At 59.3% G+C, this 57115-nt stretch carries 55 protein-coding genes and 1 pseudogene (2 of these 56 running past the window's edge); 18 read left to right on the forward strand and 38 right to left on the reverse strand.

Annotation, left to right across the window (positions count from 1 at the left end; translation table 11 throughout):
• From FP026_RS25210 to FP026_RS25240, 7 genes are all read left to right on the forward strand, one after another.
• Positions 1–315: the end of an NrsF family protein gene (locus tag FP026_RS25210; RefSeq protein WP_149637319.1), read on the forward strand. 321 nt of this gene lie to the left of the window's left edge; the window shows 315 of its 636 coding nt (coding positions 322–636); its start codon lies beyond the left edge, outside the window; the stop codon is at positions 313–315.
• 355 nt (positions 316–670) lie between these two features.
• Entirely contained in the window at positions 671–1993 is a 1323-nt protein-coding gene (locus FP026_RS25215) for an aspartate aminotransferase family protein (RefSeq protein WP_149637320.1), read from the forward strand.
• A gap of 120 nt (positions 1994–2113) precedes the next feature.
• Positions 2114–2749, forward strand: a complete 636-nt coding sequence (locus tag FP026_RS25220; RefSeq protein ID WP_149637321.1) for an NrsF family protein — start codon at positions 2114–2116, stop codon at positions 2747–2749.
• Between the two features lie 560 nt (positions 2750–3309).
• Positions 3310–3615: a BufA1 family periplasmic bufferin-type metallophore gene (locus FP026_RS25225; protein ID WP_149637322.1), complete on the forward strand. Its 306-nt coding sequence runs from the start codon at positions 3310–3312 to the stop codon at positions 3613–3615.
• Between the two features lie 63 nt (positions 3616–3678).
• Positions 3679–4590, forward strand: a complete 912-nt coding sequence (bufB, locus tag FP026_RS25230) for an MNIO family bufferin maturase (RefSeq protein WP_149637418.1) — start codon at positions 3679–3681, stop codon at positions 4588–4590.
• Positions 4577–5380, forward strand: coding sequence for an HvfC/BufC N-terminal domain-containing protein (locus tag FP026_RS25235; protein ID WP_149637323.1), 804 nt, complete (start codon positions 4577–4579; stop codon positions 5378–5380). The genes bufB and FP026_RS25235 overlap by 14 nt, the downstream gene beginning before the upstream one ends.
• On the forward strand, positions 5377–5925 hold the full coding sequence (locus FP026_RS25240) for a DoxX family protein (RefSeq protein ID WP_149637324.1): 549 nt from the start codon (positions 5377–5379) through the stop codon (positions 5923–5925). Before FP026_RS25235 ends, FP026_RS25240 begins: the two co-directional genes overlap by 4 nt.
• 217 nt (positions 5926–6142) lie before the next feature.
• On the opposite strand, the gene FP026_RS25245 is transcribed toward FP026_RS25240, so the two are convergent.
• The 13 genes from FP026_RS25245 to FP026_RS25310 form a co-directional block, all read right to left on the reverse strand.
• Positions 6143–6556 carry a YybH family protein gene (locus tag FP026_RS25245; RefSeq protein WP_149637325.1) on the reverse strand — a complete coding sequence of 138 codons (414 nt, stop codon included), beginning with the start codon at positions 6554–6556 and terminating at the stop codon, positions 6143–6145.
• Positions 6557–6755: 199 nt separating this feature from the next.
• Positions 6756–7796, reverse strand: a complete 1041-nt coding sequence (locus FP026_RS25250) for a zinc-dependent alcohol dehydrogenase family protein (protein ID WP_149637326.1) — start codon at positions 7794–7796, stop codon at positions 6756–6758.
• Between the two features lie 326 nt (positions 7797–8122).
• A complete protein-coding gene (locus FP026_RS25255) occupies positions 8123–9052 on the reverse strand; it encodes a LysR family transcriptional regulator (RefSeq protein ID WP_149637327.1) in 930 nt (309 codons plus the stop codon).
• 564 nt (positions 9053–9616) lie between these two features.
• Positions 9617–10390: an SDR family oxidoreductase gene (locus tag FP026_RS25260; RefSeq protein ID WP_149637328.1), complete on the reverse strand. Its 774-nt coding sequence runs from the start codon at positions 10388–10390 to the stop codon at positions 9617–9619.
• 34 nt (positions 10391–10424) lie between these two features.
• The gene (locus FP026_RS25265; RefSeq protein ID WP_149637329.1) at positions 10425–11219 is read right to left on the reverse strand and encodes an SDR family NAD(P)-dependent oxidoreductase; all 795 of its coding nucleotides are present in this window, start codon (positions 11217–11219) and stop codon (positions 10425–10427) included.
• Between the two features lie 153 nt (positions 11220–11372).
• Positions 11373–12263, reverse strand: a complete 891-nt coding sequence (locus FP026_RS25270; protein WP_149637330.1) for a LysR family transcriptional regulator — start codon at positions 12261–12263, stop codon at positions 11373–11375.
• A 1018-nt stretch (positions 12264–13281) separates the two neighbouring features.
• Positions 13282–14580 (reverse strand): NAD(P)/FAD-dependent oxidoreductase, encoded by a 1299-nt coding sequence (locus FP026_RS25280; RefSeq protein WP_149637331.1) that lies wholly within the window; start codon positions 14578–14580, stop codon positions 13282–13284.
• Positions 14581–14715: 135 nt separating this feature from the next.
• Positions 14716–15972 (reverse strand): ABC transporter substrate-binding protein, encoded by a 1257-nt coding sequence (locus FP026_RS25285; protein ID WP_149637332.1) that lies wholly within the window; start codon positions 15970–15972, stop codon positions 14716–14718.
• A gap of 52 nt (positions 15973–16024) precedes the next feature.
• Positions 16025–16453, reverse strand: coding sequence for a hypothetical protein (locus tag FP026_RS25290; RefSeq protein WP_149637333.1), 429 nt, complete (start codon positions 16451–16453; stop codon positions 16025–16027).
• Positions 16450–17505 (reverse strand): aldo/keto reductase, encoded by a 1056-nt coding sequence (locus FP026_RS25295; protein WP_149637334.1) that lies wholly within the window; start codon positions 17503–17505, stop codon positions 16450–16452. The genes FP026_RS25290 and FP026_RS25295 overlap by 4 nt, the downstream gene beginning before the upstream one ends.
• Before the next feature lie 5 nt (positions 17506–17510).
• A complete protein-coding gene (locus FP026_RS25300) occupies positions 17511–17864 on the reverse strand; it encodes a TIGR04076 family protein (protein ID WP_149637335.1) in 354 nt (117 codons plus the stop codon).
• 1 nt (position 17865) lies between these two features.
• Positions 17866–18354, reverse strand: a complete 489-nt coding sequence (locus tag FP026_RS25305) for a DUF3830 family protein (RefSeq protein WP_149637336.1) — start codon at positions 18352–18354, stop codon at positions 17866–17868.
• Positions 18351–19085: a GntR family transcriptional regulator gene (locus tag FP026_RS25310; RefSeq protein WP_149637337.1), complete on the reverse strand. Its 735-nt coding sequence runs from the start codon at positions 19083–19085 to the stop codon at positions 18351–18353. The genes FP026_RS25305 and FP026_RS25310 overlap by 4 nt, the downstream gene beginning before the upstream one ends.
• A gap of 122 nt (positions 19086–19207) precedes the next feature.
• On the opposite strand from FP026_RS25310, the gene FP026_RS25315 reads away from it, so the two are divergent.
• The 4 genes from FP026_RS25315 to FP026_RS25330 are packed head-to-tail and all read left to right on the forward strand — an operon-like array spanning position 19208 to position 22642.
• Complete coding sequence (locus FP026_RS25315) at positions 19208–20005, forward strand: ABC transporter ATP-binding protein (protein WP_149637338.1); 798 nt, start codon at positions 19208–19210, stop codon at positions 20003–20005.
• Complete coding sequence (locus FP026_RS25320; protein WP_149637339.1) at positions 20002–20751, forward strand: ABC transporter ATP-binding protein; 750 nt, start codon at positions 20002–20004, stop codon at positions 20749–20751. The genes FP026_RS25315 and FP026_RS25320 overlap by 4 nt, the downstream gene beginning before the upstream one ends.
• A complete protein-coding gene (locus FP026_RS25325) occupies positions 20748–21656 on the forward strand; it encodes a branched-chain amino acid ABC transporter permease (RefSeq protein WP_149637340.1) in 909 nt (302 codons plus the stop codon). The genes FP026_RS25320 and FP026_RS25325 overlap by 4 nt, the downstream gene beginning before the upstream one ends.
• Complete coding sequence (locus FP026_RS25330) at positions 21653–22642, forward strand: branched-chain amino acid ABC transporter permease (RefSeq protein WP_149637341.1); 990 nt, start codon at positions 21653–21655, stop codon at positions 22640–22642. The genes FP026_RS25325 and FP026_RS25330 overlap by 4 nt, the downstream gene beginning before the upstream one ends.
• Before the next feature lie 418 nt (positions 22643–23060).
• On the opposite strand, the gene FP026_RS25335 is transcribed toward FP026_RS25330, so the two are convergent.
• From FP026_RS25335 to FP026_RS25365, 7 genes are all read right to left on the reverse strand, one after another.
• The gene (locus FP026_RS25335) at positions 23061–23594 is read right to left on the reverse strand and encodes a hypothetical protein (protein WP_149637342.1); all 534 of its coding nucleotides are present in this window, start codon (positions 23592–23594) and stop codon (positions 23061–23063) included.
• A 647-nt stretch (positions 23595–24241) separates the two neighbouring features.
• Complete coding sequence (locus FP026_RS25340; RefSeq protein WP_149637343.1) at positions 24242–25819, reverse strand: DUF1254 domain-containing protein; 1578 nt, start codon at positions 25817–25819, stop codon at positions 24242–24244.
• Between the two features lie 198 nt (positions 25820–26017).
• On the reverse strand, positions 26018–28066 hold the full coding sequence (locus FP026_RS25345; RefSeq protein WP_432444151.1) for a mechanosensitive ion channel domain-containing protein: 2049 nt from the start codon (positions 28064–28066) through the stop codon (positions 26018–26020).
• 228 nt (positions 28067–28294) lie between these two features.
• Positions 28295–28693 (reverse strand): hypothetical protein, encoded by a 399-nt coding sequence (locus FP026_RS25350; RefSeq protein ID WP_149637344.1) that lies wholly within the window; start codon positions 28691–28693, stop codon positions 28295–28297.
• Between the two features lie 158 nt (positions 28694–28851).
• Positions 28852–29640 (reverse strand): hypothetical protein, encoded by a 789-nt coding sequence (locus tag FP026_RS25355; protein WP_149637345.1) that lies wholly within the window; start codon positions 29638–29640, stop codon positions 28852–28854.
• A gap of 86 nt (positions 29641–29726) precedes the next feature.
• Complete coding sequence (locus tag FP026_RS25360) at positions 29727–30899, reverse strand: alpha/beta hydrolase (RefSeq protein ID WP_149637346.1); 1173 nt, start codon at positions 30897–30899, stop codon at positions 29727–29729.
• Positions 30900–30996: 97 nt separating this feature from the next.
• On the reverse strand, positions 30997–32793 hold the full coding sequence (locus FP026_RS25365; RefSeq protein WP_188112683.1) for an adenylate cyclase: 1797 nt from the start codon (positions 32791–32793) through the stop codon (positions 30997–30999).
• 231 nt (positions 32794–33024) lie between these two features.
• Between FP026_RS25365 and FP026_RS25370 the strand changes: the two genes are divergently transcribed.
• The 5 genes from FP026_RS25370 to FP026_RS25390 all read left to right on the forward strand — a co-directional run bounded on the left by FP026_RS25370 (position 33025) and on the right by FP026_RS25390 (position 37419).
• Positions 33025–33309, forward strand: a complete 285-nt coding sequence (locus FP026_RS25370; RefSeq protein ID WP_149637347.1) for a hypothetical protein — start codon at positions 33025–33027, stop codon at positions 33307–33309.
• 16 nt (positions 33310–33325) lie between these two features.
• On the forward strand, positions 33326–33799 hold the full coding sequence (locus FP026_RS25375) for a hypothetical protein (protein WP_149637348.1): 474 nt from the start codon (positions 33326–33328) through the stop codon (positions 33797–33799).
• Positions 33800–34157: 358 nt separating this feature from the next.
• Positions 34158–34502, forward strand: coding sequence for a DUF3302 domain-containing protein (locus tag FP026_RS25380; RefSeq protein ID WP_149637349.1), 345 nt, complete (start codon positions 34158–34160; stop codon positions 34500–34502).
• The gene (locus tag FP026_RS25385; protein ID WP_149637350.1) at positions 34502–35659 is read left to right on the forward strand and encodes an HlyD family secretion protein; all 1158 of its coding nucleotides are present in this window, start codon (positions 34502–34504) and stop codon (positions 35657–35659) included. The genes FP026_RS25380 and FP026_RS25385 overlap by 1 nt, the downstream gene beginning before the upstream one ends.
• Before the next feature lie 560 nt (positions 35660–36219).
• A complete protein-coding gene (locus FP026_RS25390; protein WP_188112684.1) occupies positions 36220–37419 on the forward strand; it encodes a porin in 1200 nt (399 codons plus the stop codon).
• Between the two features lie 277 nt (positions 37420–37696).
• Here FP026_RS25390 and FP026_RS25395 read toward each other — a convergent pair.
• Positions 37697–37915 (reverse strand): annotated as a pseudogene (locus FP026_RS25395) (IS3 family transposase); the annotation flags it as partial.
• A 232-nt stretch (positions 37916–38147) separates the two neighbouring features.
• The gene (locus tag FP026_RS25405; RefSeq protein WP_149637353.1) at positions 38148–39068 is read right to left on the reverse strand and encodes a LysR family transcriptional regulator; all 921 of its coding nucleotides are present in this window, start codon (positions 39066–39068) and stop codon (positions 38148–38150) included.
• Between the two features lie 146 nt (positions 39069–39214).
• Between FP026_RS25405 and FP026_RS25410 the strand changes: the two genes are divergently transcribed.
• Positions 39215–39874: a hydrolase gene (locus FP026_RS25410; protein WP_149637354.1), complete on the forward strand. Its 660-nt coding sequence runs from the start codon at positions 39215–39217 to the stop codon at positions 39872–39874.
• Positions 39875–40191: 317 nt separating this feature from the next.
• Positions 40192–41496, forward strand: coding sequence for an alginate export family protein (locus tag FP026_RS25415; protein WP_432444152.1), 1305 nt, complete (start codon positions 40192–40194; stop codon positions 41494–41496).
• 362 nt (positions 41497–41858) lie between these two features.
• On the opposite strand, the gene FP026_RS25420 is transcribed toward FP026_RS25415, so the two are convergent.
• From FP026_RS25420 to FP026_RS25490, 16 genes are all read right to left on the reverse strand, one after another.
• The gene (locus FP026_RS25420) at positions 41859–42851 is read right to left on the reverse strand and encodes a dihydroxyacetone kinase subunit DhaK (RefSeq protein ID WP_149637356.1); all 993 of its coding nucleotides are present in this window, start codon (positions 42849–42851) and stop codon (positions 41859–41861) included.
• A gap of 60 nt (positions 42852–42911) precedes the next feature.
• Positions 42912–43322: a hypothetical protein gene (locus FP026_RS25425; protein WP_149637357.1), complete on the reverse strand. Its 411-nt coding sequence runs from the start codon at positions 43320–43322 to the stop codon at positions 42912–42914.
• Between the two features lies 1 nt (position 43323).
• Complete coding sequence (locus FP026_RS25430) at positions 43324–44904, reverse strand: putative PEP-binding protein (protein WP_149637358.1); 1581 nt, start codon at positions 44902–44904, stop codon at positions 43324–43326.
• Entirely contained in the window at positions 44888–45232 is a 345-nt protein-coding gene (locus FP026_RS25435) for an HPr family phosphocarrier protein (protein WP_149637359.1), read from the reverse strand. Before FP026_RS25435 ends, FP026_RS25430 begins: the two co-directional genes overlap by 17 nt.
• The gene (dhaM, locus tag FP026_RS25440; RefSeq protein WP_112342043.1) at positions 45232–45630 is read right to left on the reverse strand and encodes a dihydroxyacetone kinase phosphoryl donor subunit DhaM; all 399 of its coding nucleotides are present in this window, start codon (positions 45628–45630) and stop codon (positions 45232–45234) included. The genes FP026_RS25435 and dhaM overlap by 1 nt, the downstream gene beginning before the upstream one ends.
• On the reverse strand, positions 45627–46265 hold the full coding sequence (dhaL, locus tag FP026_RS25445; RefSeq protein ID WP_149637360.1) for a dihydroxyacetone kinase subunit DhaL: 639 nt from the start codon (positions 46263–46265) through the stop codon (positions 45627–45629). Before dhaL ends, dhaM begins: the two co-directional genes overlap by 4 nt.
• Positions 46262–47902 (reverse strand): dihydroxyacetone kinase subunit DhaK, encoded by a 1641-nt coding sequence (locus tag FP026_RS25450; protein ID WP_149637361.1) that lies wholly within the window; start codon positions 47900–47902, stop codon positions 46262–46264. The genes dhaL and FP026_RS25450 overlap by 4 nt, the downstream gene beginning before the upstream one ends.
• Positions 47903–47951: 49 nt before the next feature.
• Positions 47952–48959: an ABC transporter ATP-binding protein gene (locus FP026_RS25455; RefSeq protein WP_149637362.1), complete on the reverse strand. Its 1008-nt coding sequence runs from the start codon at positions 48957–48959 to the stop codon at positions 47952–47954.
• Positions 48952–50049 carry an ABC transporter ATP-binding protein gene (locus tag FP026_RS25460; RefSeq protein ID WP_149637363.1) on the reverse strand — a complete coding sequence of 366 codons (1098 nt, stop codon included), beginning with the start codon at positions 50047–50049 and terminating at the stop codon, positions 48952–48954. The genes FP026_RS25455 and FP026_RS25460 overlap by 8 nt, the downstream gene beginning before the upstream one ends.
• Before the next feature lie 3 nt (positions 50050–50052).
• Positions 50053–50265: a hypothetical protein gene (locus tag FP026_RS25465; protein ID WP_149637364.1), complete on the reverse strand. Its 213-nt coding sequence runs from the start codon at positions 50263–50265 to the stop codon at positions 50053–50055.
• Positions 50262–51215 (reverse strand): carbohydrate ABC transporter permease, encoded by a 954-nt coding sequence (locus FP026_RS25470; RefSeq protein WP_149637365.1) that lies wholly within the window; start codon positions 51213–51215, stop codon positions 50262–50264. Before FP026_RS25470 ends, FP026_RS25465 begins: the two co-directional genes overlap by 4 nt.
• Positions 51212–52180, reverse strand: a complete 969-nt coding sequence (locus tag FP026_RS25475) for a carbohydrate ABC transporter permease (RefSeq protein ID WP_188112685.1) — start codon at positions 52178–52180, stop codon at positions 51212–51214. Before FP026_RS25475 ends, FP026_RS25470 begins: the two co-directional genes overlap by 4 nt.
• A 101-nt stretch (positions 52181–52281) precedes the next feature.
• A complete protein-coding gene (locus FP026_RS25480) occupies positions 52282–53607 on the reverse strand; it encodes an ABC transporter substrate-binding protein (RefSeq protein ID WP_149637367.1) in 1326 nt (441 codons plus the stop codon).
• Positions 53608–54171: 564 nt separating this feature from the next.
• The gene (locus FP026_RS25485; protein ID WP_149637368.1) at positions 54172–56157 is read right to left on the reverse strand and encodes a primary-amine oxidase; all 1986 of its coding nucleotides are present in this window, start codon (positions 56155–56157) and stop codon (positions 54172–54174) included.
• 72 nt (positions 56158–56229) lie between these two features.
• Positions 56230–56406: a hypothetical protein gene (locus FP026_RS30345; RefSeq protein WP_188112686.1), complete on the reverse strand. Its 177-nt coding sequence runs from the start codon at positions 56404–56406 to the stop codon at positions 56230–56232.
• Positions 56403–57115 carry the 3' portion of an APC family permease gene (locus FP026_RS25490; protein ID WP_149637369.1) on the reverse strand. It continues 736 nt past the right edge of the window, so 713 of the gene's 1449 nt are visible here — the last part of the coding sequence; its start codon lies beyond the right edge, outside the window; it ends in the stop codon at positions 56403–56405. The genes FP026_RS30345 and FP026_RS25490 overlap by 4 nt, the downstream gene beginning before the upstream one ends.

Genomic DNA, 57115 nt, shown 5'->3' on the forward strand with positions numbered 1-57115 from the left:
CTATCGGTGATGCCTGCGGCAACTTGGGCAGCGCGCATGGTCGGGCATAACTCCAGGCTCTGTCTGACGATCATTCCCTTGCTTTCGATAGGGCCACTGGCGTGTTTCTTGCTTGCACTTCGCCACGGCGCCCCGACGCGACCAGGACTTGCGGGCGCTGTCGCTGGATTGGCTTCGGCCGGGATTGCGGCCACGTTCTATGCCGCCAACTGCAACGATGACAGCCCACTTTTCGTCCTCTTTTGGTATCCTATTGCCATATCGGCCGTAGTGGCGACCGGAGCTTTAATCGGTCGCAGCTTCCTCCGCTGGTAGATTTATCTTTGGGGCAATCATCTTTCGTCAGCCCGGCCGCGGAGGGACAGTGGCCGATAGTCATGAGGCAGAGCCGTGCCCTCTCGACTCGAGCCGCTGATTTCTGGAAGGCGGAGGCAGCAACACGGGCGCGGGCGGTAACGGCTTCGACTTATGAGGACCCGAGCTTGAAATGCGCGATCCTGATACCGATCCGCAGGCCCGAAGTTTGGTGGTCGCTTGCGCAGGAGAAACGCTCACCCGTTTGCTGGCGTCCCAGACTAGCGGCAAGTGGAAAAGGGAAGTGGCGGTCAGGCTTCGAAGGGCCGATCGCCCGTACGCGACTGAAGATGACTGACTTGATCCAGAGGACAATATGACATCAAAACATATCAACGAACAATCACTTTCGAACTTCTGGATGCCGTTTACGGCGAACCGCCAATTCAAGGCCGCGCCTCGGATGCTTGCCGCAGCAAAGGGCATGTTCTTCGAGGATCGTGACGGCCGGAAAATCCTCGACGGGACTGCCGGACTTTGGTGTGTAAACGCCGGGCATGGGCGCGAATCCATTGCTGACGCGGTTCACCGACAGCTTATCGATCTCGACTTCGCTCCGACGTTCCAGATGGGCCATCCGATCGCCTTCGAATTCGCCGAACGACTTGGCGCGATTGCGCCCGCCGGGCTTGATCGGGTGTTCTTCACCAGTTCCGGCTCCGAATCGGTCGAAACTGCACTCAAGATTGCAATTGCCTATCAGCGGGCAATAGGGCAGGGAACCCGGACCCGTTTGATCGGTCGGGAGCGCGGGTATCACGGTGTCGGGTTTGGAGGCCTTTCCGTTGGCGGCATCGTCAACAATCGCCGGGTTTATCCTTTGCTTCCAGGGTCGGACCATCTTCGCCATACGCATGACCTTGGTCGCAATGCCTTCTCCCTCGGGCAGCCAGAACATGGGGCCGAACTGGCAGATGACCTGGAGCGGCTCGTCGCTCTACACGGCGCGGAGACCATTGCCGCCGTCATTGTCGAGCCGGTCGCCGGATCGACCGGTGTCCTTATTCCTCCGCTGGGCTATCTCGAAAAGCTGCAGTCGATCGCTCACAAACACGGAATCCTGTTGATCCTCGATGAAGTGATCACGGGGTTTGGTCGCCTCGGCACCCCGTTTGCGACCGAGTATTTCGGCATTGAGCCTGACCTCGTCAGCACGGCGAAGGGCTTGACGAACGGCTCTGTGCCGATGGGAGCTGTCTTTGCGAGCCGTCAGATTCACGATGCACTGGTGACCGGCCCCGAGCAGGTCATCGAGCTTTTCCACGGATATACATACTCGGGCCATCCCGTCGCGTGTGCCGCAGGATTGGCGACCCTCGACATCTACCAGGAGGAGGGCCTGTTGCGGCGGGCCGCGAGCATCTCCGAAAGGTGGCAGAGCGCTATCCACAGTCTTCGCGATCTGCCGAACGTCATCGATATCAGAACCGTTGGACTGATCGCCGGCATTGAACTGCAGTCGAGGCCCGGTGAGATTGGCGCTCGCGGGTATGATGCCTTCGTCAAGGCGTTCGAGCAGGGCGTACTGATCCGGGTGACCGGTGACATTATCGCACTCTCTCCACCTTTGATCGTCGACGACAATCATATCGACGAGATCGTCACCACCCTGAGCCGTGTCCTGCGATCAATCACATGACGTCCGTACAGAAAACAGCACGGCGCTTGATGCGTTAGGCCGAAGCCCTCATATCAGTGGGTGTAGATTTTAGATTAATATGATCCGCAAGCGGCGGGTCATCGAGTTGGGATTGCCCTTGTGAAGACCGAAGACTTGATAAACCTGATCGCGCAGGACACCCGGCGCCCCTTAAACCCTTCCTATATGTTATCGGGCGCCGTGGTCATCGGAGCTCTAATTTCGGGTGCGGCCTTCTTTCTGACGCTTGGGTTTCGACACGACATTTCTCAGGCAGTGGAAACGGTCAGATTCTGCTTCAAGTTCGTCGTCACTCTTTCCCTGTTTGCCACCGCAGTGACGCTGGTGGATCCGGCAATTCGGCCAGGCAGCGATTTCGGCAGGCGGCGTTGGTTGCTTCTTGTCGCGCCGATTCTGCTGCTGTCATCGACCATCGTCGAGCTACTGGTCACGCCATCTGATCTTTGGGTGACCAGGTTGATCGGTCACAATGCTTTGCATTGCCTGACAATCATTCCGGCTTTGTCCGCTTTTCCTGGTTTTTTTCTCTTTCTCGCCATGCGCCAGGGCGCCGCTGAAAATCCGGGGGGCGCTGGTGCACTGGTGGGTCTCGTCTCCGTCGGAATTGCGGCGACGCTTTATGCATCTAACTGCTTCGATGACAGCCCGCTGTTCGTCGCCACCTGGTATCCGCTCGCGACGCTGATCGTGGTGACTATCGGCTATTTCGGAGGCCGCCGCTTTTTGTGTTGGTAACGAGGCGCTAGGCGGCCGCAAGGCGCCTGCGATTTGCCCCTGCTGCAGCATTTTCACGAGCGATGGAAAACTGAGCCAGGAGCACATTCAGGTTTTCGGCCTGAGTCAGAGCACGGCCGCATTTCAGCATTGACACCATCTTCGCGTAGGATGAAGTCCGAGTATTCCATGCTGGCCCGCCTGTGCTCCGTGGCCATGAAGCCCGTGTCGGCAAGTGCTATCATCGAAATGGCAACGAGAGGTGGCAGTATTTTCAGGCGTATGTTTGCGTTCTTGAGGAAGGCCGCGGCATAGGTCCACTTGATGCATTAAACAACGTGCACTGTGTGTTTGTTCGATCCGGCTAGCCGCCTTTAACGGCAGTCACAACTTACGGAAACTGTTGCATTATATGATGAATGAATTCTGAATTTTCGGCTATTTTGGAACGATCATGATAAAATAAAATCGTTTGGCGTGGTCCATCACAAATATGTGATCGAAATACGCGTAACGAAAGGCCGAACGATTGCGAACTCCTGATGCGTTCAACAAGAGCGTCTATCAAACAGGAGAATTTCATGTCTGTTAAAACCGCTATTTCATCCGTCGTGCTCGCCGGCGCCGTTACCACTGCCCTCGCTTCGATGGTCGGTGCCGCTCCGCTTACGAAGGCCGAGGGCGCCGCTGCTGTCGCCGCTCGCAAGGAAAAGTGCTTCGGCGTCGCCCTGAAGGGCCAGAACGATTGCGCTGCCGGCCCAGGAACGACCTGCCAGGGCACCTCGACGGTCGATTTCCAGGGCAACTCCTGGAAGTTCGTTCAGGGTGGCACCTGCACATCGATCAAGCTGCCGAACGGCAAGCACGGTTCGCTGAAGGCGATTTAATTCGCGGCGAAACGCAAGCAAACTGGAAAGCGGAGAAGATCTATGAAACAGACCCACACTGACATGGCCGCGTCTTCATCAGAGACGCTTGCTTTCCGCTTTCCAACACACCCGATTGCTGGGCTGGCGGGAACAAGCTTCAAGCACGAACATTTTGCCGCCATCGCCGGAGAAGGGCCACATCGCGGGTTCTTCGAGGTCCATGCCGAAAACTACATGGGCGCAGGCGGGCCGCCACACCGAGCACTCGAACAGATCCGGTCCGATAACCCAGTGTCGCTTCATGGTGTCTGCATGTCGATCGGCGGACCTCAGCCGCTCGACAAAGCGCATCTTGAGCGCTTCCGATCTCTGATCGATCGCTACGAGCCGGCTTTGGTGTCGGAACATCTGGCCTGGTCGACCCACCAGACGACCTATCTGAACGATCTTCTTCCCCTCCCTTATACGCCGGAGAGCCTGGCGTGGGTTTGCGACCACATCGACGAGGTACAGGAAGCGATCGCACGCCCAATCCTTCTTGAGAATCCGTCCACCTATGTGACCTTCAAAGAGTCGACGATAAGCGAGACTGATTTCATCCGCTCGATCGTCCGGCGCACTGGTTGCGGGCTTTTGCTCGACGTCAACAACGTGTTTGTCTCCGCGACTAATCACGGCTTCTCGGCACTGGATTATCTTTCCGATTTTCCACTTGCTGCAGTCGGCGAGATCCACCTCGCAGGGCACGCCGAGCAGTCCGATGACGAAGGCGATCTGCTTTTAATCGACAGTCACGACGGCCCCGTCGCGGATGCAGTCTGGAAGCTCTACGAGATCGTCATCAGCCGCCGCGGCCCGATCCCGACATTGATCGAATGGGATAGCAATATACCCGATTGGCCGGTACTCCGTGGCGAGGCAATTGCCGCCCAGGCGATCCTGGATCGCTTCAGTTCCATCGCATTGCCGGATCAAAGCCATGCCGCAGCTTGATATCGTTTCCGAACGTACGAAACCCTTCACCTACGCAGAGGAGTTTGCGCCAGCCCTGACGAACCCCGAGATCGAAACGCCCGGCGGCATCACGGGTCCGAACGGCAAACAGGCGACCAAGCGTTTCAACGTCTACCGAAATAATGTCACGGTGAGCCTTATCGATGCGCTTGCCGGGATTTTCCCGGCTGTCCTGCGGCTCACAGGACCAGACTTCTTCCGAGCCATGGCGCGCTTTCATTTAAGAGAGACGCCGCCGAGCTCGCCGCTGCTGTTCGAATATGGCCGGGATTTTCCAGCATTTATCGAACGATATGAATACGCCCAGTCGTTGCCGTGGCTCGCTGATGTCGCGAGAGTAGAGCGAGCCTGGCTGGATGCATACCATGCGCCGGATGTCCACATGCTTGCCGCCGACGCACTCGCGTCCGTGCCGCCCGAGCGTCTCGCCGAGTTGGTTTTTACGGTTCATCCTGCGACCAGGATCGTTCGCTCAGACTATCCGGCGCTGACAATCTTTGCGGCCAACCGAGGTGATGATCCTGTCGGCCCCATCGAGGTGATCGACCCGGAAGACGCGCTGATCACGCGGCCTGATATGGAGGTGGTCGTGCGACACCTTCCTCCGGGCGGTGCAGAATTCCTGACCTTCCTCATTTCTGGCGAGCCTTTGGGCATCGCCGCGGCCAAGGCCGTCGATGCCTGCCCATCCTTCGATATCGCGGCCAGCGTAGCGGGCATGATCGACGCGGGCGTGTTTTCAGCCATTACTCTTGGAGACGCAAGATGATATCGTCCAACACACAAAAACCGTCCATCAAAGCTCGGATACAGCCGATCGTAGCGGTCGTCGAGATTGCGCAGAATGCCGTTCGCGCATTCGTACAGCCGGCCCTCGTTCAAGCCGTTATGAGGATTGCTCTTGCGGTACCCTTTTGGAAATCCGGTATTCTGAAATGGGACGGCTTCCTGCAACTGAACGACACGGCGGTTACCCTGTTTACCGATGAGTTTATGTTGCATCTACCGGGCGGCCCTTACCCATATCCGGCGCCGGTGGCTATGGCCTTCCTCTCCGGTTCGGCGGAGATCATTTTTCCAATCCTGCTGGTCCTTGGCCTCGCCACCCGGTTCGCCGCGACTGGCCTGCTGTTCATGACGCTGATCGTCGAACTGACCGTGCCTGACGGCTGGCCGATCCATATCACTTGGGCTGCGATGGCGCTGTCGCTTATGGCTTGGGGACCGGGAAAATTGTCGATCGATCGCATGTTAGCGCGATGGGCGAGGGGAAGCGCGATACCGCCCGGACGTGGACACGAAACTCATCTTTGAGGAACATGCGCCTTTGCGACTATCGAATTTGCGACAAAGCCGAGAAGCGTTGGTCCGGTGACACCTGCTCTATTCAAAACGGGTCCGTGCGACGTTGCTTGGCCCGTTCCTATTTCGCGCCTCAGGTCGGTGGCTCTGGGCTGGGCTGGGCTGGATGTGAAGTCGTGTGCTTCCTGACATGGCGTACCCTGCACTTGTTCGGAGGGTCACGTGCTGATTAGATGGGCGGGAGAGGGCCTGCTGGGGAAAAGCTGTATCGTGCGATTTTCCAATGTTCATCGCCTGTCTTTCGCAGAAGAAAGAGTTCATGGAAGGAAGCCGGTGCGCCCTCTCCAGTCCTGGTCGGTGTGAAAATCCCGGTGGTATCAGTGCGCACGTAAGCCCATTCCGGCGACATCTCCACAAGCTCCTGGATTGTGGTTTGCATCTCAAAGCGGATGAGCTGGAAAGTGCCTTCGTAGTTCGCCCGAACGGCGTTGGTACCCACCACCGCCGGCTGCATAAACGGCAACATCACCGGATCTTCAGAATAGAGCGGAAGTATCGCGTCGATGTTGGCGTCGTTCAGCGCCTGGAAATATGCAAGGATAGTGGTCTTGATAGCACCGCGCTTTGAGCTGTTCTCGGTCATTATAATGCCTTTCTGTTATTTGCGAACCGGTATCGTCCGCGGGAGGGTGTAAGTGCCGTCAATCAGCGTCGAACAGGAATGCTCACAATCGACTTCGATGGGTAGTAATTCCGTGGGTTGGGGAAAACTGTGCCAGCCAATATCGTGGGAGGTTGGGTTTGACCCGCTCCCCGTTTTGATAGGCGAAACAGCCTGCCCATCAGAACGTGATTACGATCTTGCCAACGTGTTGTGCGCGTGCCTGATATTCAAAGGCTTTTCGCACGTCCTCAAAACGAAACACCTCGGTGATCTTCGGAGAGAGCTGGCCACCTTCCAGCCCCTGGTAGATATATTGCTTGGCCTTTTCCATTCGCTCGGAGGTTGCCCACAACTCCATCATTGTGTAAGCCCTGAGGGCTAGACCCTTTCCCCACCCGGCCTGCGGGAACGTGCTGGGTTGTTCCGAGAGAGATCCGAACAGGAAAATGGTCGCGTCACGGGCCGCTGCTTCCGCCAGTTTTTCCAGATCGGGTCCACCCACCGGATCCAGGATCAAGCGCGCCCCCTCTCCTGAGGTGATCTCCTTCACACGTGCCGGGAGATCCTCCTCGTCCGAGGCGATCACGTGGTCTGCGCCTAGAGCCAGCAGGTCGTCCCGCTTGGCCGACGTCCGTGTCGCCGCGATTACGGTGGCGCCCTCGGCCTTTGCGATCTGGATGGCCGCAACACCAACGCTGCTCGACGATGCGCGGATGATGACATAGTCGCCGGGGCGCACGTTGCCGAACAAGATGAGTGCGCCGTATGCGGTGAGATGGCTGGTCCAGACCGCGGCAGCTTGGGTCGGGGACAGGTTAGGCGGTGCCTCCGTCAGTGCGTGGACAGGAAGTATCGCCTGTTCCGAAAGCACGCCGTAGTCATTCATGGAAAACCCGGGTATCGAAGACAGCCGCCGTCCGATCAAGCTTGGATCCACCCCTTCGCCCACCGCGGTCACAATCCCTACTGCCTCGTATCCAAGCTTCGAGGGCAGGCGCGGCTGCTCCACGTAGGTCCCCCTCACAAAGGCGCCTTCGGAATGGTTCAGCCCCACCGCCTCGACCCGCAGGCGGACTTCGCCATGTCTTGGCTCCGCCAGAGCCTGCTCCTCGATCTGCAGAACCTCGGGTCCGCCTAAGGCATGAAAGACAACCGTTCTCGTGAGGGCGCCCGCGGGGCTGGTCCCAAGATGGTTTGTCTGGCTGTGATGCTGGTTCATGACACGCTCCGTTATTGGCTGCTCAGCCATTAAGATGCGCGTTCGACGGTGAGCAAACTAGCCGACGCTCGCTTGCGTCAGTTTCAACTGCGTCTTGAAATTGAACTCAAAGTCCGCTGGGGAACAACAGTAGCCCCCAACGATATAACGAGAAATCGAGGCTGCTTGGATCTGCCGAGCCTATCCCTATGCATAGGGCGACCCAAGGCAGGACATGGTGTTTTACATCTTGATGTGCGGCTATGCCCATGCGAGCGGACGGCACCTTTACCCCAATATGGTCGGTGTAGTGCGTCATCATATTACGGGAACGGGGGAGGAGGCGTCTAACCGAGGCTACCTGCGAAGATCTCGGCCAAGCGTTCGCGCTTGAAATGCTGGAACACATGTTCGACGAAGGCGGATATTTTCGCTGGTCGAAGAGCGCGCCCGGAGTGGTAGAGGCTGATGGTGCCCGCGTCGACATACCATCGCGGCAATAATCGGATCAGCTCGCCGCTTTGCAGGTGACGCGCAACATCTGGAACGGCCACCAGCGCCACGCCCATTCCCAACAGCGCCGCCCGCACCATTGAGGCAGGATCGTTGAACACCGTGACCGGGTTCATTCGCGCCATAGCTTCGTCACCCTGGCTGTTGCGCATCATCCAGTTCCTTATCCGTCCGTGGGTTTCGGAGCGCATGAGAATCCCGTTGAGAGCGGACAGATCGTCTGGCGCCACAGGTGGCGTTCGCCCCGCCATGTACGATGGCGAAGCCACGGCGATGATATGTAGCGGCGCAAGTGCTCGCGCAGTGACACCCGGCGAAAGTTCGAAGCCGCCGCCGATAGCGAGATCGAATCCCTCGCCAACCAAATCAATTTGGCGGTTCGTAAAGCTCCAGTCGATCCTGACGGCGGGATAAAGCTCCGTAAATTCTGGGAGCAAGGGCAAAATGTAGTCCATCCCGAACGTGGTAGGCAGGCTGACTTTCAGTACGCCGGAAGGCTCCTGTCCGCCTGCGGTCGCGTCGGCGACTGCGGTCCTCAACTCTTCCAGCTTGTCTCCGATGCCCGCGAGCAGGCGCTCGCCATCCTCTGTCAGCGTAAGTTTCCGAGTGGATCGCTGAAACAGTCGCACGCCGAGGTTCTGTTCGAGTACGGCTACGTTGCGGCTCACCGCAGCAGCGGTGACCGACATCCGGCATCCGGCGGCCGAGAAACTTCCTTCCTCGGCGCTCCGCACAAACGACTCGAGGTTTTGCAGCGTTTCCATCAGATATCTTCAAGAAATTAGAACTTGTTACGACGACTACCGCCCAACCAGATGCAGCGTAAGGGGCAAAATGGATGTCATGGTTTCGAGGAGCACGCCATGTCGTAGACTGCACGCTGCGCCAGCGAAACACGAGCGCCTTGGCGCAAGACCACATCTCCCGTGAACTCCTCTCGCTCGCAGCCCCGCCCATATGAGGAGGTTATTAGGTTTCGTTGACGGCAACTGGCACCCACCACCAAAATGGAACCCAAGAAAATACAGACAAACAGCGGCAGCTCAAGCGAACGCAGACCTGCGCGCAAGATCTGTTCCAGGGTCAGCACTGCAAAGCCTGCGTCGTTGCTTGCACCCGCGTCACGTCGCCGGCGCGACGAGGCGGCATCGGTTGACCCCGTCCCGGCCAACCATGAACATGCCGGCTGGTCGGGATGCACAGCGGCCGCCATCAGGGCTCGGGGAGGCAAGGGTGAAACTCCACGTTTATGTTGCCTCTGATTGCCTTTGACCAGGGCAGATCTTGTTCGCATCATTTATGATTTCCATGGCTTGCGCTGGACCTAACTAGAACTGCCAGTCAACCAGCGTCTCGCCGCCGGAGACCTCAAGCACAGTGCCGGTGACGTAGGGATTGGTCATCAGGAACACGGCTGCATGGCCGACGTCGGCCGGATAACCGATCCGGCGCGCCGGGAAATTGGTTCGCACCTTCTCACGGACGTCCGCAGCATCTGTTGGAGACAAGAAGTTCCATAGGTCGGTATCGATGAACCCAGGCCGAATGGCGTTCACCCTGATGGGTCCGAGTTCGAGTGCCAGCGAGCGCGCCAGCGCCTCCACGGCGGCAAAAGTCGAGGTGACGGCTGTCATGCCGATCTTCGGGCGTGCTGCGATCCCTCCTGTCAGCAAGGTGATGGACCCATTGGAGGAAAGTTTTGGGGCCGCATAGCGTGCACATGCCCAGGAGCCAAGAAACTTACTCTCTGCATAGCTTCGCACGCCTCGCATGTCTTCGTCCATGAATGCACCCCAGCTGCCATCGGTCGGACCCGCGGCGACGAGCAAATGATCCAGACTGCCGATAGCGTTGAAGGCGGCCCGAACGGTGTCTTCGTCACTGATATCGAGCACTAGCTGCTCGAAGGGCGCCAGCTCCGGATGGTCTGCTACAGAGGCCGAGCGCCGGCTGGCGACTGTTACACTCGCTCCCGCCGCGTGAGCAGCCAGAGCCATGCCTAGCCCTATTCCTGTTTTCCCGCCGACGACGATCACGCGTTTTCCGGTGAGATCATAGGAAGGTGAATGTGGATGCTTCAATTCGTTCTGTGATGTGGTCATGATAATTTTCCTAAGAGCTACGGTTCTGGACGGATCAGGCGATCTGCCTGAGCACGCCGCCGTCAACGCGCAGCGCAGCCCCGGTCGTGCCAGATGCTTGCTCCGAGCATAGGTAAACGACCATGTTGGCGACCTCTTCCGTCGTCGTGAACCGTTGCAGCAGCGAGGTTGGCCGCATATTCTTCACGAAGTTCAACTCGGCCTGCTCTTGCGTAATGCCTTCGGAGGCGGCCGTTGCTTTCATCCAGTTCGATATGATTTCTGAACTCGTCGGGCCGGGAAGCACCGAGTTGATCGTTACGCCCGTCCCGGCAACGGTCTCGGCCAGACCTCGCGCGATCGCCAACTGCGCTGTCTTGGTCATGGCGTAGTCGATCATATCCTTTGGAATTGCGAGTGCGGATTCGCTGCTAATGAATACGACCCGCCCCCAGCCGCGCTCCGACATCTTCGGCAAATAATGACGTGCTGCCCGAACACCGCTCATGACGTTGAGTTGAAACAGGCTCAGCCAGTCTTCGTCTGTGAGATCGGAAAATGGTTTGGGATTGGCTGTGCCGGCGTTGTTAATTAGAATATCGGCACTGGGAGCTTGGGACGCAAGAACCGCGCTGCCTTCCTTCGTTGCCACATCCGCAACGACGCCGGTGATCTCGACGTCCTGGAAGAGCGCCTTGATCTCAGCCACCGCCGTGGCGACCCGGCCCTCGCTACGGCCGTTGATAACGACTGACGCGCCAGCGCGCGCCAAACCTTCTGCGATCGCCCGACCGATACCGGCAGTAGACCCGGTAACGACTGCGCTGCGGCCTGCAAGTGAAATGTTCATGATCGTTCTTTCTGATTGCGACGATCATTCTTCATAGCGCATGCCAAAAATAGCGATAACAAACCAAACCGGCATGATATTCATACTCAGATGGAATAAATGGCGACTACCCCGAAGGCAACCATCATCCGGCCTCACCGGGCGTTCGATAAATTAGAACTGCCCTTCTAGCGAGGCGGCCAAGAAGTCCGTCACGCGTCGGACCCGCGCGGAAACCAACCGACGTTTGGGCCAGATAAAGCTGACGTCTCTGGTGGCGTGGACATAATCTTTGAGGATTGTCACCACGTCAGGATGCGAAAGCTCGTCGACAAGGGACGCCTTTGTGAACATGCCAATTCCCACGCCGGCAAGCACACCCGCACGGATCGCCTCCACGCTGTTGGAGGTGAGGTTACCGCGCACAGCCACGCTAAAATGACCTTTTTGGCCGACGAACGGCCAATTCGCTGCCTCCTCGAAGCCGCCGTAAACGAGACAATTATGACGTGCAAGCTCGGCGGGCTCCAAGGGGACGCCGTGCTTTTCGAAGTATTGGCGCGAGCCTACGCACACGAGAGGAGTCTTTGCTACGCGCCTAACGACGGCATCGGGCTCCTCGACAGCTCCCACTCTTATTACCAGATCGACCCGATCCTCGACCATGTCTCGCCGAAGATCAGATAAAACTAGGTCCACTCGGAGATTAGGATATTCGGCCAGCAAATTCGGAATGACGGGCAGAATATGAAGTCGACCGAACGTAGTGGGTACCGCGATGCGGATCGATCCCGACATGTCGGCGCGGCTGCCCATGACTTCTCGATTGGTGTCTTCGATTTCCTCGAGCAGAGGTTTCATTCGATCGAAGTATCTTCGCCCCTGGTCCGTCAGGCTGACGTTTCGGGTGCTGCGATTAAAAAGTGCGACGCCAAGACGATTTTCCAGCGTACCGATCGCTTTGCTCACTGCCGGCTGTGACGTGCCGGTTCTCCGGGCGGCTGCCGTGAAACCGCCCGTCTCGACGACCGCAAGGAACACTTCGAGCTCGGAAAGCCTATCCATCCTAGGACCTCGAGATATCGAAGGTCGGAAGGCCTCCTACCATTCTAGCATCTCGTTTTAAACACATGTCAGTCCTCATAGTAGCCTTTAGGATCATGCAGCGATGGTTGTGACGCTACTTGCGCGCTTGGCGCCCCCCGCACATAAGGAAAAGTTATCCCTGCATCAAGGAGATCCGGCCCGGATGGCATCGATTACCACCCGGGTCGCTGCTGGCATATGCCGCTGATGCGAGTAACTCAGGAAGAACCCGGGGAACGCTTACTCCACTCAAGCAGAAGAGGCACAAGTTTGCCTGCCCCGACCAGGTCTTTGACCGTATCCTTGATACAGAAGGCGATCCCGATACTATCAGCCGCCATTTTTAAGGCGGCACGCCTGCCATTGACGATTACGCCAGCTGGAGGGCTGATCGAAAACCAGTGGCCTTTCTCATAGTAACAGGGTCGACGGTTCGATTCCTTTCAAGAGCGTAATTTACAACGTCAGCTTCGGCCGATATTGTTGAAAAAGTCGCTGTAGAAGGCTGCGGGTGCTTTCGAAATTTGGAGAGCGAACCGATCTATTGCCCGACAAGATGGTCGGGTTGCACGTGACGTTCGAGGTTGAACTCATAAAACAGTGCCGCCTGCATCACCGTCCGATCGCGCATCATTGCCGCTTCCCCCTTGCCACACGCCGAGTGAACCAGCACTTTGGGCCGATAGCAACAGCGACTTTTTCAACAATATCGGCGCCGCGATTGCGGTCGTCCAGAAGCGGCCGCTACTCAAAGCGGCGTTGTTTATCACTGGTACCCATGACTTCGCTACAGTCGTCTTGCTCCGAGGTTATCGAAAGGACGACCGCTTGCTCACAACCGTCAACCGGATCGGTCGCCCGATTGACGACGTCGCGCCTCAACATCAAATACTATCGAACGAGGCTGATCGTCGTCTCATATTTGAGGGCAAAGAGCGGCGTCCGTTGACGGAAGACGCGAAAATCTCGGAATTAAAGGCAAAGCAACGCCGGCCCTTTATCGACGGCCGTTTCGCCAATCTTCGAAGCATGCATGCGTCAAGGCAAGCGAGGCGATGACAGGCATGAGCTTGTGAAATGGCAGCGGCCGGCTGGATTGTAGCGGGATCGGTAGGGATTCCGCGATTTCACCGAGCGCCAATCTCGCCAGTATTCGGCCGAGTTGCGCCGTCATGGCGATGCCGCGGCCGTTGCAGCCGATCCCTCCGAAAAAGCCGTCACCGAAACGGTAAAGGCGTGGCAGGAAATCCGGCGTCATGATCGCCATTCCGCTCCAGACGATCTCCACGCCTGGATGGCGCGGCAGGCCGAGTTCGGATGCGAGCCGGTCGACGACGGCGCGGCCGACGCGCTCGAAGGCACCGATCGGATTGATCGCCATGCCGCCGCTGATCAACCTGTTGTCGCGATCGAGCCGATAGGTGAAGAGGTTGGAGCGCGTATCGCCGACGGGCCGGCGATTTGGGGCGATCCGCGCAACAGTTTCGGCATCGATCGGCTTTGTTGCCACTTGATATACCTTTAACGGCACGCCCGTTCGGCCCATGCAGGAAGCTATGCCGCTTGTGAAGGCGTTGGTGGCGAGGATGACGACATCCGTTTCGATTTCATGGCCTGCAAGGCCGACGCGCCAGGTACCGCCATGTCGCTCGACGTGCTCAACCGCACAGTTTTCGCGGATCTTGCCGCCGCGCCGCATGACCGCGCCTGCGAGCCCATAGAGATAATTCAGGGGGTGGAGGGTGCCGCCTGAGTGATCGATCAATCCTCCGGAATAGATCTCCATACCGGTCTCGTTCCGGATGGCGCCGGCATCGAGAAATTCGACTGGACGGCCAAGCTCCGTCCAGTCCTTCGCCCGTTGGCGCAGGATCGCAGCCATATCGTCGCCATAAGTGGGCTGCAGCCAACCAGTCTGCGCGGCATCGCACGAAATCTGCTCCTCCGCGATGGTCGCAAAGATCTCGTCTGCCCCTGCGCCGACGAGCGACAACAGCGCATCCGCCTGGTCGCGCGGCAGCTTCTGACGGACGGTCGCCGGATCGGCCTTGGCGAAATTGGGAACGACGAAGCCGGCATTCATGCCGCTGGCACCGGCGCCCAATCGTCCGGCTTCGAGGACGGTGACAGAGCGGCCGGCGCGGACGAGATGAAGTGCAGTGGTCAAGCCGGTGAAGCCGCCGCCGATCACGATGACGTCTGAGCGGGAAGGCAGGTCGCGGGAAAGTTCAGGGGCAGGGCCGGCTGTCAACGTCCACAGGGTCGGATTGGTGGGGCGAGCGGCACTGCTGGGCATCAGCGGGGGTCTCTCAATTAAACTACGCCAGATAGCTGTCACCATAGATCAGCCGCTGAAAGGATTGCGCCAGGATGATTTCAAGCGAGGCGCGCCGATGGGAGCACCTCGCTTTTTTGTAAAGTGGAGCGCCGCCTACTTGATCTTATCCTTCAGGGCTGAAACGTCTTCCATCTTCAGTTCGCCATCGGTGACGATCTTGCCGTCTGCGATCTTCCAAAGACGGAAGGGGCCGGTGATGTCACCATACTGATCGAAGGAGACCGGGCCGATGACACCTTCGTAGCGGATCGGCTTGCCTTCCTTGATGAGGCCGAGCGCCTTGGCGAACTCTTCCTTGCCGGCATAGATCGGCGTGCCCTTGGGGTCGACGACCCTATCGATGTCATCCTTCAGCTTGGATGTGTCGTCGCCGGCGATCGCCAGCGCGAGACCGACGATCGCGCCGGCGTCATAGGCTCGGTCAGCGGCCGGGTTGGTCGGCTCGATGCCCGAAAAATCCTTGTAGTTCTTGTTGAAGTAGTCAGTCGATGGCGTCGGCGTCGTGCCTGAGGAGGTGCCATAGGCGTCCTTCAGATAGTCCGAGCCGACGGAATCGATAAAATCCGGGCTGTTCATGCCGTCATTGAGCAGGAACTTCTGCGGGCCGCCTTGCGAGATCCAGGTGCGGGCGATGGTCGCGCCGTCGACCGGCGTGCTGACGAGATAGAGGCCGTCCGGATTGCCGCCCATGCCGGCGGTGACTTCCGAGGCATAGCTCGACTGCTTCTCGTTATAGGGTGTCGTCGAGACGATCGTGCCGCCGAGCGCCTTATAGGCCTTTGAGAATTCGGCGACCATGTTGACGCCGAAATCGTTATTGACGTGGATGATCGCGAGCTTCTTGAAGCCCTTGTCGATCGCGTATTTGGCGGCGGCGATACCTTGGAGCGAATCCGATGTGATGGTGCGGAAGAAGATACCGTTGGTCTTGCCGTCCCGGCCAAGCGCCGTCAGTGTCGGCGAGGAGGCGGCGGGCGACACCTGCACGATCTTGGCCGGCGCGGTGACCGAGGTCAGGATCGGGATCGTCACCGAAGAAATGATGCCGCCAATGATGGCCGGTACCTTCTTGACCTGGACGAGCTGGGTCGCGGCATCAACCGCGACATTGCCCTGGCTCTGGCTGTCGCGCGTATCCGTCACCAGATCGCAGCCATGAGCGCCGCCGGCGGCGTTGATGTCGCGGAAGGCCATCTCGACGGATTTTGCGCCCGCCTGACCGTATTCGCCGGCCGGGCCGGTCAGTTCCATCACGAGGCCGACCGTGACCTTGCAGTCCGCAGCATTGGCAGCGCCGGCTGCAGTCAGAAGGGCCAGAGCCGTGGTAATTTGAAATATCGTCTTCTTCATCTTTGTTCCCCTTGTTCGGTCAACGATTTTCGCTTCTGCTTTTTAGAACCTGTCAGGTCTCCGGCATCTGCAGCCAGGTTTCATGCAGATGCTGCCATTCGACGCCGTTGGGTGCCGATGAACTTGCGGTGAAGAGCGCGCTCGCCTGGCGCCGGCTGTATTTGCCGGCGCGAGACTGGGCTTCGACATAGGTGAGAACGATAGTATCCGCAGTTTCGTAGCGCGCGCGGATATCCGAAATCTCGATGGTGAAATTGCCCCGAAACGTCGCCCGGTTTGCCCGGATCAGCTCGATGGTCTCAGTGCGGTCGAAGACGCGGCCGGTCGGGGGGATCATGTGAAAAGCCTGGCCGAAGGTGCGCTCGCAGTGGCCGAAATCGGTCTTGTCGGCGGTTGCGGCGTCATACCAGGCTTCGAAGAAGCGATGGAAATCCAGCACTTCGGCGCTGGCCTTGCGGAAGAGGGGCGATTGCTGGCTCATACCTTCCCCGCATTGAGATTGTAATGCATGATCGAGCCGTGCCGGCCTGTGCGATCGCGCTCCAGTGTATAGACGTCGCCTTCAAGGCCAGGACTTTGGGCGATGATGCTGGCGATCTGCCGGCGGTCGTCGTCCGAAAAGGCGATATCCATAATCTTGGCATTGGCAAGCGCATGTGCCTGATTGCGGGCGCCGACGATGACGGCGGCGACCTGCGGCTGCTCCAGCACCCAGGCGCTGGCAATCGTGGCGATATCGACACCATGCTTGTCGGCGATACCCCTCAAAGTGCCGAGCAATGATTGAAACAGCTCCCAACCGCCGAAATCATCGATGATCAGCTTGTATTTGACGAGCGAGCGGTTCTCGAGCGGCATTTCCGGTTCCGACTGGCCCAGCCATCTGTCACTCAGGAAGCCGCCGGCCACCGAACCGTAGCAGAGGAACTTGACGTTATTCTCGGCGGCGAGCTTGGCGAGGCTGCGCGACGGCCGCTGATCGAGAACGGAATACTGCAGCTGTTGGCTGACCAGCGGAATGCCGGCTTTAAGGATCTCTGAAATATGTGGCGTGTCGAAATTCGTTGTGCCGACATTGCGCACCTTGCCTTCGCGGCGCATCTCGTCCAGCCAGCTCAGGGCTTCGAGATAGCCGGGCAGGGAGTAATCCCACCAATGAAACTGCACCAGATCGAGCTGTTCGGTCTTCAGCTTGCGCAGCGACTTGTCGACAATGCCACGAATATAGTCGCGGCTGATTGTTGCCAGCTTCTCCAGATCGGGCACGAGTTTGGTGTGGACCTTCATCGCGCCCGCGGCTTCCGCGCCGCGCTCGTTGCGAAGCCGCTCGCGCGCCTCGCCGATCAGCTCCTCGACGCCCGTATAGATGTCGGCGCAGTCATAGGTGCAGATGCCGACGTCGAAGGCGGCGATCAGGTCGGTCACGGCCTGGGCGCGATCGATGGCGCCATGTCCTCCGGCAAGCTGCCAGCCGCCGCGGATGACGCGGGAAATCTTGTATCCGGGGTTGAGCTCAAAAGTCTTGGCGGTCATACGGTTCATTCTCCTTCGGGCAACGGCACAGCCGTTGTTTCGGCATGGCTAAACCGCCGTTTGCCCGTCCTGACGATGCGCAGCCGGCTCGCGCAGTTCGGGTCGGGGCAGGCGATTTCCGCATCCGAGGTCATCCAGTCATTCTTGTGAGTGGGCCGTTGCTTGGCCGCCAGCAGCGGCAGGACGGCTGAAATGGAGTAGATCGAAAAGCCTTGCCCCGCAGGCAGGGACAGCATTTCGCCCTTGAGTTCGAAATAATCGCCCTGCTTGGCGCCGCAATAGATCGGCTTGCCCTCTGGAATGACGGCTTCGACCCTGAGGTCGAAAAGCTCAAAACTGTCATCGCTTGCAGCCGTCATCTCAGATCTCCGCGCGCTCGAAGGTGACGTCGCAGGCGCCGTTACGGCGGATGACGCCGCAGGCTACCGCGAAATGCTCGCGCTCCTCCGGGCGCACCTGTGCGACGACGCTGCCGGCAAGCCAGCCGATCGGAAAGAGCAAACGGGCGCCGGGTCCATAGAACAGACCGATATCGAAGATCGCATCCGGATTGCCGCCCCACATGCGCGGCGGCACGTAGCTCAGCACGATATCACCTGGCTGCGGCGTCAGCGTTGCGTTTTCGGCGGGCAGGGCGTTCGCATAGGAAGCACCCTTCAGATGCGCCGGCGGGATTGGGCATGAGATTTCCGGGCCGGTCCACATGGCGTGAATGCCACCGACTACACGGGTTTCGCTGAGGTAGCTCCAGAGAAAGGCGGCATTGTCTGGCGCCTTGGCGTCCAGCAGAGGTGCCAAGACACTGAGGCCGGAACGTGGTTCGGTGATCTTGATGGCGCGTTGGCTCATGCGGATTGGCCCTTTTTGGCTTCGGCTTCCAGTTTGCTGCGCAGGAAGGTGAACGGCCGGCTGATGTCTGCCACCAGCGCATCGCGAGCGCCCTTTGCATCCTGCGCGGCGATCGCCTTGACGATCGTGCGGTGATAGTGGGCGGTATCGACCTCGCCGGCATCCGAGAAGGCGTAAATGGCGACGCGGATACAGGGGCCGGATTGCAGCCAAAGGCTTTCGATCATCGGGATCAGCACGGCCGAACCGCAGGCGCGATAGATCTCGAAATGAAAGGCTTGATTGAGCGTCACCTCGCGGTCGACGTCCTTCTTGTGCTTCAGCGCGCGCATCTCGTCCCATTCGCCGAGCATGCTTTCGATGGTCGTAATCTGGCGCGGCGTCATGCGGGTCGCTGCAAGCGCGATCGCCTCGCCCTCTATCAGGATGCGAGCGCGCAGAAGGTCGTCCATGCGCTCCAGCGTGATCGGCGGTACGCGAACGGACCGGTTGGGGAGAGCTTCCAGCGCTTTTTCCGTGATCAGCCGACCGAGAGCCTCGCGCACCGGCATGGTGCTGGTCATCAGCGCGTCGGCAAGACCGCGGATCGTCAGCACCTGGCTCGGCTCGAACAGCCCGCCGATCAGCGCGCGGCGCAGCTCCAGATAGACCCGGTCCTGAACGGTTTCTCGCCCCACTGGCGCAAGCTGTGCGGCAATCGGATCGCTCTTGTCGGCGGTGGCCTTTTGCATTCGACATCCCTTTTTCGGCTTGCGAAGAGGATTAAAGCTGATTAGCGTGATCAATGCAAGTGTGATCACAAATCAAATAACCAGGGAGGCGGCAACAATCGCCTTCCGGCCAGAGGGATCTCATGAGTACGACAACCGAACGGCATGGGGAGGAAGCCCGGCCCGTTCTGACGGCCAAAAACGTGGTGCGGCGCTTCGGCGGCCTGGTGGCCGTCAACGACGTTTCTTTCCATGTGCGCCAGGGTGAGATCCTCGGATTGATCGGTCCGAACGGCGCCGGCAAGACGACGATGTTCGACCTTCTGGCCGGCAGTGTTGCGCCGAGCAGCGGCGAAATCGTCTTGAATGGCACCGGAGTCGCAGGCGAGGCAGCTCATCGGCGGATCAGTCGCGGCCTCGGTCGTACTTTTCAGATCCCGCGGCCCTTTCCCAATCTGACGCTTCTCGACAATGTGATGCTGGCCGCCCAGCATCAGTCAGGCGAGCGCCTGCTGTCGAATTTCCTGCGGCCGTGGAAAGTCGCCGCGCAGGAGAAGGCGGCCCATGCCAAGGCGATGGAACTGCTCGACCTCGTTCACCTGACGCGTCTGGCGCATGAGCCGGCCCGCGTGTTGTCGGGCGGTCAGCGCAAACTTCTGGAGCTTGCCCGCGTCATGATGGCTGATCCGGCCCTCATCCTGCTCGACGAGCCCGCCGCCGGCGTCAACGCGACCCTTCTGGAAACGATCATCGACCGCATCCGCGATATCAATCAGCGCGGCGTCACCTTTCTTCTAATCGAGCACAATATCGATATGGTGACGCGCCTGTGTCACCGCGTGCTTGTGATGGCGAGTGGCGAGCTTCTTTGCGAGGGCACGCCGGAAGAGGTCGCCCGCGATCCGCGCGTCATCGAAGCCTATCTGGGAGGCGCGGCATGAGTGAACCGGTCTTGAGCGTTCGCAATCTCGTTGCCGGCTACGAGCCGGGTGTTCCGATCGTGCGCGGTGCCTCGATTGCGGTGGGGGAGAAGGAAATTGTCGTCGTGCTCGGTCCAAATGGCGCCGGCAAATCGAGCTTCATCAAGGCCATTGCCGGTCTTGTTCCGGTCGAAAGCGGCACGGTCGAGCTGGCCGGCAGGGATATTACGAGTGCTCCCGCCCACACCATGGTGCGGCTCGGCCTCGCCTTCGTGCCGCAGACGGAAAATGTCTTCCCGCTGATGTCCGTCGAGGACAATCTGAAGGTCGCCGGCGGCATTCTGAAGCCGAAAGACGTGCCTGCTCGCATCGAAGAAATGTATGCGACCTTTCCGGATCTTGCTCGTCATCGCCGCATCGCCGCCGGTAATCTTTCGGGAGGCCAGCGGCAGATGCTGGCCGTCGCGCGTGCCCTTATCGTGCATCCGAAGCTTCTCGTGCTCGATGAGCCTTCAGCGGGCCTCTCGCCAAAATTCGTCTCGATGGTCTTCGACATGCTGACCGAAATCCGCAAATCCGGCGTTACCATTCTGCTGGTCGAGCAAAATGCCAAGGCAGCGCTTGCGATTGGCGATCGCGCTTATGTCCTCGTCGAGGGCAAAGACAGGCATGAAGGCGTGGCTTCCGAACTTTGGAACGATCCTGTCGTTGCCGAACTCTATCTCGGTCAGCGACCGGCGGCTTCAGCAAGGGGAGGTGCGGCATGAACCTGCAATTCATCGTCGACGGATTGCTGACGGGCTCGATGATCGGTCTTGGCGCCATCGGCGTGACGCTCACCTACTCGATCTTACGCTTTTCGAACTTCGCCCATGGTGATTTCATGGCCTGGGGCACCTACGCGACGCTTGCCGTGGTCAGTGCGATCGGCGCTGTATTCGGCAAGGTCGCACCCATTGGCCCGCTCTCTTTCGGCTGGCCGCTGCTCGTGGCGGTGATCGTGGCAATGGGCTTTACCGGCCTCCTTGCCCTTGCACTCGACAAGGTGCTGTTTGCGAAACTGCGCGCCAAGGGCCAATCGATCATCGTCGTCATGGCGAGCTTCGGCGCTTCCATGGCTTTGCGTAGCCTGCTCGAATTCCTCTTCACCTCGCGGCCGACCTATTTCAGTCGCGCCATCCAGATCGCCATGCCCGTCGGCTTCGGCATTCGCATCACCCCAGATCAGATTGCCCTTTTGATCGTCACGGCGCTTCTGGTCTTCGGCGTGCATATGCTGATGACAAGGACGCAGACGGGCCGCTCCATGCAGGCGCTGAGCCAAAACCCGGCGCTTGCCCGCGTCGTCGGCATCGATGTCTCCAAAGTCGTACGCGTCACATGGCTGATCGGCGGAGGGCTCGCCTGCGTTGCCGGCGTCATGATCGGCATTCTCGTGCAGATCCGTCCGCTGATGGGCTTCGACATGCTGCTGCCGATGTTTGCCGCCGCTATTCTCGGCGGTATCGGCAGTGTGCCGGGCGCGGTTCTCGGCGGCCTCATTATTGGTCTTGCCGAGGCGGCCGCAGTTCAGCTTGTCGGTGCGGAGTGGCGTGCCGCCATCTCCTTCATCATCTTGATGGCGGTGCTGTTCATTCGGCCGATCGGCCTTTTCGGAGTGAGAGAGCGATGATGGACATTATTGGCTACGGCGCTTTCTTCCTGACGACCGCGTTGATCTTTTCCTTCATCACGCTCGGCCTGAACCTGCAATGGGGCCTGACCGGCCTCTTCAATGTCGGGCTCGCCGGCTTCGTAGCGATCGGCGCCTATACCTCGGCCTTGCTGACGACGCCCGATACGGCCGGGCGGTTCGGTGGGTTCGATCTGCCGATTCTCGTCGGCTGGCTCGGCGCGATGATTATCGCCGGTCTTGCCGCCGCCATCATCGGCGTGGCGACGCTCCGGCTGAAATCCGATTATCTGGCGATCACGACCTTCGGCGTGGCCGTCGTCGTCCAGCTCGTGACGCTGAATGCGCAGAGGCTGACAGGCGGCCCCTTTGGTGTCGGCTTCATTCCTCGCCCATTTTCTGGCCTTGCCGAAACGCCACTTCTTTTCAACTTGGCGAATCTCGGCGTCGTGACTGTCGTAATGCTGATCGTCTATTTCGCGCTCGAGCATCTGGCGAAAAGCCCCTGGGGACGCGTCCTCAAGGCGTTGCGTGAGGACGAGCGCGCCGCCATTTCTCTCGGCAAGAGCGCTCGCTTCTACCGCGCACAGGCCTTTGCCGTCGGCGGTGCGATCATGGGACTGGCCGGCGCCATACAGGCACATTTCATCGGTTTTATCGCGCCGGACAATTACCTTCCCATCCTGACCTTTCAGGTCTGGGTCATGCTGATCGTCGGCGGCTCTGGCAGCAACAAGGGTGCCATCGTCGGCAGCGCTCTGGTCTGGGCTATCTGGGCCGGTTCCGGTGCGCTCACGAGTATCCTCTTTTCGCCCGAACAACAGGCTCGTGCGGCATCGCTGCAGATCGTAGCGATCGGCGTCATGCTCTGCATCATCCTGCTGGTGCGTCCCGGCGGCCTCTTCGGCGATATGCCGCGGCGGCGATCGGCGGTCGCATCGCAGCCGAAACCGGCTGTGGATGAGCTAAGCGACAGGGCGTCGTAACGCTTACCGATAACCATTGGTGAGAAGCAGGAGAATGGAAAAGAAGCCCGATAGGAGCATTGCCGAATGCCAGTAGCCAAGCCGTGATGTTTGATAATCAAAAGGAGGTCGCGCCCAAAAAGAAACCCGCCGACGCGGGTTATGTTAGAAATTCGAGCGCACGCTCAATTCACATTGCCATTTGGGCGGTATGGCTGCGCCAGCGCGGACTCCAGCTCAAAACGTTAGCTCCTGATATACGCGCTGAACCTCCGCAAACTTGCAAAGCTGAAACCCCGCGTGAAGACCACGGCCTTCTCGCCGGTTATCTAGCGGAGGGCCACTGGCCTCGCTACCTTCGACCGGCTTCGTCGATGGTATCGGTGCAATGCGGCCCTCCCACGGATCGACCATACCAGTCGAAAATCGGTGGAGTATGTCAGCCTGGCCTTTGTTCGGATAGGCACTTGCGGCCCGCTGCCATTGCCTTGTAGGTCCCCTTGAGATCGACGATAAAGGCGCCCTGGGTTTGCGGAAATACGGTCATCGTGTATCTCTTTGCCACGTCGCGTTTAAAACCCGGGTCGTCTGTCAAAATGTAACCGCCCGAATATCCGCCTTTGAGTTTTCCTGCCGTGGTGGTCACCACGCCATGATAAAGATGGTGGTCGATAGCGACGAAGATTTCCTTGGCCCCGTTCTGGATACCTATATCCAGCTTTGTGAACACACCGAGATAACCGACCGACTGGTCCGCGGCGACGCCCATTTGTACCGCACCTGGGCCGAATGTCCTGACGATCAGGCAATCTCCGCGTGTTTTATTTGCGTAGACAGTCCAGCCCTCGACATCCTCCCCATATTTGACAAGCGGATCGCTAGCCTTGGGAAGGGGATTTTCTTGTGCGTAGACTGCCGTCGCAGAAGCAAGTGCCACTGACGTTGCTAAGATGAATGCCGTAAAATTTCGCATGGTTATCCCTCAGTTGTCCTCAGATGTAAGCGCTGTTCTCAGGCCATGGCCTTGAGCTTCGAGGCGCGGATATCGGCCACCGGCAAAAAGTTCATCAATTTGGCTGTTAGGGATCAGCCATTGACGATCCTGGTAAGGACGTCGGCAAGATATCTCCGCACCGATTTCTTATGTATATTTCACCTTCACCTCATTGATCGTTCCACTGAAGGCGAAAGGTGCCTTCTCAAAGTAATCAAGCACCTGTGTGAACACGAGCGAGCCTGCCTGAACATGTGCGGCCCACCGAGATAGTCGCTGGCGTCGGGTTTGATCTTCGAAACGGTGCCGTGGCCGGTGTCGCTGATCCTCGCCATTGAGCGAACTCGCCCCTGGGTCACCGCAAATGGCTGCGATTGTCCATGAACAGACCGCCGAAGAATACGTGCGGCAATGGTCGCCCTACGAGAGCCTGCGCCTCGGATACGGATGAACGAATGGCGCGGGAACGACATTGTCCACCACAATCATGGCAAACCGGCCAATGGGACCGAAAGGACCTTACTAAGCAATTTTCTCATCTTCATTGCTCCGCTTCTCTCAAAAACTCGCTGCTAGGATCGGCGGCGGCCCGTTCGATTTTGCGGGCATCCGCCGAGATGAGCACGTCACATCGGCACGAACTCGCCGGGCCGCCAGCTCTTGTCGAACCAGGGTTCGAGCGGACCATAGAGCCGAAGCAGCGTGTACCACCCCTTGCCAGGAACGGTCTGGATCCAGTTCGCTTGCTTGCCCTCCGGGGCGGTCGGACTGAAGTAGAGGTCGACCGAACCGTCGGAATTCTCGATGAGCTTGTCGCGCTTGTTGTTCTTGCTGGGGAAGGTCTGGCCCGTCTGTAGCTCGGAGCGCGTCTGCGGATCGTAGATCACCACCGACCAGAAGTCCTTGGCTGGCGCATTGGCGGGAATGCGAAGCGTGTAGGTCTTCGCGCCGTCCAGATAGTCGCCGTTCGCGTCGGTCGCAGAATAGGCGTACTGGGAGCCGGCGCCGACCATTTTCTGCACCATGGCTGGCGTGTTGACCGTCGCCTGATAGAAGAAGAGAGTCCTGGCGTCGAGATTGCGGCCGCCCGCGCCTTCGTCCCGGAGCCACTGATAGCTTCCGCCCACGAAGGCCGTGCTCCAGGCGCTGTTCGGATAAAGCCGGACGCCGTCAAGGCGCGGGCGGAGCACCAGCGCGCGGGCGGTTGCATTACCGATGGCGACCGCGTCGGTCAGCAGCTTCTTCATCCGCTCGTCCGGCGCGAAGGGCTTGCCCTTCTGGATGCCGATGGAGGCAAACAGGCCGAGCATTTCGGGGTCGAGCATCGAGGTTGGCTCACGTTCGATGACAGTGTGGAGCTCCTCGAAGAAATCGAAGTTGTTGGCGTGGATGGTGTTCCAGGACTTCCGCGATCCGTCGATGAACTCCATCGCCGGCGGGGTGTCGCGCTTGTTGAGCGGATAGACCTTCAACCCGTTCTTGAACGAGGCGACCGCGGCGTCGGGTTTTCCATCTACCAGGAAACCACGCAGGATCAGCCAGTTCACATAGCTGGTCGACTTCGAGACAAAATACTTCTCGCCCTCGACCTCAGCCTCCATGCCGCCGACAGGCGGATTGAGATCGCCCTTGTAGTCGGGCGGGAGGATCAGGTACTTGCCACCCTTGCCCCGATCGAGGCCGGGAGCGCCCATGTCGGCCACGAAGCGGAAAAAGGCATCGTTGACCGTGCCTGGGCCGGAGCCGGCCGGAATCTGGACGACCGTCGGTCCGTCCTTCTGCAGATCGAGCATCGCCATGCCATAGACGGTATCGGTGTTGCCGGTCAGGAACAGCGGCGCGGAGTCCATCAGTTGTTCGATAAGGATCACCTTGTTAGACGCATCGGCGCCCATTTTCAGGGAACCAAGCCGAATACTCTCGATGGAGGCGGCGGGAATGCCGTTGAGGAAGGTTTCGACGCCACGCATGAGGTCGAGATTGTCATAGAGCTTGTCAACCGTGACCTTGTCCGGCATCCCGTCGAAAAAATTCAGGGTCCCTAGCGGGGTTTCCACCTGATCGGGGGTCATGATCGCTTCGGGGATCTTGTAGTTGTAGCCGGGTGTTTTTTCCGAGGCGTCGGCGGCCCACGCAGCCGCACAGCCTGCGATCGTCAATATCAGCGCGTGGCGCCAGGCTCCACCGACCCATCTCGGCATCATTCCTGTCGTTTTTTTCCCTTGAAGGGTCCTTCCTTCGCTTCGCTGACCAATTGTGAAGTCCAACAGCCTTGTGCGCTTTGTGCGACTTCCTCTCCGGAAATCCTTGCCAAGCAGATATATTTCGAGGGAACGTCTTACCATTTTACGCCATGTCCAATTCTAGTTGTTATGTTTGCGAGAAGTGGTCAAGTCATTGAATTAGGCTTGGTTCGCTGCTGGATCCGCAGCCTCCTTCATCTGAATCATCTGCTGTGCAGCGGCTGCTGCGTCCGAGGCCCCGCCCTCGACATGAACGGTCGGTCTGGCAATCTTGATGCCGTTCTCTGCGAATGCCTTCTTGATCATCATCAATGCCCGCCGCTTGATCGAGAACTGGGCGCCCGGCTTGGTCATCAGTTTCATCTTCAGTTCGATCGCGAAATCGCCAAAGTTGTCGATACCCTGCAGCTTGAGCGGCTGGATCGTATCGGCCGCGAACTCCGGATCGGCCGCCAGATCCTGACCGATCTTCTTAATGAGCTTGCGCGCCAGATCGACATCGGAATCGTAGGTGAGGCGGATGGTCATCTTCTCGATCACCCAGTCGCGGCTCATGTTCTGGACCGCACCGAGTGCACCGAAGGGAACGGTGAACACCGGGCCACGGTGATGCCGCAGCCTTACCGACCGCAGGCTGAAGGATTCGACCGTGCCCTTGTAGGACCCGCTCTGGATGTATTCGCCGACCCTGAAAGCGTCATCGAGCATGTAGAAGACGCCGCTGAGCACATCCTTCACAAGGGTCTGTGATCCGAAGCCGACCGCCACACCGAACACGCCGGCGCCGGCAATCAACGGCCCGACTTGCACGCCCAGGCCCGAGAGGATCGTCAGCACCGCTACCACCGCGATGAACGCCGCTAGCGCATTCCGGAAGATCGGCAACAGCGTTCTGAGCCTTGCGCGCCGGGCGGCCTCCTCCGCGGTGCCGCCCGCCTGTCCGGCAAGGTCGAGCTGGTAGTCGATCAGTCGCTTGGACAGCTGCCAGAGGAAATCTGCGACCAGCAGGATCACGACGGCGTTGAGCACGCCGGGGACGGCAATCGCGGCGGCGGCGCTGCCAGCCACTCTGGCTGCCATGATGCTCCAGATATAGGCGAGCCATGCGACCGCAGCGGCAATCACTGCCGCCCTCGCGCCCCTCTCGATCAGGACACCGAGTATGACGCCGACGGCTCCGGCACGCCTGGTCCGACGGGCCAGTGCCTGCGCGATATTGCCCGCACCCCGCACCGCGGTTGGCAGCACCAGCGCAAGGATGCCGAGCCACAGCAGACCGAGCAGACCGGCCACCCAGACCAGCCAGAGCACGACAAGGCAGAGCGTCAACAGCATGCGCCTGACGAGGGATGCAGGTCTGTCCGGCCGTCGCCAGACCACCTCGATTGCCATCGCCAGGATAGCCAGACCGAACAGGAACGCCGTGAGCGCTCTCACCTCGTTCGAGAAGCCGAGTGCCGGCATCAGGCTGACGACGGCCCAGCCGAACAGGAAGATGCCGGCGATCTGGCTTGTGCGGGGGAGCCAGAACGACAGAGCCGACCCGCCCGTCCCCATCGGTGCAACCTGGTCCGGCGTGGCGCCGTTGGCGGTGAGGGGAATTATCCAGCGCGCGATGATGCGGACGGCTCGGAAAGCTATGAACGCAACGAGCAGCGTCACGACGATCCTGCGCAGCAGGGGCATCCAATCGAACGCCAGGAATGCGCCGACGCTCGCCAGCGCGAAGGTGAGCAGGCAAATCAGATCCGGCAGTGCGGTGCCTGCCGCTGCATCGTCAACTGGCTTGCGCGCATGATCCAGCGCCTGTCGCACGAGCCACTCCGCGCCGAAACCGATCGCGATCAGCACCACCAGTATGCCAATCACCAATCCCGGCTGGCCGGCGTTGACCTCGCGCGAGACGACATTGGCAGCGTTGGCGAGCTCGCTTGGAATGCGGGGGAAGGCAGCCACAAGCGCGCTGACGCGGCTGTGAAGCGCAGCCCCCCATTGCGTAACGGCGTCGCTGACCGAGGGATCGTTTTGCTCGGGTGGAGGGACGGCCTTCCCTTCGAGCCAGGCCTTAAGCTCCGGGTCCTTCATGAGCTCGAGGAACTGCTGCGCCTTGGCGGGCGGCAGGTCCGGGCCGGTCTGTTGCGCCCAGCCGGTGCCTCCGAAAGCGACGAGCGCGATCCACACGAGGAAAATTGTCAAAGCGAAGCGCACGGCCGTTTCTACCCCCTTCAGATCGGTTGCGGCATCGTCCTGCCGAACAGGTTTGATCGTTGAGCTCCCCGGCCGGACGCATTGACGACCGGGTTCTATTCGTTCGCTCAATCCCTAAGCGTCATCGGACACGTCGCAGCTATTCTTCCAGCGGCGCGATGATTGGGCTGGTCTCATCGAAATGCCATAAGGAAGTTGTCGAAATTCACTGGTAGCTCTGTGGTGCTGTCACTTGGGGCAGACGTCCCAGAAGCCCGTCGTCTTCGCAGGCGACGTATAGTACCAGCACTGGCCTGAATGCGGTGGGTTGCCCGCGATAGCCACCGCGGATGCGCCTGCCACGAAGCCGATTGCGGCGCCAGCGGCGATCGCACCGCCTGGACGCCAATAACGACGGGGTTGGGCCACGACGACACCTCGTCGCGCCGCACCATATGCGGGCGGATGACGATGGCCCACGGCGGCACATCCCCGTGGCCCGCAGGCTGCGGCACCGCAGCCTCTGGGGCCGCATGCGGCGACCGCCCGCCGTGCTTCGGCGGGCGTCGCTCCGAACATCGGAGCGGAGATAAGAAGAAGCACCGCGATTGCGGCAATGACGTTGCCGAACGCTTTGAAGAGTTTCATCGGTTCACTCCCTTTAGTTGGTTGTTTCCGTCCGCGCGAACGAACGTTTAGGCACGTCGGACCCGAGGTCCTCGTTTGATTGCGCATGCGCCTGTCCGGCGACTGCCAATACGGTCATCATCGCGAGGGCGCTTTTCTCGAATGTCATGCAGATCACCCTAGAAATGTACGGCAAGGCCGAGGATCGGGCCTTGCTGGACGACGTCGAAGACGAACCCGTCGTTGCTGTAGTTCACGCCGAGCGCGCGATAGCCGGCGACTGCGGAAATCGTGTCGTTGAACTTGTAGCCGAGCCCGACCTGTACATCCCAGTCGAGGTCGGCACCGCCGGCACCGACGAGACCCCATCCGGTCAGGTAGATTTCCGGTGTGAAGAAATAGTTGCCGCGAATGCCCGCCACGGCGTCGACCCAGGTCGCGCCGTCTTTCGCCTCCCGTCCGCCAAGGATGCCGCCGTTGAAGCCGATCGTGTTGTCGACCGACCAGAGCCGCGCACCGACGACGACGTCGAGATGTCCGGCCGGATCGTCGATGACCGCGTAGCCTGCGCCGAGCAGTCCGGCAAAGGTCTTCGAGGTGACGTCGACGCTATCGGCAAGGATACCGTTGCGCGTTTTGGCGTCGGCCCCGAGCTTCGTGTAGATGACGTCGCCGACGACGCTGAAACGCTCGTATCGCGCTTCTCCTGCCGCCATGAAGGCGAAATCGATGTTCTGGATCACGTCGCCGAACGACGAGTCGAGGTGAACCTCGGGAAGACCAAAGGAAGCGGTATCACCGGAAATTCCTGCCAGCCAGAAGTACGGGGCGACGGTGAACTGCCACCCATCGGGTGTGCCTTCGACCTTCGCATTGGTTGCCAGCGGCGTCAGGTCGGCTGCGTACCCAAAGTTAGGGACGAGGAGCGCGATCAAAAGCAGAGCAGCGGACGACAGCAAATTCTTCATGCGAATATCCTTCAGCCGGTGTCCCCGTGTCGATGGGAACGATGCGAGATTGTCCGAAAGCTGAGTGATCCATAAGTAGGTTACAGTTACTTACGGCTGTTCGGGTCGACCGCAACGAGCGGAGCGGTCACGACCTTGCTCGCAACTTCGGCCGCCCCGCTCGCCGCAACCGCGATCGCATCGCCGACGCCGACACGGCTATCGGTCAGGCTCTGGCCCTGCGAAATACGCCCCCCGATCAGGCGGACGATCTCGGGGGACTCGGCGAACTTGCCGTGGTTCAGGCTATCTCCGGCCTTGATCTTCGTCAGGTCGATGACCTTGATCTTGCTGTCGGCGAGTTCCTGCTTGTAGGGAGCCTGTTCCGGATCGATAGAGCCCAGCCGGGAGACGCCGCCCCAGACCCGCCGGGAAAAGGCGAGCGCCTTGTCGTCGCGCGAGACGAAGAGGGTGAATTGTGGATGCTGTTTGCCCATGTCGGTGATCTGCTGGCGGAAGACGTCGACGTCGACGTCCGGGGCCGCCAGCATCACATTGTGGAATTTCCCGGGCAGGTGTCCGTTGCGGATCGCCATCTGCCGCAGTGATTCCAGCGCCAGCCAGTTGCCCATCGAATGGGCGAGGATCGAGACGTCCTTCACCTCGGGGTCCTTGGCCAGATACTGGAAGAGTTGCTCCAACGCGTTGCGAGTGTAGTTGGTGCTTTCCCGGTCGTAGCCATATGCAAGCAGTTTGCCGCGAGACGGCCAAGTCACCAGCACGGGCGCGCTATTCACGCCGGAATCGTGGATGATCTGGGCGAAGCGATAGACCGAGTCCTCGAAGCGGTTGTTGAACCCGTGGATGAAGACGAGCACGCTTCCATCCTTGTTCTTGCGGACCGACGCGCTCAGCCAGCTCTGCGCCTGCTCGCGCGAAATCTCGTCGGCCTTCAAAGTGGCGAAATCCGTGGCCGGGTTCGACGGCAACCGTCTGGGCCACGCGACCTCTCCGACCTTGCGGACACTGTCGGGCGGTATCGAGATCGTCAGGTCCGCGAAGGATGGTGCGGCGGCGCGCTCTCCGTTGTACATCTCGCCGGGCACCGTGGAACGGGCGCGGGTGGTGGTGATCAGCATGTCGACCTTGCTGGCGGTCGGGGCGGTCTCGGCGACGGGAACAATCACGTCCTTGGGATGGCCGGCACAGCCATACAGCAAACCGAAGAGAACCCCGCATGCGGCCAACCGTCCAACTCGAAACACGTCAATCTTTCTCATGCCCAACCGCCTATGGAAAACCCAATTTCGGTCGGACGCTACACGAGCGGAGAAGGATTTTAACGTAACCTCTCGTATATTCTGTCGGCTTTCCCCCTCATGGAGCCGAGGAGGGGGCGGTCGACGCAAGCGCGGCAATATCCGCCTCGGCAGGTACGGGAAGCCCCGCCGTCCGGGCATCGGCGATCAGTCGAGCGCGGTCCTCAGCGGTGAAGTTCCGTGCCTTGAGTTCGGCGACGATGTTCGGCGCGAAGTCCGGACGCATTCGGTCGAAGAGCGCGGCTTCCCGATGAGCGTCGTCAATCATGCCGGCGTCGGCGTAGATGACCGCGGCCACAGCGTGAAAGAGCGGAAACTTCTGCAAGTCGGCCTGCTTGATGTTCATGACCGCAAGCGCGCGGTCGCGGAGCATGTAGGCGGCCAGCGCTCGATTGCCCTGATAATATCCACCACCACCAGGATTGAGGGCAAGCGCACGGTCCAGCATCTCGGAGCCGCGCTTCCATTGCCCGCTCATCGCCACTCGTGTTCCAAATTCCCCGAGGAGTTCGGTGTCGTTGGGATTGATGGAGACGGCCTTCTCGCCGATGCGCAGCGCTTCCGGGACCTGCTGGTTGAAGAACAGGGCGGTCATCAGCGCCTGCTGGCCGCGGACATTGTCGGGATCGAGCTGGACGGCGCGCCGGGCGGCCTGAAGGCTGCGTTCGATGGGAGACGGAGCGCCCGCCATCGTGTTGAAACGGAAACGATCTTCGTCGAGATAGATGATCGAGAGCATGGCCCAACCCGTGGCGAAGGACGGGAAGCGCGCGACCGATGTTTCCAGACAGGCGCGCACATGCGCATGCCGCTCGGCGCTCAATTCTCCTCGATATCCATAAAATTCAAGGGCGCATTGATAGGTTCGAAGATCGTTCGGGGGCGGGTTTGTGGCGTCGGCTTTCGCCATAATGCCATAGGGCTGTGCGATGGCCGTCGCCACCTTGTTGGCGACGTCGGACTGGATCGCGAACAGATCGCCCGACTGCGTGTCGTCGTCGTAGTCCTGCGACCAGAGGATTGCGCCGTTTTCCGTGTCGAGGACGCGCGCCGTGGCACGTATGCGGTTGCCTGACATGCGCACGCCGCCCGCTAACAGAAACCGCGCCCCGAGTTCCTTCCTGATCTGCGAGGGCGCGACGTCGGCAGGCAGGCTCTTCGACGTCTCCCGACCGAAAACCCTGATTTCCTTGAAGCGGGGAAGTGCCGTCAAAAGCTCTTCGGTCAGCCCAGCGGAATAGAGATCAGCGTCTCGACCGCCGCCCAGATTGGCGAAGGGAGCGACGACGAGCGTCGGCTGGTCGTGGCCGACACGGGATGAAAGCGCAAAAATATGGATGGCAGCCAAGAGGCCGATCGCGACGCCCGCGGCAAGGGTCAGGATAAGGGCCGCGGTGCTTACTCGCCAGTCGATGCGGCGGCGGGTGACTATGGTTGCGGGAGCAACTGTTTCAGGCGATCGGTCCACCTCGGCAGGCGCGGGTGTGACGGTCGTGAACGTCGGAACGTAACCGCCTTTGGGAATGTCGATGCGAACCAGGTCATCACGACCGGCGGTCAGGTAGTATCGCTCCAGTGCACGCCGCAGCTTGCCTGCTTCTATCCGGACGACAGGGTCATCCTGGGTGTAACCCTCGAACCGTTTGAACACTTCGACGGCGATCGTGTATCCCTTGATGCGATCGCCGCGACCCTCGAGTGCCTCCTGCACGACATACGTGAGGAATGCTGCGCTTCGGCCGACCTTGGGAAATTCCGGGCTCGCAACAATGCGTTCGAGCTGGGCTCTGACGGCCTCGGAATCGAGAGGAGGGCAATGCAGCGACAAATCGTTTGACGGCACGGACGTCTGCATGGCCATATCCCCACCCACTCTCGAGAAACACGACTGCTCGAGATTTCTCTGCCCAATCACCGTTGCAACCTACCGTATATTAGCTGCGCAGTCCATGAGAGAGAACTTAACGATCCGATCAATCGATAGTCCGTCGAGATGTAGCTTACAGTTATATACTTGCATTGCTTTCGCCAAAGCACAGGATGAAGGTGCCGCCGTAGCGTGAACCCGCGCATTTGGGAGGTTCAAATGGGCTTTGACGTGAGCTTCGCTAAAAGCCGGTTCCCTCTCCGAGCGGACGTGATCGACATGCTCGCACGCCGAAGCGAAAGCTTTCGTGAACTGTGCAACGACTTCGCGATTGCAGACCAGTTGCGTCAGGCGTGGCAGGGTAGCTCCGAACCGGGCGACGCGCAAAGGCACGCTGAGTTGGTGGAACTGGTCGATAGCCTACGAGCGGAAATCGCCGAGGCGGTCGACAATGCCTCGGTCTTTCCGTTTCGCCGGAAAAGATCACATCCGTCACAAGCATGAGCAGCGAAGCATGTGAATGTCCAAACGGTTCCGCCCATCGAACGGCACACTCTATGCACTCTTGCTGGCGGGCCAGACCATCGCCGCCTCGGCATTGTTCATGAAGGTATTCCCGATCTTCCACGACGTATTGACCCATCTTGGAGAGCGGCTGACCCTGGACATTGCGGATCAGATCTCTATCACGGCAGTCGCGGTCACTCTTCACTGCTGCTACTGGATACGGCTTGGATGGGTCACCGTCACTGTGCCCTTCAAGAGCACGCTCATCTCTCATCTATGTATCTTTATCGGGCGGCTCAGCTTCCTGTTTGGAGGCGCGCTCTTTTCGGCGGTTTTCTTCAGGCATGTCCCCGAACTGGATGTCCTTCCGACCTTCGAGCAATCGGCGGTAAAACTGTCTTACATCGCGCTGATCCTGTTCGGCCTCTTCTGCTATTCGCTCGAACTCGACCGTCTTGGAAAGGCGCTCGAACCGGATCCACTGTAGGCAGTCGTACCGTTGGTTACTGTAACCTACTTCCATTCCGCCTTGGGAAGCGCAACGCATGGCGTCGAAGGTCAAAGTAGATCGAGGGAGAATTCCGCGTGGGCTCGGGTACCAATCTCAACAGACGTGCATTGTGGGCGGGATGCTGTCATCGGCGTTCTGTCGGCGGGCTCTCCGAAGCCATCGCTCGCGGGCGCCGTTCTCCCTATGCAGGACGGAGCTTCCCGATGCGACCGCTCTTCGGCGCGCCACGCGGCGCTCCACCATCGGGCCAAATCCCAAACACCAGCCGGGATCGCAAGAACCCGAGCGTTTACTGAAACTTGTTTCAAACGCAGGTCGATTAAGGAGCGACGTCATGTTTCTCGACTATTTTGCGCTCGGCATTCTGCTCTTCGTGGTGCTGACGCTCTTCTACGGCATCATCGCGATCCACGATATTCCGCATCTTATCGCCAAGTCGCGCAACCATCCGCACCAGGATGCCATCCACATCGCCGGCTGGGTGAGCCTGTTCACGCTGCACGCCATATGGCCGTTCCTGTTCATCTGGGCGACGCTCTATCGCGAGGATCGCGGCTGGGGCATGCGTCCGGACGGCGTGCTCAAACCGGAAATCGAAGCCAATGCAGAGATTGCCCGCCTCCAGGCCCGCATCGCCGAGCTTGAGGAGCAGCAACCGCGCACAAAGGGGAATGCCTGATGGATCTGCTCCTCATCCTCACCTATGCGGCGATCTGCATTGCGATCTTCAAGATCTTCAAGATCCCCGTCACCCAGTGGACGGTCTCCACGGCGGTGCTTGGGGGCATCTTCCTGATCGCGGGCCTCCTGCTGCTCATGAGCTACAATCATCCCTATTCCGGAGATGGCCGCATCTACTTCACCTCGGCGCCGGTCATCCCAATCGTCGGCGGCCAGGTCGTGGAAGTGCCGGTAACGCCCAACACACCGCTGAAGAAGGGCGACGTGCTATTCCGCATCGATCCGCGTCCCTATCAATTCGCCGTCGACCAGAAGCGGGCAGCGTTTGCCGAGGCCGAGCGGACAGTGCTGCAGCTCAAGGCCGCACTTGATGCCGCTACCTCGGCAACCCACGGTGCCGCCGCCTCGCGCGACCGGGCGCAGCAGGCCTTCGAACGTATCGCGCAGTCCAATGAGAACGCCAAGGCCAGCGGCAGGGCCGGGGTCTATTCCGAACTTGAGGTCGACAACCGGCGCGGCATATATCTGACGGCAGAAGCGGCGTTCGCCACGGCGCAGGCGCAGGAAACCCAGGCGAAGCTCGCCTATGAATCGGAGATAAATGGCACCAATCCGACCGTCGCCCGCATTCAAGCCGAGCTCAACAATGCGCTGTACGAGCTCGATGAGACGACTGTGCGGGCGCCGAGCGACGGCTATGTGACGCAGGTCTTCCTGCGGCCGGGCATGATGGCAAACCCGCTGCCGCTTCGGCCAGTCATGGTCTTCATCAACAGCGACGACCGCATGCTCGCGGCTGCCTTCATCCAGAATTCCCTGCAGCGCGTGCGCGTCGGAGACGAAGCCGAAGTTTCGTTCAAGGCCATTCCCGGCCGGGTTTTCAAGGCGAAGGTCGGCGGCATCATTGATGTCATGGCGCAGGGGCAGCTTCAGCCGTCCGGCGCGCTGATCGACCCGCAAGCGCCCGAACGGCTCGCGCCGGGACTGACGCTGGCCAAGATCGAGATTCTGGATGATCTTTCCGCATATCAGCTTCCAGGTGGCGTCGTTGCCAGCGTCGCCGTCTATACCGAGCACTGGCACCACGTTGCGATCATGCGGAAGATCCTGCTGCGCATGAGTGCATGGATGAATTACGTGTTCCTGGAGCATTAGAAGGGGATGTCGAAGCGCACGCTTTTCTGCATCCCACCGACAATGGGGTAGAGAGTTTCTGTTCGGCTCTCGCCGGAGCCCGAACACTCGCTCCGGCCGGCCAACAGAGTCGTCAACAGGTAGCTGGGGAACCGGCTGCTGCTGCAAAAAACGTGGGAGTTATCGATGTTCACAAGGCGCCTGTTTCTTTCCTCGAGTGTTTTGGCGCAAAATGTAAAGCGCAGGACGCCTTTTACTTTTAGAAAACGTGTGACGCGTCGATTGCAGGGGAGTACTGGCATGGCTCTGGTCGTTGACTTCCGGCTCCGGCGCGTGCCAAGCCCGGCATGCTGATTAACAAACGGAACCTGCGGCCAGTTGCGCGCATAGTGCGGTCGTTCTCGATCGTAGCCGTAAGCCTTCCACAGGACCACGAAAAGGCCCGGCGAGAGCTGGGCGTCTTACATGTGCCTACCTCATCCGTTGACGCGAACAAGTCGCATGGCGGAGCGTCAGCATTCACGGGACTGCGCCAAAAGTCGGACGAGGTGGCATTTGGGCGCCACGTTCGGCGCTTTTGCATGATCTGCTTGTGTCTCTTGCGCTTGTTGTCGCCGGCCTTCGCACAGGAGGACGACGAGGACGAGGGGGAAGAAGATAGCGCTGTGTGCGACATCGATGTCGGTGGGTCCGGCTCGGAAAGCAAGCCCCTCAGCACCACAAATGGCACGGGATTAAATCGCTATCTCGTCAACGGCATTTGCTATGATCTGTCCGGAAGCCTGCAGAGCACTGTGCAACGCACCAACGCTCCGGAGCCGCATCTAGGGCCCGGCTCAAGAACCACCCGCAGCTTCACCAGCGAAGCGGATTTGCGCCTCGAAGCCGCGCGGCTGACGGAAAGGGGACCTTTCAAGTTCGTCTTCGGGACTTCCTGGGGCTATAATACTGACAGTGGTTTTGATGCAGCGCCCACTTTGTCCGAAGCAACAATCGAATACGCAGGGGTTAAAGTTGGGTACGCCGAATCCCTCATGAACGCTTGGTCGGGCGATTTCCAGTTCACCGCGTCGTCGCCGTCGCTGAGCAGCTATCTGGCTTCTTACAAATACCAGATCACTGACGGCCTGTCGTCCTCGGTGGCGGTCGAAGCTGGCCCACCGGCCAGCAACGGCGCGACCACCTGGGAATTCCCCAAGGAGCCGCCGTATTTCACTGCGCAACTCCATTACGAAAAAGACGACTGGATCATGCAGATTTCGGCGGCCGTTCATCGGCAAGAGACGCCGGCCGCACTCTTGCACGATTCGTCGGCCGGCAGTCGATCCGGTTGGGCAGCGACTGCCGGCCTTACGGTGCCGGTTAGATTTGCCGGTGAAGACGACAATTTTAGCGCTAGCCTTGCCTACTCGGTAGACGCGCCTGCTTTCCTCGGCACTGCGGCCGACGCCGATGCTTTCGCCGCACGTTTCCCCACCGTCGGGCCGATACAAGGCTGGAGCGGCGTCGCATCGTACCATCACAAATGGTCGGACAAATGGGAGTCGAACGCGTTCGCAAGCTATATCGCGGTGAATCTCGACCTGTTCGCAACCAACCCCTCGATCACAACCAAGCGATACGGCATAAATTTGATCTATCAGCCGGCGGAAAAGTGGACGATCGGCGCAGAAGTGGATGCCCTCAGCACACATGTCGCGCTCGACGGCGCGATCGGTCTTGTTCCAGGTGCGAATTTGAAAGGAACAACAGGCTTCCTGTGGGTTAAACGTGAATTTTGAACGGCATGTGGCGTTGCCAGCCAAATTGCGACCCGAACCACTCCAGCGCTCCCCGCATTAGACGCTTCACACATTTTCTAGAGCATGTCGCCAGGCCGAGCACGAGGCCGCAACAGGCAGCGACGCCCGCTGACACCCGCGGAATTAGGGGTCGCAAGCTCGAAATCCGTTCGTTTCATTTACCGGCCTCGGTTGTTTGCAGCGTAACATGCCGACCGCCGAAGGCGTTGAAAAGGGGATGGAGTGAATAGCCCCGAGTTTCGTAGACACCCTCGGGTTAGATTTTCTGCTGCTTTTCGAACTCTACGGGCGACAGCATCCCGTTCCTGACGTGTTTGCGTTTCGGGTTGTAGAACATTTCGATGTAGTCGAACACGTCCTGGCGAGCTTCATCGCGTGAACGGTAGACCCTGCGACGTATCCTCTCTCGCTTCAGAAGATTGACGAAGCTCTCGGCCACCGCATTGTCATGGCAGTTGCCGCGTCGGATTGACGAGGCGCGCACGATAACCCTCGAAATCAAAAGACTGTCGGTGGTATTGATCGATGAAAGGGCTGGATTGGCCCCGCGGGTTGCCTCCACCTTGTTCAAAGAGTTGTTTTCCGCGGGCCCGAGCGGCAAACTCGACCGATTTTTGTTGGATCGTCGCACACTTTGACGGCAGCAATCGATTGCCAAGCTGGAAACTGGAAGCGAGGCGGGCGGACACGAGTCGTTTACACTACCTCTACGCCGATCGTTCGTCTCCGTTGTCGACGCCCACCGCGCCCCCACTGACAGGCGGATTCCCAAAACACTCGATGAGCATTTCAGTGAGAATTCTGACTTTCCGGGAGGGATACTTGCTAGGCGGCCTCACGACGAAGATTGCGGCCGGCGGTATCGGATGACGCGTCATAATTGGCACGAGTGCGCCAGAAGAAATATGATCCGCAATCAGCGGTTCTGGCAAATAGGCGATCCCAATCCCATCCAGAGCGGCCGCTACGAGCGATATCGCATTGTCAGCTACGAAGCGTCCGTGGGGACGCACCCTGACAATCTTATCGCCATCCATGAATTGCCACGTCTCGGCGTCTCGCATAATGACATGGTGGTCCGCAATCTTGTCCGGTGTTTCGGGAGCGCCATGAGCCTCGATGTAGGCAGGACTTGCAACCAGCTTGCCGAAGATCGGTCCGACACGTTTTCCGACAAGGTTTGAATCTGGCAGGTGACCAAGTCGGATCGCGCAATCAAAACCCTCTCCGACAAGATCTACGAAGCGATCAGTGTAGCAGGACTGAATTCGTAGTTGCGGGTGTCGGCGCGCCATCTGGGAGAGGACGGGAGCAAAATGCGTCGGACCAAATGATAGCGGCGCGGCTACGCGCATGCGGCCACGAAGCTCACCGGCAGGCAGGATCATTTCCCGCGCGACGTCCAGTTCGGCAGAAATACGGGCTGCGTGCTCTCTGAACGTGGCACCTGCTTCTGTCAGTGCTATGCCACGGGTCGTCCTCGCCAATAACTGTACGCCGAGCTCTGCCTCAAGCTGGGCTATCTTCCGGCTGACCATCGATTTTGAAATGCCCAAGCGCAGCGCTGCCGACGATACCCCGCCCGCATCAGCGACCTCGACGAATATCCTCAGATCATCAAATTCCAACACGCGTTCCTTTTTTTGCAACAGGCCGTCACGCGACCGAGGACTACCGGGGCGCGGAAGAGAATGACAGGTTCCCGGCGGATGCCTCTCCGATGAGGGCATCCTCGCAATAAGCCTCAACGAACCGCCAATACAGGATGTATTTCATGACCTTTCGCAACGGCCTCGATTCTCTCCTTCGTCCCGAAGATTCCGTTCTCGTTCTGATCGATCATCAGCCTTACCAGCTGACCAACCTCAATAGCCACGATCCTCAGACAGTCGTCAACAACACGACCGCGTTAGCAAAGCTGGCAAAAGCTTTCAATGTCCCGACCATCCTCACCAGCGTGATCGCTGATCGCGGTGGCAAGCTCTTCAAGCAAATCACGGACGTCTTCCCGGGGCAGGACGTGATCGACCGGACCTGGGTCAATACCTGGCAGGACGAGAAGGTGGTGGACCTGGTCAAGGAGACCGGCCGCAAGCAACTGATCATCGCAGGCCTATGGACCGAAGTCTGCGTGGCGATGCCGGCGATTCAGGCCGCCGGCGAAGGCTGGGACGTGACCGTCATTACCGACGCATCGGGCGGAAGCTCAACCGAGTCTCACCAGGTAGCCATCCAGCGGATGATTGCGGCCGGCGTCAACATGATGACCTGGATGGCTCTGGCTGGCGAATGGCAGCGTGACTGGGCGCGCACCGAGCACGTCGAAGAGCTGACGGAAGTGCTCATCTCGCATATGGCCGGCAGCGGCATCGCATATCTGTGGGAGCAGCAGTTGCTCAATACGCCGGTAACGAACCCCCCAGCTGGGCTCTAACACTCGACCGGGATGATGAGGATATCGATTAACGTTTGGCGAGAATTCGGACGGTTTGCCGATCCTCGTCGTCCCTCTTGCCTATGGCATATCGAGTATCGGGAACAGTGATGGTTTTTGTAAGAACGGCCCTATGGAGCAGGCTTGCCCTCTGGAACGCCGCCAGCAAATCGAGCAGGAGGCGACAGCGAGGCCGCGCCCGCTTCACATCCTACGCAAAGCAGGTTGCTTTATCGGCGGCAGTCCTTGCCCTCTCCCAGGTCGCCCACAAGTCGGCCTTTGCAAATGACGATGCGACGGCGGCGGAGAGGCCCTCGATGAAAACCGACCGGGCACGGGAAGACTGGTCGGCTCTCGCGGATCCGAAAATGCGGACTCAGCCGCTAGACCGCCTCAAGTACATTCCGTTATTTCCCTCCAATCCCGACAGCTACATCTCGTTAGGGCTCAATCTGCGCGACATCTTCGAAGTCAGTGACGCTCCGGCATTCGGAACTGTGCCGGCGAACCCCAGAGATTCCTATTGGTTACAGCGCGCCCAGTTCCACGTCGACGTTCATCTGAATGAAAACTGGCAACTGTTCACGCAGTTCGAGGATGTCCGTGCGTTCGACAAGACGGTGGTCGGCCCTAACGACGTAAACCGGTTTGACCTTCGGCTGGCATTCATCGGCTACACGCAGGAGACTGACGCGGGAACGTTCAGGGCAAGGGTCGGCCGCCAAGACTTTGCGTTTGACCTTGAGCGGTTCGTATCGGTGCGCGATGGACCGAATGTCCGCCAGTCGTTCGATGCGGTCTGGGCCGGGTGGGAAACGGATGCATGGCGCTTCTACGGTTTGGTCAGCCAGCCCGTTCAGTATCGGGATGATGATCCTTTCGATGATCGCTCAAGCGGCGATGTGCTGTTCAGCGGGGTCCGCGTCGAGCGGCAGCTCTCGCCGACGATCGAGGCATCCGCCTATTACGCGCTCTACCAGCGCAAGGATGCCACTTTTCTCGCCGCGTCGGGTGAGGAGGACAGGCATATTCTTAATATCCGGTCGGCCGGCAAATATGCCGGTTTCGACTGGGATGCGGAAGCGATGGGACAGGTTGGCAAAGTCGGCTCAGCCGACATTCTGGCCTGGGCCGTGGGTGCGAGGACCGGTTACACCTTCGAGGATGTAAACTGGTCGCCGCGGATCGGTCTGCAGTTCGACGTGGCGTCGGGTGACGGTGATGCGGGCGACGGCACGGTTGGCACGTTCAATCCACTGTTTCCAAACGGATTTTATTTCTCGCTCGGCGGTCATACCGGATACGCCAACCTCATTCACCTCAAACCGTCGATCACCGTTCAGCCGACGGAGGACCTGACCCTACTGGCTGGGGTCGGGTTACTTTGGCGCCAGACGACGGACGATGCCGTTTATACCATGCCGAGCGTCCCGGTCGCCGGAACTGCAGCCAGCGGAACGCCGTGGACAGGGTCCTACGCCCAGCTGAGGGCCGACTACAGGCTCAATCAAAATCTTACGGGCTCGGTGGAGGCGGTCCACTACCAGGTTGGCTCGACGCTTCGCGACGCCGGAGGCCCTGACAGCAACTACTTCCGGGCGGAATTGAAATTCGCCTGGTAGAAGATGCACAATCATACGAGGGTTTATTGCAGTTCATACTCGATGCCCAGCAAAGTTCACGCGCGTTGAGACGACCATGACTTTGACCGTGGAGATCGTGATTTCGCGATGCTGGTCCGTTACATGTTCCATAAATAAGCGCTATGCCTCGAAGCCCTATTTATCAGCCACTTAGCTTTTTGGATAAAGGTGTCGTCGGTCCTGTTCCCTTCAAGAGCACTGAATGCCCAATGGCGGGCTCCCAGGTTCCGTTCCCCATCAAGACCTTCGAATTCGCTCAGCAGGCGTCGCGTCCGATCCGATTTTTCCTGAAACATGCAGGCCTGGCGCACATAGGGCGCTTTCGGCGGTCGTTTGGGCACCTAGCAGCCCCAGCGCAACGCAGCGGTTGAAACGGGCGAATCCCACAAAGAAAACTCGTCGTCGCTCAGGAAAGCGAGCGTGACGGAAAGGCCCTGCATGTCGAGCGAGGTGGCATAAGTGCCGACAAGCGAGCGCTCGATCCGCAGGCCGTGCTCGGCCATGAAGTTGTGAACAATATTATAGGCGAGATAGAGTTCGGCTGGTGGCGTGCCGCCAAGTCCGTTGACGAGTAACAGTCCTTTGTCCGTGGCCTGCCTGATGTCGTCGACGATTGCCTCGCATAGACGTCTGACGATTGTGTCGGCGTTGGCAAAGGGCTGCCTCGAATGGCCAGGCTCCCCGTGAATGCCGACGCCCATTTCTATCTCGTTCGATCCGAGCGTGAACGTTGTGCGCTGCGTGTGTGGCACCGTCACACCAGTCAGGGCGACGCCCATCGACCGAATGCGCGGCGAAAGACTGTCGCCGATGGCTTTCAGTTGTGCGAGCGACGCGCCCTGCTCAGCCGCAGCACCAAGAAGCCTTTCTGTGATAATCGTGCCGGCAACGCCACGCCGCCCACGATCGTCGCCGGCTCTAACCGTTTCGATGTCGTCGCAGGCAAGAACCATTTCGATGCTGTGCCGGCCGGCCGCCATCTCTGCCGCCATTTCAAAGTTCATCACGTCGCCGTCATAGTTCTTCACGACCAGCAGGCAACCGGCGCCAGTGTCCGTTTCCTCGATCGCGCTGATGATCTGGCTTGGCGTCGGAGATGTGAAGACATGCCCGACACAGGCGGCATCGAGCATTCCGCGACCGACAAAGCCGATGTGCATTGGCTCGTGGCCCGCGCCGCCGCCAGAGATGATCGCGACCTTGCCGGGAACCAAGTGGCGGCGGCGTATGTATTTGCGGTCGACACCAAACGCAACGAATTCTTCATGGGCGCGCACGAAGCCTTCGATGCTTTCAGCGACCATGGTTTCCGCCGTGTTCATGAATTTCTTCATCGAGCCCCTCCCAAGGCGATGATCATCTCAGTCTTTTTGCCCCTTGTGCAATGCCCCCGTTCACTCGGGCGGTCCGGAAAGTGCGGCGATCTTCAGCACCAGATCCGCAATTGCCTCCTCCAGCAGCCGATTGCGTCGCTCGTCACCGAAATCAGGGACCATCAGCGAAAGATGCCGCAGCTTTTCCGAGGCGCTAAGCTCCGGCAATTTGCCAGGATGGGCGGCCTGGTAAGCGTGCAGAAAACGCTCCTGTTCGGCGCCGCTGAAATGACATACCCGGAAGATCGTCGCCAGATGCCGGGCGGGAAGTGGTGTCGCGTAGGTCGGGCTTGTGATCTGCGTGACGAAGCTTCGATGTTTACCCAGTTCCGTGGCCAGCCGCTGGCGTGTTCCGGACGGTCGGTTGTCGATGATTTGCGCCAGAATGGACTTGTAGGCGATAATGGCGTCTTCGGTATCTTCGCGCGCCATCTTATTCTCCGGCTGCCTTTGTCCCATCGGCATTCAGACCGACGATTGCCGATCTTATCGCGGGAAGTCGAGTGGGCGCCACGGAAAAATGATATATGCCTGCGGCAAGAAGATCCGCGGTCCGGGATGGATCGCCGGCCATGTCGCCGCAGATGCTGACTGGCTTGGCCCTGGCAAGCTTCACAGCGTGCGACAGCAGGCGCAGCACCGCCGGCACGGCGCGGTCTTGATAAACAGCGAAGTCGGCATCCTCGCGTGCCGAAGCGACAAGGTATTGCGCGAGGTCGTTTGTACCGAACGAAAAGAAGTCTGCGCTTTCGAACCGGTCGAGCATGAGCGCCGCAGCCGGAACCTCTACCATCATCCCGATCGGGGGGATGCTATGCGGCACGCCCCTGCGCGCGAGCTCAGTGGATTCTTCGCGAAAGATTTGTCTGATATTGTCGACATCAGACGGAAAAGTCACCATGGGCAGCATGACGCGCAAATTGCCGAATATGGCTGCGCGCAGGAGCGCGCGGGCTTGAACGCTTGCAATTTCCGGCCGGGCAAGGAGAAGGCGGACGCCTCGCAACGAAGACGCTTCGGTGAGGCCGGCGAGCGGCTTGTCGCCGCCGATATCCAACATGCGGATCGTTACCGCTCGGCCATCCGCCCAATCGAGGAGCCGGCGGTAGATCGCGAATTGCTTTTCTTCGTTTGCAGCGTCACCAAGTGACGTCACTGCGAATTCCGAGCGCATCAACCCGATGCCGGCAATTGTAGCGGCAGGGATCGAATCGACTTCATCGGGAGCGTTGACGTTGACGGACAACAGGACCCGCGAACCGTCGGCCGTGCGCAGACTGCCGTTGTCGGCTGGCGGTGGCATGCTCGTCACAGGATGGTTGACCTGGGCCGGCGTTGCGTTTTCCTTAGCTGCCTGAAGGACGACGGCACCTGAATCGCCATCAACCCCGATATGCCGTCCCCCTTCTGTCGTGAATTGGCCGGCGCCGATTACCATCGGGATAGATCGGGATCTGGCAAGCAGGGCGACGTGGCCGACGGCGCTGCCGGCATAAAGAGCGATACCGCCACCTGCCGACCAGTCGTGGGCGAGAAAGCGGCTGGGTTCCATGTCCCTTCCGACATAGATGGATCCGGCTGGAAAGTCGTCGAGTTGCGTTCCCGTGAGGACCGACAGGACGCGGTTCTTGATGTCGACGATGTCGACGGCACGCGCCCGCATTTGGTCCTCCTCCGAGCATTCCAGTTCACGGATGTATCCGTCGAGTGTCCCGACCCATGCGAATGCGACGTTCTCGCCTGCATCGATCCGCGCGCCAGCCATCTCCGTCAACGTCGGATCCTGGAGGACTTCGATCTGAAACTCGATGATATCGCTGCTCTCGGGATCTGTTCCGGTCGCAAGGCTCTGCAGCTCGTGGATAGCCGTCTTGATCGCATCGCCGAGTTCGACATGTCCGGAAAGGCTTGACGGCGGTGACGCGGCGGCGACCAGCGGCTCTACGATATAGGCTGGCCCGGATGCAACACCCGGCGAAGCGCTCGTGGCTTTCAATCTAAATGGTGCGGCCATGCCTCTTTTCCTCATCGAAGTTGCGCTCGACGAGTTCCTTCAATGCCCGGATCGCCTCTTCGGCGAGGATTCCGTCGGCGCGGATGCTGAGGACCGAACCCTTGCGGATCCTTGCACCCATGATCTTGATGATGCTCTTGCCGTTCAGCCAGATGTCGCTGCCATTGACCGCGACTTCGATAGAGCAAGGGAACGATTTTGCCAGACGCGTGAACGTGACTGAAGGCCGAGCGTGCAATCCCACGCCGTGCTTGACCTCGACCTCAATCTGACAACTGGCCTGCACCTGTCCGGCCTCCCGGCTTCCTATACGCAATCCGCCGCTCATCAGGCTGAAAGCTCCTCTGCCGTTGCAACCACTCTGCTTAGCGGTGCGCCACCAGAGGCCTCGGCCGCTGCGATGACGGCTCCCTCCACGACGGGGGCGTTGCAGATCGATACCTTTTCCGATCGCGGCAGACCGAGCATTTCGATTGCCATCTCGCTGTTCGTCTCAGCCCCACCCAGGTCGACGAAGACGGCGACGCCCGCTTCCGACCAGGCTTCCTCGATGGCCTTGAGAATGCCGCCGGCATCCGTGCCAAGCTCGCCATCACGGTTGCCGCCGGACCAGGCAAGCGGCACGCTATCGCCGACCATCTGCCTCACCATGTCGGCTGTCCCGCGCGCGACAAGCGGCGAGTGGGAAACGATCACAATCCCAACGTTAGGCGTCTTCCCATTCATGCCGGACGGTACTCCTCAAGGTAACGGCAGATCGCGGCTGTCAGAAGCGCACAACTCGAAGCACCCGGATCGACATGGCCGATTGACCTGTCTCCAAGATAGGAGGCGCGCCCCCGCATGGCCTTCATTGCGGCAGTCAATTCGGCGGAAAGTGCGGCTTGACGTGCAATATCCGTCAAAGGCACGCGATGTGCGAGTGCATCCTGGACTGGATAGAGGACATCGAGAAGGGTCTTGTCACCAGCATGCGAGCGACCGCGACGAGCGACCGCGTCAATCGCCTGCTTCAGTACCGAGGAGAAATCCTGTTTGTCGTCGAGTGCACGGAGCTCGCGACCCATCTCCATCAGCAGCGTTCCGTAAAGAGGGCCTGCCGCTCCTCCTATGTTCATCACCAGCGTCAGGCCAATTTTTTCAAGCGCGTCCGGCAAGGGGAGGAGCGATACGGAGGCTTCCTCCGCGCTCACCGCCTCGCAGCCGCGCCGCATGTTCGTCCCGTGATCGCCATCACCGATCGCACGATCAAGCCCGCAGAGATGATCGCTGTTTGCTGCGATCGTCGCGCGGCAAGCTTCGATCAATCCCATGAGAAGAGCCGGTTCTGCCTGCACCCTATATCCTCCCGGCGCGCTCATGCAAGCGATGCCACCATTTCGAATACACCTGCCACCGCCACGGCGCCTGGATCAGGCACTCCCTCCAGATCCCTTTCGCCGACATAGGAAGCTCGTCCGGCTTTTGCCTTCCGCATCGCCTTTGTCGCCTCCGCACCTGCTGCGGCTGCCCTTGCCGCGGCCGCGAGATCTCCCGATGTCAGAGCTGCCAAAGCCGGAGCCAGCGCGTCGACCATTGTGCGATCGCCGACGCCAGCTCCTCCATAGAACGTCATCCGATTTAGTCCGGCAAGCAGGGCAGCAGCGATATCTTTCTTTTCGGCCATAGCCTTGGATGCGGCGGTGAAGAAGATCGATAGCAGCACGCCGCTGGAACCGCCCATGCTCGTGCTCAGGATCTCGCCGATCGAGGCCATCGTGGCGGCGGGATCCTTCAGCGGCAGCGTGTCCATGCGGGAAAGAATGCTGCGGGCACCCTGCGCGACCGTAGAGCCGGTATCGCCATCACCGACGCGGCCATCCAGGCGATTGAGTTCTTCCTCGAGGGAAATCAGATGCTCGCAAAGTGTCGTCAGGAGAAGACGGCTCTGTTTATCATCGCTGGCCACTCTCGCTTCGTTCTGTACAAGCGCTCTTTGAGGGGCAGGAATGATAGCGATCTCATGCCGTTCGGTCGCGGGCGGCCAGGCGTGCGGAGCGACGGCAGCCTTCAGGGCGGCTTCACGGGCAGCGTCCAACCGGATCAGCGACAGCGAGAAGCCGTTCATGTTAAGCGCGGTCATCATTGGCGCCGGCCCGATGACAAGCCGTACGCAGCGCCTTAGGGGAGACGACAGTACGGCATTGGCTATCACGCCCATCTCAAGTGGCGGCACGGCACCGAGGTTGTTGACCAGCAACGCATGATCCCGCGAACTGTCCAGCTTGGCGGCTAGCCGCTCGGCCATCGTGGCGACAAGGTCGGCAACCGGCTGCACGGCAATGCGCTCGACCCCTGGCTCGCCGTGGATCCCGAGGCCGAGTTCTCCCTCGTTAGCGCCAAGCCGGTCCTCATGCGCCTGACCCGGTGCACTGCAGGTCGATAGGGACATGCCAAGCGAGACGATGTCGCCTGCTGCGGCGGTTGCCTGCGCCGCCACTGTCTTGAGATCAGCGCCGGCCTCGGCGTGGTAGCCGGCGATCTTGTGCACGAACAGCGTACCGGCAACGCCGCGCGGCTGGTTGATGCCAGGGATTGCAATATCGTCGGCGACAATCACCATTTCGACGTCGAAGCCTTCGGCACGCGCCTTCTCGGCGGCAAGGCCGAAGTTCAGACGGTCACCCGTGTAGTTTTTGACGATGAGCAGCGCACCCTTGGGACCCGTTACGGCACGGATTGCAGTCAGCACGGCATCGACACTCGGCGAGGCAAAGATTTCGCCCGATACCGCTGCTGTGAGCATGCCCTTGCCGACGAAGCCTGCATGTGAGGGCTCGTGCCCGGCACCGCCGCCGGAGATGATTGCAACCCTGGATTTATCGCAGTCCGCGCGGAGAATCACCTTGATCTCGGGAAAGGTGTCCAGACGGGCCAGACGGGCAGGGTCGCTCGTCAAGAGCAGGCCATCCAGGGCTTCGGTGACGATGGTTTCCCGGCGATTGAAGAAATGTTTCATGGAGTGAGACCCGTCGTTTATGCCACTATTGTCCGTTTCGTTCTGTTGTTCATCCAAGCCGCTGGCCGCTGGCATCGAAATAGAGCGGATCGCGCAGCGACAGGCTAATTCGATCACCCGGCCGGATCGCAAGATATGGATCAGCAAGCGTGACGAGCTTGTGGTCGCCCACCCTGATATGCAAGTGGTTCTGGTCGCCCAGATGCTCGATCCAGTCTATTTCGGCATTGGCATTCTGATCGGGGATGATATCGAGATGCTCGGTTCGCGCGCCGATCGTCTTGGTTCCAGGCGGAGGATTGGCGCCACTTAGAAGACCAGGTGGCAAGAGGTTGATGTGCGGTTGGCCAAGACGTGCCGCGACATGAAGACTAGCCGGATTGCCATAAATTTCGCGGGGCGTTCCTACCTGCAGCAGCCGCCCTTGGGCAACGATGCCGATCCGATCCGCCATCGTCATGGCTTCGACCTGGTCATGGGTTACATAGAGGAGGGTCGAGCCGAGCTCTTTCTGGATACGCTTCAGTTCCAGACGAAGCTCCCCACGCAGCTTTGCGTCGAGCGAAGAGAGCGGCTCGTCCATAAGATAGATCGCGGGACGACGCACCAGCGCCCTGCCGATCGCAACGCGCTGCATTTCGCCACCCGACAGATGGGTCGAACGGTTCTCGAGCTTATGGTCGATCCTGACCATGCGCGCAATTTCCCGGACACGGCGGTCGACCTCTTCGCTTGAAAGCTTGCGCACTGGCGCTCGCAGCGGAAAGGCGAGATTGTCGTAGACCGTCATGTGCGGATAGAGCGAATATTGCTGGAAGACGAACGCAACGTCCCTGTCGGCCGGAGCTTCGCCCGCGACGTTGCGACCGCCGATTTCGATGCGTCCGCTGTCAGGGCGCTCCAGGCCGGCAATAAGGCGCAGCGTGGTCGTCTTGCCGGCGCCCGTTGGCCCAAGCAGAACGACGAATTCACCGTCGCGGATAGAGAGGTCCAAATCAGCCAGAGCCTGTGTATCGCCGAAACGCTTGTTAAGGTCCTTGAGAACAACGTCAGCCATGTTCAACCTCCGAGTAGAGTGCCGAAGCAACGGCGCGACCCGATTTGCAGTCGAACAGCGCGAGTTTGGCCGGATTGAACTCAAGACCAACGGTTTCACCGATGCGGAAGTTGCGGTTCGCAGGAACACGCGCTTTGATCACGCCGCTCGATGTCTCGATTGCCACGACCTGATTGGTTCCGAGATATTCGCTGCCATAGACTGCACCCCGCAAAGGAGAGGTGTCGCTGAAGCGGATATGTTCCGGCCTGACGCCGAGCGCCAATTCGGCTTCGGCCAAGTCCTGGTACACTTCGGGAACGCTGACATCGACGCCATTAACTGAGACCGATCTCGCCCCGCTATAAAGGCCAGAGGTGAAGCGCATAAAATTCATCGGCGGCGACCCGATGAAGTCAGCGACATACATCGTGGCTGGCTTGCTGTAGATTTCCTGCGGTGTGCCGAATTGCTCGATGACACCATGGTTCATGACCGCGATCTTGTCGGCCATTGCCATGGCTTCGTGCTGATCATGCGTTACGTAGACCGTCGTCGCATGGATGCGGTTATGGAGTTCACGCAGCTCATGGACCATCACTTCGCGGAATTCCGCGTCGAGCGTGCCAAGCGGTTCATCCATCAGGAAGCACTTCGGACGGCGTACGATCGCACGACCGAGAGCCACGCGCTGTCGATCGCCGCCAGCAAGTCCGGAGACAGAGCGGTTCAGGATATGATCAATCTGCAGCAGCCGCGCGGTTTCCTCGACGCGCTTTCGGATCTCGGCCTTCGACATGCCCTGCGAAAGCAGCGGAAAGCCGATGTTCTTGCGCACGTTCATATGCGGATAGAGCGCAAAAAGCTGGAAGACGAAGGCAATGTCACGGGCGCTGGCGCGATTGAAAGTGACGTCCTCGCCATCAAGGTAGATCTTGCCGCTGGTCGGCAGTTCAAGTCCGGCGATCATGCGAAGCGTCGTCGTCTTGCCACAGCCGGACGGGCCGAGCAGTGCCAGGAATTCTCCGTCGTGGATGGTGAAGCTTGAATCCTGAACCGCGACGAAGCCGCCGAATTGCTTGCGCAGATTTTCTATTCTGATCTCTGCCATGGCTCACTCCGGAAACTTCGAGACGATGATGAACATGGCCGTGCCGGCAAGGAGGGTCACCAGCGAGTAGCTGTAGAGTACCAGTAGGAATGGTTGGAATAGCATGAGGAAGCCGATCGCAATCAGCATGGTCGCGATGTTCTCCATCGGGCCGCGGCGCAGAAAGAGGGGGCGCTTCGGCCGGGATGGCGGCGGTGTTTCGATGAGATGCGTCATTTGCGGACGGCTCCGAAGGTGATGCCACGCAAGAGTTGCTTGCGCAGGAGAATCGTGAAGAGGAGGATCGGGATCAGGAAGATCGTCGTTCCTGCCGCGACGGCCGGCCAGTCCTGGCCACCTTCGCCGATGATGGTCGGAATGAATGGCGGTGCCGTCTGGGCCTCGCCCGAGGTCAACAATGCCGCGAAGGCATATTCATTCCAGGCAAAGATCAGGCAGAAGATCGCCGTGGCGGCAATTCCTGTGGTTGCCTGCGGCAAGACGACTTTCCAGAAGGCCTGCAGGCGGGTGTAGCCGTCGATCATTGCGGCTTCCTCGTATTCCCGTGGGATCTCGTCGATGAACCCCTTGAGCAGCCAGACCGCGAGCGAGACGTTGACTGCGGTATAAAGCAGGATCATGCCGACTGCCGTGTCGGAAAGACCGAGCTCGCGGTACATGAGATAGATCGGGATTGCGACCGCGATAGGCGGCATCATGCGCGTTGACAGGATGAAAAACAGAAGGTCGTCGGCAAGCGGAACCCTGAAGCGGGAGAAGCCGTAGGCGGCCAACGTTCCCAGCGAAACGGCGAGGAACGTGGAGCCGAAGGCAATCACCAGCGAATTGGCAAAGCGCGGCAGAAAATTCGAGGGGCCGGCAATGACCATGTTTCGCTTGCGGGTGACCTCGTCGCAGGTGCCGGTTGGTGCGGGTAGCGCGGCGATATATTCCGGCGTCTGTCGCGTCCTCGTCGTCAGGAGGTTGCAATAACCCTCGAGCGTCGGAGAGAAGACGATCTTTGGCGGATAGCTGATGGAATCCGGCGGTGATTTGATGCTGGTCAGAAAGATCCAGACCAGCGGAATCATGGTGATCAGGGCATAGAGGATCACGATGGCGCCGGCGATGCGCTTGCTGGTCGGGCTCGGCTCGACGACCGAATGGGCTGAGGTCACGGGGCTCATCGCTGCTTCACCTTGTTCAGCGCTTTGACGTAAATGTTGGCGAGACCGAAAACGGCGACGAAGAGGACGATGGCGAAGGCCGACGCCCTTCCTGTCGCCCAGCTCTCGAAGGCGGCGCGTTTCAGGGTGATGGAGGCAACCTCCGTAGTCGAACCCGGACCGCCTCCCGTCAACAGTGTAACCATGTCGAACATCTTGAAATTTTCGATGCCGCGGAAAAGCACGGCAAGCATGATAAAAGGCAGCGCCATCGGCACGGTGATGGACCAGAATTGCCGCCAGGCGGAGGCGCGGTCGACTTCGGCAGCCTCGTAGATGTAGTCGGGGATGGAACGCAGGCCTGCCAGGCAGATCAGCATGACATACGGCGTCCACATCCAGGTATCGACGATGATGATTGCCCAGGGAGCAAGCGAGACGCTGCCGAGCATCTGGATATTGGCCGTCGGGATGCCGGTGACGAGAGAAACGGCGTAAGCGAAGAGACCGATCTGCGGTTCATAGAGGAAGCGCCAGAAATTGCCGACGACGGCCGGAGACAGCATCATCGGGATCAGGATCAGCGTCGTCCAGAACGCGTGGCCACGAAACTTGCGGTCGATAAGATAGGCGAGCGTAAAGCCGATTACCGTCTGCAGCAGGATTGTCCAGAACACGAAATGCGCTGTCGTTTGCATGGCCTGCCAGATATCAGGATCGGTCAGAACGCGTTCGTAATTGCTCAATCCGACATTCTGGACCGGCGCATTTGGACGGTTGGCGCGATAATTCGTGAATGAGAGATAGATTGCCCAGATGAGCGGGAAGATGTTGATGGCAAGAAGAAGGATGATGGTTGGGGCGATAAACACCCACGCAATCGCTCGATCGGATAGGCCGCGGACGCGATGAGCGACCGATGTAGGCGTCGCCCTTGCCGTTGCGTCCGCAGCCTTTTCGACCATGGAGGAAGAGGAAATATTCAAGGTATCACCTGGTCTTTGCGTAAGTGAGACACGTGGCGGCCCGGCAGTCTTGGCGATCCGGGCCGCCATTCTGGTAAGGATGCTGTACGTCCAGCCGGACACTAGATCTTGCCGTCGTCCTTGAAGACCTCGGTCCAATCCTTCACGAGGCCATCGAGCGCCTCCTGAGCCGTGCCGTTGCCGGCCACGACATAGTTATGGACACGCTTCTGCATATCTTGAAGAAGGATTGCGTAGCTCGGCTCGGCCCAGAAATCCTTCACGATTGCCATCGAGTCCAGGAATGCCTGGGCATAGGGCTGGCTGGACGCGAAGTCCGGGGCGTTCACGACTGATTTCAGGCAGGAGTAGCCGCCGAGTTTCCACCATTTGGCCTGGACGTCAGGCTGGGCGAACCACTTGATGTATTGCAGAGCGGCGTCCCTTTTGTCGGAATAGGAGACAACCGAAATGCCCTGTCCGCCAAGCTGTGCGAAGTGCTTCTTTTCAGCTGGATTGGGGAAGAAACCAATTCTGTCGCCGCCGACCTTCTCGTCTTTGTAAAGACCCGGCCAAGTGAAGGCGAAGTTCATCTGCATTGCGACCTGGCCGGATTTGAAGGCATCGGCGGACTCCACCATGTAAACGTTGGAGCTGCCGGGCGGCGTGCAGCAATCATAGAGCGATTTGTAAAATTCCAGGCCTTTTACCGCATCGGGAGAATTCACGAAGCCCTTCATTTCATAGGGTTTGTCCGGGTTGTCGTACTGGAAGCCCCAGTCGTAGAGGACGTTGGTCACGCCCATTGTGATGCCTTCAGAGCCGCGCTCGGTGTAGATCGAAGCGCCGTAGACGGTCTTGCCGTCTATCTGACGCTTTTGGAAGAATTCGGCAATCTGCTTCAGCTCATCGTAAGTCTTCGGGACTGCGAGATCTCGACCATACTTCTCCTTGAATTCCTTCTGCAATTCCGGCCGCTCGAACCAGTCTTTGCGGTAAGTCCAGCCAACCACGTCGCCCATGGCAGGCAACGCCCAGTAGTTCGGCGTGTTCTTCGGCCATTCCGAGTAACCGACGACCGTCGCCGGCACGAAGTCATCCATCTTGATGCCTTCCTTGTCGAAGAAGTCGTTGAGTTTGACGTAGTGGCCGTTTTCCGCCGATCCGCCGATCCACTGACTGTCGCCGATGATCAGATCGCAGAGCTTTCCGTGCGAATTCAACTCGTTGAGGAAACGATCCGCATAGCTCGTCCATGGGACGAACTCGAATTTCATTTTCGTTCCGGTCTTGGCGGTGAAATCTTTCGACAGCTCGACGAGTGCGTTTGCAGGATCCCAGGCGGCCCAGCACAGCGTCAATTGATCGGCTTTTGCAATATTGGGCAGCGCCAGCGACATGACAAACGCCGAGCCCAGCCCAAGAAGGGCTTTCAATGTCTTCTGCATGAGTTCCTCCCAGAACCAAAGGCCAGCTCCCCGCCGGCCACGCAAGTCCACCAATGTCAGAGAATGCCTACATGAACTCCTCAACCTTCATGTTTAGCAATATGTTTAGTGAAGTACATTTTTATAAACATTGCAAGTGACAATCGTTGCTGCACTGCACATATGGAGGGTCTGCCTCACTTTGTGTGGAGATCGGCCAATTTGATTGGCATCATCCGCGCGCTGAGAAGCTCTAGACCCACTCTGCCGCACGTCGTCTACTTTTCGTACTTGATTGATGGTCAGCGCGCCGCGCGGCGTGACGCAAAGAATAGCGGCCACAACCGGTGAGATCAAATGACCGGTTTGCGGATCACGCAGGAGCATTGTCATATGTTCTGTCGGCGGGCCCAATACGAGCCGGCGCCGTATCACTCTTATCCTTATCCCAATCAAGGGCCAATTCGCAATTATGTGCTGCACTAACTATATGATTTTGTTGGGGCGCAGCTTTACGGGTAAGTGCAAAGCGACATTGGGGACTTTTATTCTTCCAGAGACTTGCCTCCGGGAGTGTGTCGGCAATCACTTACCGCAGCAGCTCTGAGCTAGCTTGTCTCCCGACGCTTCAAGGCGGTTGTCGATGCTATGTCTGTTGACCTCTGGCGGTAGGTCCATTGCAATGTTGCTCGCGAAAAAGCCATTGGGTTTTAGCGTGAAGCCCGTGTATTCTACCGGCATGATTGGAAAATCCTCCGGCTTGCAGACATGGGTGTGGCCGAAAGAATGCCAGACAACCACATCGGCGTTCTCGATGGGTCGGTTCTGTTTAACGTAAGCCGGTAGGCCATCGCCACCCGCATGGACGTTGGGGTAGTCGCCGCTGGCGTACTTCTCCTTCTCGTCGAATGCGGTAACCCAGATATGCTTCTTGGCGAAGCCCCCACGCTGCGCAACCGTGGATTCGGGCTGAGCAAGCATTACGGGCGAGGGCATGGCAACAAGCTTGTACCCCGGCGCCTTGCCAACGCTGTTCGTCACGTTCGCGTTTTGTATCCTCCAGTATCGCCCCGTTTCGCCATTGGCTAAAGATGGAGAATCCAGCTCCCTCTTCAGGACGCGGGTCTTGGTATCGAAGACGTTGCCGTAAGGATTATCCTCGCCCCACGGACGCGGCACGAAATCGTGTTCCGTCACCGTGTTGCCACCGCCATCAATATCCATGTGCAGGCGGGCGTTGAAGAAATGCTGGTGGGTCGGCCCACCGAGATTGTCGTCGACCATGCCACCCCAGCGATAGGTCTCGCCGTTGGCAACGGCTGCCGTCTGGATGATGCCGGTCAGCTTTGCTTCCAGCTGGATAGTGCCATCTTGGTAGAGATACCAGTAGAAGCCGTAGTCATAATTTCCCACGGTAGCAAAAAAGGAGATGACGAGGCGGCGCGAACGGCGGACCTCGAAAATGCCGTTGCGGAATTCGTAATGCTTCCAGAGAATGCCATAGTCTTCCTCGTGCATGCAGATGGCATTTTTCATGACAAAAGGCTGACCGAAATCATCGGCGGCCGGTACATCGAAATAGTGAATCTGGCCAAGGCAGTCGCAACCGAGCTCGAGGCAGTTCGCCAAGCGACCCAGGCCATATTCGCCCGCGTCGAAAGCGCTCTTCCAATAGTGATTGGCAGTTGGGTCGGCATAGGGCACGACCATTTCCGTGACGCTCGCGCGGAAGATCACTGGTCGTTGTCGGCCCTGATCATCGACGCCCAGCTCGTGGATGACCAGTCCTTCGCGCGGTGTGAAGCCGACGCGGAAGCTCCAGCCCTGCCATTCTACTTTCCAGCCATCGACGGAAAAGCTGGTACCCTCCGGCTGCACGATATGAAGTGGTTTCAGGTCAGCCCTTGTCTCGGGAAATGACTCTCGACCATAGTTCCGCTTCTTCTTCGGCACCGGAATGATCTTCTCGTCATCGTGGAGGTCGACCACTTCATTGGCGATCAGGTCGACCACCGCGACGACACCTTCGATAGGATGGGCATAGCCGTTGTCGCGAATATCTCCGCGCCAGTAAGAAACTGCGCGAACGATACGTTTGCCCTGCTCGAATTCGCGGCCGAAATAGCCGGACGAGAACGGGTCGATCTGGATCAAAGGGATGTCTTCGTCGGTGATGCCGCGCTTCTTGACTGCGGCGATCCAGCGAGGATCGGATTTCACCGTACCCTCGATGGTCTCGAATTCGCAGAGCATGACAGGCGGCTGCCCAAAGGGCATTTCATCGAGCGGCAGGCGTACATAGGAGGCAACCGTGCTCTGCTTCAGATCGACGATGGCCTCAAAAGTCTCGCCGTTGCTGATATCCATGGCGAGAAGGAAGGCAAGGCGTGGAAGGCAGATGCCCTGACGGAAGCTCGCTAGGTCCGCCTTTGTTGGCTCTTTGAGGCGAATGATTGGAAAGCGAACAGTGGCGGAGAGTGCTTGCGCAGCTTTCAGGATCGCAACCGCGGCCGCAATCTCTTCGAGGCTCAGCGGATCGAGTGGATGGGTGAGTGCAACGATAGCGTCCATGGGTTTGCCTTTCGAATGTGGAAGAAGTCAGGGCGGCATGGAGGCGCCGCGCCCTTCCCGGAACGACGTATGTCAGTCCTGCGAGCGGTGTGCGCAGATCTCACTCGCGATCATATGATCGCCGTGAACGCAGAAGATCGAGCAGAAGGCATGCGTCTGGATACCGGCGGCTAGCGTTGCGACGAGAAGGAAGGCAGCGGCCAGCGGGAGAAGCCGATCGGAGGGCGCGAATTGGAATGTTGAAGTCATTCGAAGACCTTTCCGAGGGAGGCATACAGATCCGGTTGAGATTTCCTGACCCGGACCGCGAAGATCGCCCCAAGAATGCCGACGGCGACCATGGCATAGGGGAATGCTTGGACAATGATGCTTTCGCTGCCGGACAGAAGCGAGAGGTTGGCACTAACAAGGACGAGCGAGCTCAAGAGACCGACAAGACTGATGATCGGCGCGACGACAGTTGTCCAAGGACCGTGGGCTGACGGTGTTTTCCTGAAGAACATAATGATTGCGATCGAGACCAGCGCCTGCACAAGCAGTATGCCAATACCTGCAAGCGCCGACATCCAGGAGAAGACAACCGTGTAGGGATCGGCATCAAAGGCGACGAACAGACCGACCACCACGGCGGCAATCGCGCTTTGAAGGAGGCCTGCGACATAGGGCGACCCATGCTTCGGGTGGGCCTTGCCCAGTGCCTTCAGAGCGAGGCCCTCGCGGCCCAGAGCAAAGAAGTATCGGTTGAGAGTATTGTGGAAGGACAGGATGCATGCAAACAGGCTGGTAATCAGCAGCACATTCATCGCCTGGCCTGACCATGCGCCAAGGACGGAATTTGCGGCGTTGATATAGAAGCTGTCCAGCCCGGCATTGGCAGCGGCCTGCACCTTACTCGGACCGTAGAACTGCACGATGGCCCATGTCGAGAACGCGTAGAACAATGTGATCAATGTCACTG

It is taken from the genome of Martinezella tropici (assembly GCF_008370325.1).
Taxonomy (GTDB): domain Bacteria; phylum Pseudomonadota; class Alphaproteobacteria; order Rhizobiales; family Rhizobiaceae; genus Rhizobium; species Rhizobium tropici_B.

What these genes read in the sequence shown, in the direction of transcription:
- FP026_RS25330 (WP_149637341.1), top strand. Translation starts at nt 21,653, where the DNA reads ATGATGGACATTATTGGCTACGGCGCTTTCTTCCTGACGACCGCGTTG.
- FP026_RS25350 (WP_149637344.1), bottom strand. Translation starts at nt 28,693, where the DNA reads ATGAAACTCTTCAAAGCGTTCGGCAACGTCATTGCCGCAATCGCGGTG.
- FP026_RS25420 (WP_149637356.1), bottom strand. Translation starts at nt 42,851, where the DNA reads ATGAAGAAATTCATGAACACGGCGGAAACCATGGTCGCTGAAAGCATC.
- FP026_RS25300 (WP_149637335.1), bottom strand. Translation starts at nt 17,864, where the DNA reads ATGACGGCTGCAAGCGATGACAGTTTTGAGCTTTTCGACCTCAGGGTC.
- FP026_RS25480 (WP_149637367.1), bottom strand. Translation starts at nt 53,607, where the DNA reads ATGCAGAAGACATTGAAAGCCCTTCTTGGGCTGGGCTCGGCGTTTGTC.
- FP026_RS25310 (WP_149637337.1), bottom strand. Translation starts at nt 19,085, where the DNA reads ATGCAAAAGGCCACCGCCGACAAGAGCGATCCGATTGCCGCACAGCTT.
- FP026_RS25410 (WP_149637354.1), top strand. Translation starts at nt 39,215, where the DNA reads ATGACCTTTCGCAACGGCCTCGATTCTCTCCTTCGTCCCGAAGATTCC.
- FP026_RS25285 (WP_149637332.1), bottom strand. Translation starts at nt 15,972, where the DNA reads ATGAAGAAGACGATATTTCAAATTACCACGGCTCTGGCCCTTCTGACT.
- FP026_RS25240 (WP_149637324.1), top strand. Translation starts at nt 5,377, where the DNA reads ATGATATCGTCCAACACACAAAAACCGTCCATCAAAGCTCGGATACAG.
- FP026_RS25425 (WP_149637357.1), bottom strand. Translation starts at nt 43,322, where the DNA reads ATGGCGCGCGAAGATACCGAAGACGCCATTATCGCCTACAAGTCCATT.
- FP026_RS25485 (WP_149637368.1), bottom strand. Translation starts at nt 56,157, where the DNA reads ATGGACGCTATCGTTGCACTCACCCATCCACTCGATCCGCTGAGCCTC.
- FP026_RS25305 (WP_149637336.1), bottom strand. Translation starts at nt 18,354, where the DNA reads ATGAGCCAACGCGCCATCAAGATCACCGAACCACGTTCCGGCCTCAGT.
- FP026_RS25225 (WP_149637322.1), top strand. Translation starts at nt 3,310, where the DNA reads ATGTCTGTTAAAACCGCTATTTCATCCGTCGTGCTCGCCGGCGCCGTT.
- FP026_RS25415 (WP_432444152.1), top strand. Translation starts at nt 40,192, where the DNA reads ATGAAAACCGACCGGGCACGGGAAGACTGGTCGGCTCTCGCGGATCCG.
- bufB (WP_149637418.1), top strand. Translation starts at nt 3,679, where the DNA reads ATGGCCGCGTCTTCATCAGAGACGCTTGCTTTCCGCTTTCCAACACAC.
- FP026_RS25295 (WP_149637334.1), bottom strand. Translation starts at nt 17,505, where the DNA reads ATGACCGCCAAGACTTTTGAGCTCAACCCCGGATACAAGATTTCCCGC.
- FP026_RS25460 (WP_149637363.1), bottom strand. Translation starts at nt 50,049, where the DNA reads ATGGCAGAGATCAGAATAGAAAATCTGCGCAAGCAATTCGGCGGCTTC.
- FP026_RS25320 (WP_149637339.1), top strand. Translation starts at nt 20,002, where the DNA reads ATGAGTGAACCGGTCTTGAGCGTTCGCAATCTCGTTGCCGGCTACGAG.
- FP026_RS25430 (WP_149637358.1), bottom strand. Translation starts at nt 44,904, where the DNA reads ATGGCCGCACCATTTAGATTGAAAGCCACGAGCGCTTCGCCGGGTGTT.
- FP026_RS25260 (WP_149637328.1), bottom strand. Translation starts at nt 10,390, where the DNA reads ATGACCACATCACAGAACGAATTGAAGCATCCACATTCACCTTCCTAT.
- FP026_RS25325 (WP_149637340.1), top strand. Translation starts at nt 20,748, where the DNA reads ATGAACCTGCAATTCATCGTCGACGGATTGCTGACGGGCTCGATGATC.
- FP026_RS25215 (WP_149637320.1), top strand. Translation starts at nt 671, where the DNA reads ATGACATCAAAACATATCAACGAACAATCACTTTCGAACTTCTGGATG.
- FP026_RS25340 (WP_149637343.1), bottom strand. Translation starts at nt 25,819, where the DNA reads ATGATGCCGAGATGGGTCGGTGGAGCCTGGCGCCACGCGCTGATATTG.
- FP026_RS25235 (WP_149637323.1), top strand. Translation starts at nt 4,577, where the DNA reads ATGCCGCAGCTTGATATCGTTTCCGAACGTACGAAACCCTTCACCTAC.
- FP026_RS25470 (WP_149637365.1), bottom strand. Translation starts at nt 51,215, where the DNA reads ATGAGCCCCGTGACCTCAGCCCATTCGGTCGTCGAGCCGAGCCCGACC.
- FP026_RS25455 (WP_149637362.1), bottom strand. Translation starts at nt 48,959, where the DNA reads ATGGCTGACGTTGTTCTCAAGGACCTTAACAAGCGTTTCGGCGATACA.
- FP026_RS25315 (WP_149637338.1), top strand. Translation starts at nt 19,208, where the DNA reads ATGAGTACGACAACCGAACGGCATGGGGAGGAAGCCCGGCCCGTTCTG.
- FP026_RS25380 (WP_149637349.1), top strand. Translation starts at nt 34,158, where the DNA reads ATGTTTCTCGACTATTTTGCGCTCGGCATTCTGCTCTTCGTGGTGCTG.
- FP026_RS25435 (WP_149637359.1), bottom strand. Translation starts at nt 45,232, where the DNA reads ATGAGCGGCGGATTGCGTATAGGAAGCCGGGAGGCCGGACAGGTGCAG.
- FP026_RS25280 (WP_149637331.1), bottom strand. Translation starts at nt 14,580, where the DNA reads ATGCCCAGCAGTGCCGCTCGCCCCACCAATCCGACCCTGTGGACGTTG.
- FP026_RS25360 (WP_149637346.1), bottom strand. Translation starts at nt 30,899, where the DNA reads ATGAGAAAGATTGACGTGTTTCGAGTTGGACGGTTGGCCGCATGCGGG.
- dhaL (WP_149637360.1), bottom strand. Translation starts at nt 46,265, where the DNA reads ATGAGCGCGCCGGGAGGATATAGGGTGCAGGCAGAACCGGCTCTTCTC.
- FP026_RS25450 (WP_149637361.1), bottom strand. Translation starts at nt 47,902, where the DNA reads ATGAAACATTTCTTCAATCGCCGGGAAACCATCGTCACCGAAGCCCTG.
- FP026_RS25290 (WP_149637333.1), bottom strand. Translation starts at nt 16,453, where the DNA reads ATGAGCCAGCAATCGCCCCTCTTCCGCAAGGCCAGCGCCGAAGTGCTG.
- FP026_RS25265 (WP_149637329.1), bottom strand. Translation starts at nt 11,219, where the DNA reads ATGAACATTTCACTTGCAGGCCGCAGCGCAGTCGTTACCGGGTCTACT.
- FP026_RS25270 (WP_149637330.1), bottom strand. Translation starts at nt 12,263, where the DNA reads ATGGATAGGCTTTCCGAGCTCGAAGTGTTCCTTGCGGTCGTCGAGACG.
- FP026_RS25355 (WP_149637345.1), bottom strand. Translation starts at nt 29,640, where the DNA reads ATGAAGAATTTGCTGTCGTCCGCTGCTCTGCTTTTGATCGCGCTCCTC.
- FP026_RS25375 (WP_149637348.1), top strand. Translation starts at nt 33,326, where the DNA reads ATGTCCAAACGGTTCCGCCCATCGAACGGCACACTCTATGCACTCTTG.
- FP026_RS25245 (WP_149637325.1), bottom strand. Translation starts at nt 6,556, where the DNA reads ATGACCGAGAACAGCTCAAAGCGCGGTGCTATCAAGACCACTATCCTT.
- FP026_RS25335 (WP_149637342.1), bottom strand. Translation starts at nt 23,594, where the DNA reads ATGCGAAATTTTACGGCATTCATCTTAGCAACGTCAGTGGCACTTGCT.
- FP026_RS25465 (WP_149637364.1), bottom strand. Translation starts at nt 50,265, where the DNA reads ATGACGCATCTCATCGAAACACCGCCGCCATCCCGGCCGAAGCGCCCC.
- FP026_RS25365 (WP_188112683.1), bottom strand. Translation starts at nt 32,793, where the DNA reads ATGCAGACGTCCGTGCCGTCAAACGATTTGTCGCTGCATTGCCCTCCT.
- FP026_RS25385 (WP_149637350.1), top strand. Translation starts at nt 34,502, where the DNA reads ATGGATCTGCTCCTCATCCTCACCTATGCGGCGATCTGCATTGCGATC.
- FP026_RS25370 (WP_149637347.1), top strand. Translation starts at nt 33,025, where the DNA reads ATGGGCTTTGACGTGAGCTTCGCTAAAAGCCGGTTCCCTCTCCGAGCG.
- FP026_RS25390 (WP_188112684.1), top strand. Translation starts at nt 36,220, where the DNA reads ATGATCTGCTTGTGTCTCTTGCGCTTGTTGTCGCCGGCCTTCGCACAG.
- dhaM (WP_112342043.1), bottom strand. Translation starts at nt 45,630, where the DNA reads ATGAATGGGAAGACGCCTAACGTTGGGATTGTGATCGTTTCCCACTCG.
- FP026_RS25250 (WP_149637326.1), bottom strand. Translation starts at nt 7,796, where the DNA reads ATGAACCAGCATCACAGCCAGACAAACCATCTTGGGACCAGCCCCGCG.
- FP026_RS25255 (WP_149637327.1), bottom strand. Translation starts at nt 9,052, where the DNA reads ATGGAAACGCTGCAAAACCTCGAGTCGTTTGTGCGGAGCGCCGAGGAA.
- FP026_RS30345 (WP_188112686.1), bottom strand. Translation starts at nt 56,406, where the DNA reads ATGACTTCAACATTCCAATTCGCGCCCTCCGATCGGCTTCTCCCGCTG.